At 63.7% G+C, this 55,596-nt stretch carries 57 protein-coding genes and 1 tRNA gene (2 of these 58 cut by a window edge); 33 read left to right on the forward strand and 25 right to left on the reverse strand.

All coding sequences use genetic code 11. The features are described from left to right. Positions 1-399: the 3' portion of a hypothetical protein gene (locus QA639_RS05620; protein WP_028333570.1), read on the forward strand. The gene continues 231 nt to the left of window position 1, outside the view; the window shows 399 of its 630 coding nt (coding positions 232-630); the start codon falls outside the window, past its left edge; it ends in the stop codon at positions 397-399. Between the two features lie 266 nt (positions 400-665). Here the strand turns inward: QA639_RS05620 and QA639_RS05625 are convergent, their stop codons facing one another. Beyond that, entirely contained in the window at positions 666-1,754 is a 1,089-nt protein-coding gene (locus tag QA639_RS05625) for a TRAP transporter substrate-binding protein (RefSeq protein WP_028333569.1), read from the reverse strand. A 308-nt stretch (positions 1,755-2,062) separates the two neighbouring features. Here QA639_RS05625 and QA639_RS05630 point away from each other — a divergent pair, with 308 nt between their 5' ends. Next, positions 2,063-3,148: an NAD-dependent epimerase/dehydratase family protein gene (locus QA639_RS05630; protein WP_050385642.1), complete on the forward strand. Its 1,086-nt coding sequence runs from the start codon at positions 2,063-2,065 to the stop codon at positions 3,146-3,148. Between the two features lie 235 nt (positions 3,149-3,383). Here QA639_RS05630 and QA639_RS05635 read toward each other — a convergent pair whose 3' ends face one another. The 5 genes from QA639_RS05635 to QA639_RS05655 form a co-directional block, all read right to left on the reverse strand. Beyond that, a complete protein-coding gene (locus tag QA639_RS05635) occupies positions 3,384-4,691 on the reverse strand; it encodes an NAD(P)H-dependent oxidoreductase (RefSeq protein WP_283089348.1) in 1,308 nt (435 codons plus the stop codon). A gap of 130 nt (positions 4,692-4,821) precedes the next feature. After that, entirely contained in the window at positions 4,822-5,622 is an 801-nt protein-coding gene (locus QA639_RS05640; RefSeq protein WP_157344019.1) for a phytanoyl-CoA dioxygenase family protein, read from the reverse strand. Between the two features lie 108 nt (positions 5,623-5,730). Next, complete coding sequence (locus QA639_RS05645) at positions 5,731-6,405, reverse strand: GntR family transcriptional regulator (protein WP_283089349.1); 675 nt, start codon at positions 6,403-6,405, stop codon at positions 5,731-5,733. A 245-nt stretch (positions 6,406-6,650) separates the two neighbouring features. Further along, positions 6,651-7,901: a M20/M25/M40 family metallo-hydrolase gene (locus QA639_RS05650; RefSeq protein ID WP_283089350.1), complete on the reverse strand. Its 1,251-nt coding sequence runs from the start codon at positions 7,899-7,901 to the stop codon at positions 6,651-6,653. Positions 7,902-7,965: 64 nt separating this feature from the next. Then, positions 7,966-8,832, reverse strand: coding sequence for a sigma-70 family RNA polymerase sigma factor (locus QA639_RS05655; RefSeq protein ID WP_283089351.1), 867 nt, complete (start codon positions 8,830-8,832; stop codon positions 7,966-7,968). A gap of 110 nt (positions 8,833-8,942) precedes the next feature. On the opposite strand from QA639_RS05655, the gene QA639_RS05660 reads away from it, so the two are divergent. Continuing rightward, positions 8,943-9,398, forward strand: a complete 456-nt coding sequence (locus tag QA639_RS05660; RefSeq protein ID WP_050385679.1) for a carboxymuconolactone decarboxylase family protein — start codon at positions 8,943-8,945, stop codon at positions 9,396-9,398. A gap of 48 nt (positions 9,399-9,446) precedes the next feature. Here QA639_RS05660 and QA639_RS05665 read toward each other — a convergent pair whose 3' ends face one another. After that, positions 9,447-10,256, reverse strand: a complete 810-nt coding sequence (locus tag QA639_RS05665; RefSeq protein ID WP_283089352.1) for an alpha/beta fold hydrolase — start codon at positions 10,254-10,256, stop codon at positions 9,447-9,449. Between the two features lie 144 nt (positions 10,257-10,400). Between QA639_RS05665 and QA639_RS05670 the strand changes: the two genes are divergently transcribed. Then, on the forward strand, positions 10,401-10,943 hold the full coding sequence (locus QA639_RS05670) for a methylated-DNA--[protein]-cysteine S-methyltransferase (RefSeq protein WP_283089353.1): 543 nt from the start codon (positions 10,401-10,403) through the stop codon (positions 10,941-10,943). Positions 10,944-11,152: 209 nt separating this feature from the next. On the opposite strand, the gene QA639_RS05675 is transcribed toward QA639_RS05670, so the two are convergent. The 5 genes from QA639_RS05675 to QA639_RS05695 form a co-directional block, all read right to left on the reverse strand. After that, positions 11,153-12,022: an MBL fold metallo-hydrolase gene (locus QA639_RS05675; protein ID WP_283089354.1), complete on the reverse strand. Its 870-nt coding sequence runs from the start codon at positions 12,020-12,022 to the stop codon at positions 11,153-11,155. 72 nt (positions 12,023-12,094) lie between these two features. Further along, entirely contained in the window at positions 12,095-13,285 is a 1,191-nt protein-coding gene (locus tag QA639_RS05680; RefSeq protein WP_283089355.1) for a serine hydrolase domain-containing protein, read from the reverse strand. Positions 13,286-13,305: 20 nt separating this feature from the next. Further along, on the reverse strand, positions 13,306-13,920 hold the full coding sequence (locus QA639_RS05685) for a glutathione S-transferase family protein (RefSeq protein ID WP_028333557.1): 615 nt from the start codon (positions 13,918-13,920) through the stop codon (positions 13,306-13,308). A gap of 142 nt (positions 13,921-14,062) precedes the next feature. After that, positions 14,063-14,905 (reverse strand): fumarylacetoacetate hydrolase family protein, encoded by an 843-nt coding sequence (locus QA639_RS05690; protein WP_026191869.1) that lies wholly within the window; start codon positions 14,903-14,905, stop codon positions 14,063-14,065. 156 nt (positions 14,906-15,061) lie between these two features. Next, the gene (locus QA639_RS05695) at positions 15,062-15,715 is read right to left on the reverse strand and encodes a TetR/AcrR family transcriptional regulator (protein WP_283089356.1); all 654 of its coding nucleotides are present in this window, start codon (positions 15,713-15,715) and stop codon (positions 15,062-15,064) included. 159 nt (positions 15,716-15,874) lie between these two features. Here QA639_RS05695 and QA639_RS05700 point away from each other — a divergent pair, with 159 nt between their 5' ends. Then, positions 15,875-16,246 (forward strand): hypothetical protein, encoded by a 372-nt coding sequence (locus QA639_RS05700; protein ID WP_028333555.1) that lies wholly within the window; start codon positions 15,875-15,877, stop codon positions 16,244-16,246. 57 nt (positions 16,247-16,303) lie between these two features. On the opposite strand, the gene QA639_RS05705 is transcribed toward QA639_RS05700, so the two are convergent. Then, positions 16,304-17,152 carry an MBL fold metallo-hydrolase gene (locus QA639_RS05705; RefSeq protein WP_283089357.1) on the reverse strand — a complete coding sequence of 283 codons (849 nt, stop codon included), beginning with the start codon at positions 17,150-17,152 and terminating at the stop codon, positions 16,304-16,306. A gap of 118 nt (positions 17,153-17,270) precedes the next feature. Between QA639_RS05705 and QA639_RS05710 the strand changes: the two genes are divergently transcribed. Then, positions 17,271-17,684, forward strand: coding sequence for a DUF3775 domain-containing protein (locus tag QA639_RS05710; protein ID WP_028333553.1), 414 nt, complete (start codon positions 17,271-17,273; stop codon positions 17,682-17,684). A 236-nt stretch (positions 17,685-17,920) separates the two neighbouring features. Here the strand turns inward: QA639_RS05710 and QA639_RS05715 are convergent, their stop codons facing one another. The 3 genes from QA639_RS05715 to QA639_RS05725 form a co-directional block, all read right to left on the reverse strand. Then, positions 17,921-18,910 carry an NADPH:quinone reductase gene (locus QA639_RS05715; RefSeq protein ID WP_157343994.1) on the reverse strand — a complete coding sequence of 330 codons (990 nt, stop codon included), beginning with the start codon at positions 18,908-18,910 and terminating at the stop codon, positions 17,921-17,923. Between the two features lie 166 nt (positions 18,911-19,076). Then, complete coding sequence (locus QA639_RS05720; RefSeq protein ID WP_050385630.1) at positions 19,077-19,859, reverse strand: SDR family oxidoreductase; 783 nt, start codon at positions 19,857-19,859, stop codon at positions 19,077-19,079. A gap of 148 nt (positions 19,860-20,007) precedes the next feature. Then, positions 20,008-20,523 (reverse strand): CvpA family protein, encoded by a 516-nt coding sequence (locus QA639_RS05725; RefSeq protein ID WP_157343992.1) that lies wholly within the window; start codon positions 20,521-20,523, stop codon positions 20,008-20,010. Positions 20,524-20,633: 110 nt separating this feature from the next. Between QA639_RS05725 and QA639_RS05730 the strand changes: the two genes are divergently transcribed. Further along, complete coding sequence (locus QA639_RS05730) at positions 20,634-21,395, forward strand: SDR family NAD(P)-dependent oxidoreductase (protein WP_157343989.1); 762 nt, start codon at positions 20,634-20,636, stop codon at positions 21,393-21,395. 310 nt (positions 21,396-21,705) lie between these two features. Here the strand turns inward: QA639_RS05730 and QA639_RS05735 are convergent, their stop codons facing one another. Both QA639_RS05735 and QA639_RS05740 read right to left on the reverse strand, forming a co-directional pair. Further along, a complete protein-coding gene (locus tag QA639_RS05735) occupies positions 21,706-23,313 on the reverse strand; it encodes a GMC family oxidoreductase (protein ID WP_283089358.1) in 1,608 nt (535 codons plus the stop codon). A gap of 96 nt (positions 23,314-23,409) precedes the next feature. Then, the gene (locus tag QA639_RS05740; RefSeq protein WP_157343987.1) at positions 23,410-24,843 is read right to left on the reverse strand and encodes a coniferyl aldehyde dehydrogenase; all 1,434 of its coding nucleotides are present in this window, start codon (positions 24,841-24,843) and stop codon (positions 23,410-23,412) included. A 316-nt stretch (positions 24,844-25,159) separates the two neighbouring features. Between QA639_RS05740 and QA639_RS05745 the strand changes: the two genes are divergently transcribed. The 4 genes from QA639_RS05745 (at position 25,160) to QA639_RS05760 (ending at position 27,277) form a co-directional block, all read left to right on the forward strand. Further along, positions 25,160-25,236 (forward strand) — tRNA-Met (locus QA639_RS05745). A 630-nt stretch (positions 25,237-25,866) separates the two neighbouring features. Continuing rightward, a complete protein-coding gene (locus QA639_RS05750) occupies positions 25,867-26,520 on the forward strand; it encodes an ATP-dependent Clp protease proteolytic subunit (RefSeq protein ID WP_157343984.1) in 654 nt (217 codons plus the stop codon). Between the two features lie 137 nt (positions 26,521-26,657). Then, positions 26,658-26,837 (forward strand): hypothetical protein, encoded by a 180-nt coding sequence (locus tag QA639_RS05755; protein ID WP_157343982.1) that lies wholly within the window; start codon positions 26,658-26,660, stop codon positions 26,835-26,837. A 122-nt stretch (positions 26,838-26,959) separates the two neighbouring features. After that, a complete protein-coding gene (locus QA639_RS05760; protein WP_157343980.1) occupies positions 26,960-27,277 on the forward strand; it encodes a hypothetical protein in 318 nt (105 codons plus the stop codon). 36 nt (positions 27,278-27,313) lie between these two features. Here the strand turns inward: QA639_RS05760 and QA639_RS05765 are convergent, their stop codons facing one another. Further along, entirely contained in the window at positions 27,314-27,733 is a 420-nt protein-coding gene (locus QA639_RS05765; RefSeq protein WP_157343978.1) for a hypothetical protein, read from the reverse strand. Positions 27,734-28,136: 403 nt separating this feature from the next. On the opposite strand from QA639_RS05765, the gene QA639_RS05770 reads away from it, so the two are divergent. Both QA639_RS05770 and QA639_RS05775 read left to right on the forward strand, forming a co-directional pair. Further along, complete coding sequence (locus QA639_RS05770; protein ID WP_050386239.1) at positions 28,137-29,216, forward strand: AI-2E family transporter; 1,080 nt, start codon at positions 28,137-28,139, stop codon at positions 29,214-29,216. Continuing rightward, on the forward strand, positions 29,216-29,653 hold the full coding sequence (locus QA639_RS05775; RefSeq protein WP_028334136.1) for a potassium channel family protein: 438 nt from the start codon (positions 29,216-29,218) through the stop codon (positions 29,651-29,653). Before QA639_RS05770 ends, QA639_RS05775 begins: the two co-directional genes overlap by 1 nt. Before the next feature lie 6 nt (positions 29,654-29,659). On the opposite strand, the gene QA639_RS05780 is transcribed toward QA639_RS05775, so the two are convergent. Next, a complete protein-coding gene (locus tag QA639_RS05780; protein WP_028334137.1) occupies positions 29,660-30,328 on the reverse strand; it encodes a helix-turn-helix domain-containing protein in 669 nt (222 codons plus the stop codon). Between the two features lie 346 nt (positions 30,329-30,674). On the opposite strand from QA639_RS05780, the gene QA639_RS05785 reads away from it, so the two are divergent. From QA639_RS05785 to QA639_RS05795, 3 genes are all read left to right on the forward strand, one after another. After that, positions 30,675-32,423, forward strand: coding sequence for a sensor histidine kinase (locus tag QA639_RS05785; protein WP_283089359.1), 1,749 nt, complete (start codon positions 30,675-30,677; stop codon positions 32,421-32,423). Between the two features lie 118 nt (positions 32,424-32,541). Further along, complete coding sequence (locus tag QA639_RS05790) at positions 32,542-33,174, forward strand: response regulator transcription factor (RefSeq protein WP_028334139.1); 633 nt, start codon at positions 32,542-32,544, stop codon at positions 33,172-33,174. A 154-nt stretch (positions 33,175-33,328) separates the two neighbouring features. Next, positions 33,329-33,718, forward strand: a complete 390-nt coding sequence (locus QA639_RS05795) for a response regulator transcription factor (protein ID WP_428841139.1) — start codon at positions 33,329-33,331, stop codon at positions 33,716-33,718. Between the two features lie 16 nt (positions 33,719-33,734). On the opposite strand, the gene QA639_RS05800 is transcribed toward QA639_RS05795, so the two are convergent. Both QA639_RS05800 and QA639_RS05805 read right to left on the reverse strand, forming a co-directional pair. Beyond that, on the reverse strand, positions 33,735-34,313 hold the full coding sequence (locus tag QA639_RS05800; RefSeq protein ID WP_028334141.1) for an invasion associated locus B family protein: 579 nt from the start codon (positions 34,311-34,313) through the stop codon (positions 33,735-33,737). 27 nt (positions 34,314-34,340) lie between these two features. After that, positions 34,341-35,228, reverse strand: coding sequence for an alpha/beta hydrolase family protein (locus tag QA639_RS05805; protein WP_283089360.1), 888 nt, complete (start codon positions 35,226-35,228; stop codon positions 34,341-34,343). Positions 35,229-35,391: 163 nt separating this feature from the next. Between QA639_RS05805 and QA639_RS05810 the strand changes: the two genes are divergently transcribed. The 3 genes from QA639_RS05810 (at position 35,392) to QA639_RS05820 (ending at position 40,542) form a co-directional block, all read left to right on the forward strand. Further along, positions 35,392-37,086, forward strand: a complete 1,695-nt coding sequence (locus QA639_RS05810; protein ID WP_283089361.1) for a SulP family inorganic anion transporter — start codon at positions 35,392-35,394, stop codon at positions 37,084-37,086. 179 nt (positions 37,087-37,265) lie between these two features. Next, positions 37,266-40,016: a decarboxylase gene (locus tag QA639_RS05815; protein WP_283089362.1), complete on the forward strand. Its 2,751-nt coding sequence runs from the start codon at positions 37,266-37,268 to the stop codon at positions 40,014-40,016. A gap of 91 nt (positions 40,017-40,107) precedes the next feature. Then, positions 40,108-40,542, forward strand: a complete 435-nt coding sequence (locus QA639_RS05820) for a hypothetical protein (RefSeq protein WP_050386291.1) — start codon at positions 40,108-40,110, stop codon at positions 40,540-40,542. 41 nt (positions 40,543-40,583) lie between these two features. Here QA639_RS05820 and ppk2 read toward each other — a convergent pair whose 3' ends face one another. After that, on the reverse strand, positions 40,584-41,384 hold the full coding sequence (gene ppk2, locus QA639_RS05825) for a polyphosphate kinase 2 (RefSeq protein WP_028334146.1): 801 nt from the start codon (positions 41,382-41,384) through the stop codon (positions 40,584-40,586). Between the two features lie 22 nt (positions 41,385-41,406). Further along, positions 41,407-41,862, reverse strand: a complete 456-nt coding sequence (locus tag QA639_RS05830; protein ID WP_028334147.1) for a hypothetical protein — start codon at positions 41,860-41,862, stop codon at positions 41,407-41,409. 156 nt (positions 41,863-42,018) lie between these two features. On the opposite strand from QA639_RS05830, the gene QA639_RS05835 reads away from it, so the two are divergent. The 12 genes from QA639_RS05835 (at position 42,019) to QA639_RS05890 (ending at position 51,285) form a co-directional block, all read left to right on the forward strand. Next, positions 42,019-42,456 (forward strand): hypothetical protein, encoded by a 438-nt coding sequence (locus tag QA639_RS05835; protein WP_028334148.1) that lies wholly within the window; start codon positions 42,019-42,021, stop codon positions 42,454-42,456. Next, entirely contained in the window at positions 42,449-43,681 is a 1,233-nt protein-coding gene (locus QA639_RS05840; protein WP_028334149.1) for an HlyD family secretion protein, read from the forward strand. The genes QA639_RS05835 and QA639_RS05840 overlap by 8 nt, the downstream gene beginning before the upstream one ends. 24 nt (positions 43,682-43,705) lie before the next feature. Then, positions 43,706-44,119 (forward strand): hypothetical protein, encoded by a 414-nt coding sequence (locus QA639_RS05845; RefSeq protein WP_244978539.1) that lies wholly within the window; start codon positions 43,706-43,708, stop codon positions 44,117-44,119. Between the two features lie 100 nt (positions 44,120-44,219). Next, complete coding sequence (locus QA639_RS05850; protein WP_283089364.1) at positions 44,220-45,530, forward strand: TAXI family TRAP transporter solute-binding subunit; 1,311 nt, start codon at positions 44,220-44,222, stop codon at positions 45,528-45,530. A gap of 87 nt (positions 45,531-45,617) precedes the next feature. Then, positions 45,618-47,288 carry a DUF3300 domain-containing protein gene (locus tag QA639_RS05855; RefSeq protein ID WP_283089365.1) on the forward strand — a complete coding sequence of 557 codons (1,671 nt, stop codon included), beginning with the start codon at positions 45,618-45,620 and terminating at the stop codon, positions 47,286-47,288. After that, on the forward strand, positions 47,285-48,217 hold the full coding sequence (locus QA639_RS05860; protein ID WP_283089366.1) for a DUF2950 domain-containing protein: 933 nt from the start codon (positions 47,285-47,287) through the stop codon (positions 48,215-48,217). The genes QA639_RS05855 and QA639_RS05860 overlap by 4 nt, the downstream gene beginning before the upstream one ends. Before the next feature lie 29 nt (positions 48,218-48,246). After that, a complete protein-coding gene (locus QA639_RS05865) occupies positions 48,247-48,669 on the forward strand; it encodes a hypothetical protein (RefSeq protein WP_050386230.1) in 423 nt (140 codons plus the stop codon). Between the two features lie 99 nt (positions 48,670-48,768). After that, complete coding sequence (locus QA639_RS05870) at positions 48,769-49,197, forward strand: universal stress protein (protein ID WP_050386229.1); 429 nt, start codon at positions 48,769-48,771, stop codon at positions 49,195-49,197. A gap of 54 nt (positions 49,198-49,251) precedes the next feature. Continuing rightward, entirely contained in the window at positions 49,252-49,548 is a 297-nt protein-coding gene (locus QA639_RS05875; protein ID WP_028334156.1) for an HdeA/HdeB family chaperone, read from the forward strand. Between the two features lie 23 nt (positions 49,549-49,571). Then, the gene (locus tag QA639_RS05880; RefSeq protein ID WP_283089368.1) at positions 49,572-49,865 is read left to right on the forward strand and encodes an HdeA/HdeB family chaperone; all 294 of its coding nucleotides are present in this window, start codon (positions 49,572-49,574) and stop codon (positions 49,863-49,865) included. A 247-nt stretch (positions 49,866-50,112) separates the two neighbouring features. Further along, the gene (locus QA639_RS05885; protein ID WP_028344998.1) at positions 50,113-50,343 is read left to right on the forward strand and encodes a hypothetical protein; all 231 of its coding nucleotides are present in this window, start codon (positions 50,113-50,115) and stop codon (positions 50,341-50,343) included. 204 nt (positions 50,344-50,547) lie between these two features. Further along, positions 50,548-51,285 carry an outer membrane protein gene (locus QA639_RS05890; protein ID WP_283089369.1) on the forward strand — a complete coding sequence of 246 codons (738 nt, stop codon included), beginning with the start codon at positions 50,548-50,550 and terminating at the stop codon, positions 51,283-51,285. 104 nt (positions 51,286-51,389) lie between these two features. Here QA639_RS05890 and aspD read toward each other — a convergent pair whose 3' ends face one another. Beyond that, positions 51,390-53,015: an aspartate 4-decarboxylase gene (gene aspD, locus QA639_RS05895; protein ID WP_157343960.1), complete on the reverse strand. Its 1,626-nt coding sequence runs from the start codon at positions 53,013-53,015 to the stop codon at positions 51,390-51,392. 365 nt (positions 53,016-53,380) lie between these two features. Between aspD and aspT (QA639_RS05900) the strand changes: the two genes are divergently transcribed. After that, complete coding sequence (gene aspT, locus QA639_RS05900; protein ID WP_157343958.1) at positions 53,381-55,072, forward strand: aspartate-alanine antiporter; 1,692 nt, start codon at positions 53,381-53,383, stop codon at positions 55,070-55,072. 13 nt (positions 55,073-55,085) lie between these two features. Next, positions 55,086-55,596 carry the start of an aspartate-alanine antiporter gene (gene aspT, locus QA639_RS05905; protein WP_157343956.1) on the forward strand. The gene runs 1,184 nt beyond the window's last position, so 511 of the gene's 1,695 nt are visible here — the first part of the coding sequence; the start codon lies at positions 55,086-55,088; the stop codon falls past the right edge of the window.

Here is a 55,596-nt window from a genome sequence, read left to right on the forward strand (position 1 = left end):
GCCGCCTCCAAGGAAATGGACCCGATCACCGCGAAGCTTTCCCAGGACGCCAAGCCGGATCCGAAGATCGTCGCCCAGCTCGAGGGCATCGCCAAGAAGAACGGCTTCGCCAGCTATGACGAATTCAACAGCGTCGTCGACAACATCTCGCTGGTGCTTGGCGGCTTCGACCCGCAGACCAAGAAGTATGTCGGTCCCGAGGCCGTGCTGAAGGCGCAGATCGCCCAGGTTCAGGCCGACAAGAAGATGTCGGCCAAGGACAAGAAGGATGCGCTCGCCGATCTCAACGAAGCCCTGAAGTCACCGCCGCCGGCGGTCGAGAACAAGGGCAACATCGATCTCGTGACCAAGAGCTACGACAAGCTGATGGAAGAGTTCGGCGGCAGCGACGACAATTAATGCGTCGCATGATCTCGCCGGAAAACCGCTTCGCAGTTTTCCGGATCATGCCCTGAGCCGTCAGCCGAATCAAACAATGAGCCCCGGAGAAATTCTCCGGGGCTTTTGTCTTTTCTCCCTCTCCCCGCTCTTGCGGGGAGAGGGTTGGGGTGAGGGGCTCGTGCCGCAAACGCGGTAAGAAGTCTTTCGCGGCGACTCCCCCTCATCCGGATTGCATCTTCGATGCAATCGGACTTCTCCGCCGCAGGCGGGGAGAAGTGGTGGAGTTACGTGCGCGTGCGCATCCGCATCATGAAGCTGTCGAACGAGAGCTCGGCGACCTGCATCCAGGCCAGCGATTCGTTGCGATAGGCGGCCAGGCTCGAATACATCTTGCCGAAATGCGGGTTGCTCTTGGCGAGATCGGCATAGATCTCGTTGGCCGCGCCGTAGCAGGCTTCCAGCACTTCCTGTGGGAACGGGCGCAACTGCGCGCCGGCCACGATCAGGCGTTTCAGCGCCGGCGGGTTGACCGCGTCATATTTGCCGGTCACCCAGGTGAAGGTGTCTTCGGAGGCGGCCTGGATCGCGGCCTGATAGTGCTTCGGCAGCGCGTTCCACTTGTCCTTGTTCATCACATTGTGGCCCTGGCCGGTGCCTTCCCACCAGCCGGGGTAGTAATAGAACTTCGCGACCTTGACGAAGCCGAGCTTCTCGTCGTCGTACGGCCCGACCCATTCGGCGGCGTCGATGGTGCCTTTTTCCAGCGCCGGATAGATGTCGCCGCCGGCGATCTGCTGCGGCACACCGCCGACCTTGGCGATGATGGTTCCGGCGAAGCCGCCGACCCGGAATTTCAAGCCCTGGAAATCCGCCATCGACTTGATCTCCTTCCGGAACCAGCCGCCCATCTGGGCGCCGGTCGAGCCGGTCGGAATGCCGATGCAGTTGTATTCTGCGAGCAAATTGTTGAGCAGGTCGGTGCCGCCGCCCCATTGCAGCCAGGAAATGTGCTGGCGCGTGTTGAGGCCGAACGGCAGCGACGTGCCGAAGGTGAAGGCGGGATTCTTGCCCCAGTAATAATACAGCGCGGTGTTGCCCATCTCGACCGTGCCGTTGGAGACGGCGTCCAGCACCTGCAAGCCGGGCACGATCTCGCCGGCGGCGAACGACTGTATCTGGAAGCGGTTGTCGGTGATCTCGGCGACGCGCTTGCAGAAGAATTCACACCCGCCATAGAGCGTATCGAGTGCCTTCGGCCAGCTCGCCGCGAGCCGCCACCTGACCTCCGGCATCGATTGCGCGACCGCGGGCGCGGCGACCGCCGTCGCGGCCAACCCGACGCCGCCTGCCTTCAAGAATTCACGACGCTTCATGCGTATCCCTCCTGTGTGCCGATACCTCGACAAGGGGAACGATCTTGGTGTCGTCTTTCTTCGCCGATCGATCGACGTTCTGTGATGAATGTGTCCGGTGGCCCTCGACGGGCTCTTGTTGTGGAAATCCGAGTTTCCGGTTCCGCCGGTCAGGATGATCGTTTGCCGGAGGAAATCAAGCGCCTGCCTTCGTTGCAGGTGCGAAGGACAATCGGCGCTGTCGGTCTCATCCGATACCCGCGGCGATGGCTGCCGGCCCTGCCGCGATCTGCTACGCAGGGCGGGTGGGTTGATGGGAGTTCAAGGACATGGCCAACAAGAAAATCGTGGTTGCCGGCGCGACCGGCCTCGTGGGCAACGCTGCCTTGCGACACTTCGGCGCATCCGACGATTGCGAGCGCATTGCGCTGTCGCGCCGCAAGCCGCGCGATCTCTACGGCGCGCGGCATGTGCGAATCGATCTCACCAGCGCGGAGGATTGCCGTCGCGCCGCGGCCGAGCTCGGCGGCGCGACGCACCTGATCTACGCCGCGCTCTATGAGGCGTCCAGCCTGGTCGACGGCTGGCGCGATGCCGGGCAGATCGAAACCAACGACCGGATGCTGCGCAATCTGATGGGCGTGCTCGAACCCGTCGCGCCTGATCTCAAGCATGTCGCGCTGCTGCAGGGCACCAAGGCCTATGGCGTGCATGTCCGGCCGCTCACGGTGCCGGCGCGCGAGGGCCGTTCCGAAATGTACGAGCAGCCGAATTTCTATTGGGCGCAGGAGAATTTCCTGCGCGAGCTGCAGCGGGGCAAGGGCTGGCACTGGAGCATCTTGCGCCCGGTCTTGATCATCGGCGAAGCCATGGGCGGCGCGATGGACCTGATCCCGCCGCTTGGCGTCTATGCGGCGGTGCTACGCGCGCAGGGAAGGCCGCTGGATTATCCGGGCGGCGCGCCGCGCGTCGCGCAGGCGGTCGATGTCGATCTCTTGGCACGCGCGATCGCCTGGTCGGGCGACGCCGAGGCTGCGCGCAACGAAGCGTTCAACGTCACCAATGGCGACGTCTTCACCTGGGAAAATATCTGGCCGGCGGTCTCGGATGCGCTCGAGATGACCCCGGGCCGGCACGTGCCGCTGTCGCTGGCGCAGGAGTATCCGAAATGGATTGCGCCGTGGGACGAATTGCGCAGGAAGCACGACCTGATCGCGCCCGGCTTGGAGGAGTTCGTCGGCCTGTCCTTCCAATATGCCGATTACAGCATGCGCTACGGGCAGACTGAACCCGGTCCGCCGTCGATCGTCTCGACGGTGAAGATCAACCAGGCTGGCTTCACCGAGATGATGGATACGGAAGCCATGTTCCGCAAATGGTTCAAGCTGGCGAAGGCAAGCCGGCTGCTGCCGTAGTGATTGAGCCGCGCTCCATCTTTTCCCTCTCAGCGTTCTTACGGGGAGAGGGCTGGGGTGAGGGGCATCCATCCGGCGAGCACTTCGCTGTTTGTCGAGCGCAGTGCCTTGCCCCTCACCCGGATCATACCGGACGATGCTTCGCGTCGCCGGGGCGATCCGACCTCTCCCCGCAAAGGGCGGGGAGAGGTGAAGGGCACACTCTCTCTTTCGGCGAGCGGAGCGACCGAAGACGTTACCGCGAGAACGCTACTTCCATCGCCTTGCGCGTCTTGATCGTATCGTTGCTCTCGTCGACCTCGACATCGCTCCAGCGCACCACTGCGCCATGGGCGACGTCGTTCTTCAGCTTCACCCGATGGGCGAGCCCGATCGGCAATGCGCCGGCGGCGAGGCTGGCGGCGGCCGGCATCAGCTTGCCCCACACGGTGTAGCCGCCTTCGCCGTCGAGCATCTCGCCGGCGCGCAGATTGCGCTTGGCCACCGCTGCGACGTCGCCGCGGAAGCCGCGCGGCTGCCCGGTCGGCTCGTTGCGCAGCGCCGCCGACAGCACGGAGATGTTCAGCTCGAGCCCGATCAGATGATACGGCTTGTACATCGCCGCATAGCGGCCGGAGGCGTCGGTCTTGAGGCCGTACTGCTTGAAGCAATCCGCGGCATAATCGTTGGGCGCCTCCAGCACGACATAAACGCCCCAGCGCAAATCGCGAAACACCGGACGGCCGTCGCGCTCCAGCGACGACACCACTTCGACGATGCCGGATTTCTCCAGCACGCCGCCCTTGTCGCGCGGCCGCATCACATGCGGCAGGTCGTCGACGCCGCAGGGCGGAAACAGCAATCCCTCCGACGGCACGTCGAGCGTGCAGGCATTGGCGATCGCCGCCATCTCGATCGCGGATTTGGTGCCGTCGAGGAAGGAGTTGAACATCTGCGGGTTCATGCCGGCGGATTGCGCCTCGCCGGCGGTGAGCCCGTAATGCTGCCACACACCGTCCGGCGTGACGTCATGATAGGCCGGCAGATACTTTGTGCCCTTGCCGGCTGCGACGACGCGGAAGCCTGTGGCGCGCGCCCAGTCGACCATCTCGGCCGTCAGCGCCGGCTGGTCGCCATAGGCGAGCGAATAGACCACGCCGGCCTTGCGTGCCTCCTCGGCGAGCAGCGGCCCCGCCAGCACATCGGCCTCGACATTGACCATCACGACATGCTTGCCGGCGGCAATCGCCGCGCGGGCATGACGGATGCCGACGGCGGGATTGCCGGTCGCTTCCACCACGACATCGAATGCGCCGCCGGCGATCGCACGTGCACCGTCGTCGGTGAAGGTGGTGGCGCTGATCCGCGCGTCGTCCCAGCCGACCGTGCGGCACGCCTCGCGCGCGCGGTCACGGTCGAGATCGACGATCACGGGTACCTCGAGCCCCGGCGTGTGCGGCACCTGCGACAGGAACATCGAGCCGAATTTTCCGGCGCCGATCAGGACGACGCGCACCGGCTTGCCGGCAGCGGCGCGGATTTTGAGGAGGTGATGCAGGTTCATGATGCTTTCCAAACAAAAGGGTCGTTCCGGGGCGCGTGAAACGCGAACCCGGAACCTCGAGATTCCCCGATGCGCGATCGCGCATCTGTGGTTTGACGCTAACGCGCCGCCGCGGAATGACGGCCGATTCTTACTCCGCCGCCTGCCGCGGTGCGCGGGCGAGCCGCAGCAGCGCGTCGTCGGCAACCGGCTGGATCGGCGTGAAGTCGCGGTGCGCGATGTAGTCGGGCCGCGTCGGGGTGCGGATGTAGTTCGAGACCGCGTTCAGCGTCAGGTAGACGATCTTGCGCGGGTAGGGCGTGATGTTGCCGCTCGATCCGTGCACCAGATTGCCGTGGAACATCAGCATGCCGCCGGGCTTGCCGGTCGGCGCGACGATGCCGCCCTGCTTCACCAGGCGCGTCACGGTTTCCTCGTCCAGCGTCCACAGCGGATAGGACGTGGTTTCGAGATCGTGCGAGGCTTTCAGATCGCCCGCGGACTGGCTCTGCGGCACCAGCATCAGCGGGCCGTTGATCGGCATCACCTCGTCGAGGAAGATCGCGATGTTCATCGCGCGCGGCTCCGGCATGCCGTCATCGCGCTTCCAGGTGCCGTAGTCCTGGTGCCACTGCCAGACGTCGCCGGTGAAGGCCGCCTTCGCGTTGATCTTGAACTGATGCATGTAGACCTTCTCACCGAACAGCTGCTCGATGGGGTCGATCATGCGCGGATGCGCGCCGAGGACGCCGAATGCCTCATTGTAGAGATGCGCGGCGAAGGCCGTGCGCGGCGCGCCACTCTTCTCGCGCCACACCTCGGGGCGGTTGGCGTCATAGATCGAGACTGCCTCGCGCGCGAGGAAGTCGACCTCTTCCTGGCTGAACAGCTCGGGCAGGAACAGCCAGCCTTCGCGATGGAAAAATTCGACCTGCTCTTGGGTCAGTTTCATGGTGCTTTTCCTCCTGTTGTTGTCATTGTCATTCCGGGGCGCGCAGCGAACCCGGAATCTCGAGGTTCCGGGTTCGGTGCTACGCACCGCCCCGGAACGACGGCCTAACTACGCCGCCACATCGATTGCCCTCAGCTTCTCCTCGGTCATCCGTCCTGCCGTCTGCGCATGCGCCAGCGCCGCGGCTTCTGCCGCTGCGGCATTGCCGGAAAAAACGTGCGCGGCGATGGTCTCGTGCTCGGTCCAGGCGCTGCCGCGGTAATCGAGCTCGGCGAGCACGGTCGCCATCGAGCGGCGCATATGCGGCCATTGCGGCGCGATCATCTCCTCGATCGCGGAATTGCCGGCGAGGCGATAGATCGCGCTGTGGAAATCGACGTCGAGTGCGATCAGGCGCGCCAGCGGCGTGCCGTCATCGATCGCGCGCCCGGCTTCGAGCGCGGCTTCGAGTTGCCCGCGTGCCGCGGCATCCTCCTTGACACGCGTAGCGGCAAGCCGCGCCGCCAGCGCATCGATGGCGCCGCGGACTTCATAGAGTTCGCGGATGCGCTGCGGATCGAGCTGCGTCACCTCGAAGCCGCGTCTGCCGCTCTCCGCGACAAGGCCCTGGCGATGCAACAGATGCAGGGCGTGCGAAATCGGCTGGCGCGAGACGCCGAGCCGATCGGCAAGTTCGTTCTGGGTGATGCGCTGGCCAGGCAGCAGCGTGCGGTCGATGATCGCTTCGAGCAATCGCCCGTAAACCTGGTCGATGAGGTTTGGAAGCGGGTCCAACGGGATCATACCGACCGTCCAGCTTGGAATACGGAATTCCGTGTTCGAAAATGAGGCTACTCCGGGTTGCAGGAGCGGTCAAGGCTCGAAGTTGCGACAGCGCTAAGCGATTGGGAATGGGCCGGTTTTGAACGGGCCGCGCTGCGGCAGCCGTCCCAACGTCCGTCACGGTCGGCCGTCCGCGTCTTTCTTGATATGGGACCAGAGACGTGGATGCCCGGGACAAGCCCGGGCATGACGAGTTTGCGGAAATGCTACTTCGCCTTGCCCAGCTCCATCAGCGTCCGCGTCATCAGATAGAGCCGCGGCACGATCGAGTTGATGTCGATGTATTCGTCGCGCGCGTGATAGCCCCAGCCGGCGAGGCCGAAGCTTTCGACCACGACGGCCTTGCCGCTGCGCGCGGCGTAGCCGGCATCGGTCGCGCCGCCGGTCATTTCCGCGATGTCGAGCGTGCGCCCGAGTTCGGTGTAGATCGCCTGTCCCTGCCTGGCGAGTGCGCGGCCGCGATCATCGGCCACGAAGGGCGGACGGCCGGCGACGACCTTCACGGTCACTTCGGTGTCCGCGATCAGTCTGTTCTTCACCTTCTCGTCGAGCGCCGCCTGCAGCTTTTGCACGCCGTCGGGAATGGTGAGGCGGATGTCGGCACCGGCGGTGGCGTGATCGGGTATCTGGTTGCGCACGGTGCCGGCCTTCGCTGTGGTCCAGTTCAGCTGCGTGCCCGGAATCGATTTCGCGACGTCCTGGGTCTGCAGCAATTGATGCGCGAGCTCGATCAGCGCGTTGCGGCCGAGCTGCGGCGCGGCGCCGGCATGCGAGGCCTTGCCCTTCACATCGATCGTGCCGGTGGCGGTGCCGCTGGCGCCGAGCAGCAGGCTTTCATTTTTCGCGACCGGCGGCGCCACCGTCGGCTCGCAGGACAGCACCACATCGTGCTGGTCGGCGAGCTCGGCGATGATCTCGCCGGAGCCGATCGAGCCGACCTCCTCATCCGGATTGAGCGACACCGTGAGCTTGGCGTAGTCGCGCCAGCCCGCATCGTTCAGGATCTTGAGCGCATGCAGGATGACGGCGATGCCGCCCTTGTCGTCGGCAATGCCGGGTCCATAGATCCTGTTGCCGTCGACCTTGTAGGGCTGGGTGTCGAGGATGCCGTGCTCATAGACCGTGTCCATATGCGCGATCAGCATCAGCTTCGTGCTGCCGGTGCCCTCAAAGGTGCCGATCACCATGTCGGCGCCGGCGCCCTTCGTGGTCTTGCGGCGCTCGGTCCTGGCGCCGAGCGCCTTCAGCCGCGCTTCGGTGTAGTCGGCCATCTTCTTCAGGCCTTCGACATCGCTGGAGCCCGACTCGATCAGCACCATGTCGTGCAGGCTCTCGATCACCGCCGGCTGCGCCTGCTCGGCAGCCGTACGCAGTTTTTCGTCTGCGGCGGCAAGGGCGGAGGAGGAGGCGAGGGCGAGCAGGCCGGCCGACGCGAGCAATTTGATGGATAGTTTCATGATTGTCCTCCCTGCACATATGCAGGGAGACACTAGCATCGCGATTTGTCTGTCTCCAGCCGCGTCAGCCGCGCTCAAGCACCTCGACATCGAAGGTCTCGATCTGCGAGGCGTCGGCGGTCGCGTCGATCGCCGCGATCCGGTCGCCTGAGATCGTGACCCGCAGCACGATGCGCAGCGCGCCGCCGAAGATGACGGCAACGCCGATCTCGCCGTCGACCAGCGCGGGCTTCGCCGCCTGCGCGCGTCCCTTGAAGCTTTCGGCAACCGCTGCGGCGCCGCGGATGACCGGCAGCGAGCCTAGCCGCTGCGCAGCCTGATCGGCGCGCACCACGACGTCCGGCGCCAGCACGGCCAGCAGCCCTTCGAAATCGCCGTTGCGGGATGCGGCGAGGAAGGCCTCGACGATGCCGCGCTGCCGGCTGAGATCGGCATCCGGTGCGGGCGGCGTACCCTGCACGCGACGCCTGGCACGGCTGGCGAGCTGCCGCGCGGCGGCCGGCGTACGGCCGACGATCGGCGCGATCTCCTCGAACGGCACCGCGAACATGTCGTGCAGCACGAAAGCCAGCCGCTCGGCCGGCGCCAGCGTTTCCAGCACCACGAGCAGCGCGGCGCCGACGGAATCGGCCATATCGGTCTCGCGCTCGGACGAATTGTCCGCGATCGGCTCCGGCACATGCGGGCCGATCGGCTCCTCGCGGCGCGATTTGCGCGAGCGCAGCATGTCGAGACAGATGCGCGCGACCACCGTGGTCAGCCATCCCCCGAGATTGTCGACCGCAGCAGCGTCGGTGCGGCCGAGCCGCAGCCAGGTTTCCTGCACGGCATCGTCGACTTCGGCGGTCGAGCCCAGCATGCGATAGGCCACCGCCCGCAAGCGCGGCCGGTTGGCCTCGAACTGTTCGGTGAGAGAATTTTTCTCGTCCATCGGTCACATTCCCTTTGTCCGCTCCGTCATGGCGATGACGAACGAAACTGCGCCGATGTGACAACAGATCGGCGCGGCGCCGTCAAAAGGCAAATCAGGAGAGCGACATGATGAAAGCCCGCATGAACCACCCGGTGATGGTTGTTCCCGAGGCCATGAAGGCGCTGCAGGCGCTGAGCGAGAGCACCAAACAGGCATTGCCGGAAAAGCTGCTGGAACTGGTGCATCTGCGCGCCAGCCAGATCAACGGTTGCAGCGTCTGCGTCGACATGCACCCAAAGCTCGCCCGGCGCGCCGGCGAGACCGACGAGCGGCTGTTCGCCGTCGGTGCCTGGCGCGACGCGCCGTATTTCAGCGAGGCCGAGCGCGCCGCGTTGGCGTTGACCGAGGCGGTGACCCGGCTTAGCGACCGCGAGGATCCGGTGACGGACGCGGTGTGGGACGAGGCTGCCAAGCACTTTGACGAACAGCAGCTCGCGTCCCTTGTGCTCGGCATCGCGGCGATCAACGTCTGGAACCGGCTGAACGTCGCCGTGCGCCAGCCGGTCGGTGCATGGAAGGTGTGACCTTCTCCCTCTCCCCGCAAGCGGGGCGAGGTGAAGAGGGTGCATCGCTTACGTGGAGAGAAACTCCAGCACGATCTCGCAGTAGCGCTGCGGGGCCTGCTCGAACATCGGATGCGTGGTGCCCGGGATCATCTCGGTGCGCGCGCCCTTCACGTTTGCGGCGAGCGCGTGCAGCACCTTCGGCAGCACGCCCTTGGTGTTCGCGCCGCCGATGAACAGCGTCGGTGTCTTGATCGCTTCCGCGTCCGCCTTCGAGAAGGGCGGGCGCTGGTCGCGGGTCTGGCCGATCAGCGTGGTCGCATTGTCGCGCAGCAGCTGCTTGGAGGTTGCCGGAATCCGCTTCCACGCGCCGGGGCCTTCGAGCGCGTCCATGAAGATCTGCAACCCGCCGTCGATATCGCCCTTGGCGATTTCCGCCGCGCATGCCGCGAAGCGTGCCGCCAGCGGCGAGGGGCCCGGCTTGAAATCGGGATCGAGGGTCTTGTCGAGCTCGCCGCCCGGCTCGGCGAGGATCAGCTTGCGCAACAGGTCGGGCCGGCGCTGCGCGGCACGGAAGCAGATATGGCCGCCGCGGGAATGCCCCATCAGGTCGACCGGTCTGGTGTCGAATTTTTCGATAAAGGCGATCACGTCGTCGACGTGCTGCGCGATCGAATAGGTGTCGCCGACGCCGTCCCAGTGCGCCGGGAAGAAATGCCGCAGGCTGACCGCGATCACGCGGTGCCGGCGGGTCAGCGGGCCGAGCACCGCCGACCAGATCCGGAAGTCGCACAGCGAGCCGTGCACGCAGACCAGCGGCGGGCCCTCTCCGACATCGAGATAGGGCATGTCGAAACCGTTGACGTGGAGGCTGTGCATTTTGGGCTCGCGGAGAGGCAGGAGATGTTGTTGATTTGGCCGAAGTTCCCACGGAATTCGGGTGGATAGCAACATTCTCCAAGCCTAGATTCCGGATCAACAGCAAGCTCACGCGAGAGCTGAAGGGAACATCTGGAGCGAGCCATGACCGGCCAGCATTTTGCAATCTTCGAAACCATGATCGGCGCCTGCGGCGTCGTCTGGGGCGAGCACGGCGTCACCGGGGTGCAGCTGCCGATGGGCACTGAGGAGAAGACCCGCAAGCGGATCTTCCAGCGCAACGGCGAGGTCACCGAGGCGGCGCCACCGGCCGAGGTGCAGCACGCGATCGACGGTATGATCGAGCTGCTCGCCGGCAAGCCGAACGACCTCGCCGACATCGTGCTCGATCTCGACGGCGTGCCGGAATTCAACCGCGGCGTCTACGACATCGCGCGGAAAATTCCGCCGGGCAAGACCATAACCTATGGCGACATCGCCAAGCAGCTCGGCGGCGTCGAGCTGTCACGCGACGTCGGCCAGGCGCTCGGCCGCAACCCGTGCCCGATCGTGGTGCCTTGCCACCGCGTGCTGGCGGCAGGCAACAAGCCGGGCGGCTTCTCGGCCAATGGCGGCGTCGTCACCAAGCTGAAGATGCTGCAGATCGAAGGCGCGATCGTGAACCACACGCCGAGCCTGTTCGATTAGGGCGGGGCACGCTCTTATCCTCCCCTGGAGGGGGAGGATCGGTTCGCATGAAATGCGAACCGAGGTGGGGTGAAGGTCTCTCGTATCAGGTGATGCCCGTATGGAGAGATGACCCCGCCCCGCCTCACATCTCACTTCGTTCGCTGTGAGCCGACCCTCCCCCTTCAAGGGGAGGGTGGAGAGAGCGTCTGTCGCGAGTTCAGTTTACCTCACACCGTCTCGCACACAAACCCGTTGCCCTTCCGCCTGATCTTGCCAATCGACGGCGAAGGGAAATGCGCGGGGCAGCACAGCGTGTCGGTGTCGCAATAACGCTCCAGGAAGCCGCGCCGCGTCTTCGCGGCTTGCGTCTGGTCGACATCGAACTTCGCCGACAGCTCCGGGTAATGCGTCTGGATCGGCGAGTGCATCAGATCGCCCGAAAAGACTGCAGCGTCCTTGCCGCGTCCGAAGGCGAAGGCGACGTGGCCCGGCGTGTGGCCGGGCGTCGGCAGGATGCGGGCATGGTCGCCGATCGCAAAATCATGGCCGACGATCTCGGCCCGCTTGGCCTCGACCACCGGCAGCACGCTGTCCACGAAAGGCGGGACCTCCGCCTTCGCGTTGCTCTCGGTCCAGTAGTCGAACTCGGCCTTGTCGAACACGTAGCGCGCATTTGGAAAGGTCGGAACCCAGCGGCCATTCTCCAGCCGCGTGTTCCAGCCGACATGATCGACATGCAGATGCGTGCACATCACATAGTCGATGTCTCCGACGGAGAAGCCTGCCGATGCGAGGCTGCGCAAATAGGTCTCGTCGGTCTTCATGTTCCATTTCGGCCGCGCCGGCCGCGGCTTGTCGTTGCCGATGCAGCTGTCGATCAGGATGGTATGGTGCGGTGTCTTCACGACATAGGACTGGAACGCCAGGATCAAGGTGTCGCTGTCGTCGAGCGCACCCGTCGCTTTCATCCAGCCGCGGTTCTCGGCGAGCACGTCCGGCGTCAGCCCAGGCAGCATGTCGTGCGCGGGCAGGAATGTGGTCTCCTGCTCGACAATGCGATGAATGGTGAGATCGCCGGCGGTAAACTTCAGGCTCATGGTGATTCCTTGGCGTTGGCGTTTTCGAGCGAAGTGGAGTCCGGTTCGCGTGAAGAAACGCGTAGGAACGTTCTAGTGCGCGTCGCGCACGGCGGGAATGATGATGTTGGCGAGGATATCCATCGCCGCAAGGCCTTCCTTCGGCTGGCCGTACTGGGCTGCCGTCGTCATCATCACTAAGTCGAGATCGGGAATGACGATGATGCGCTGGCCGCCCCAGCCGAAGGCGCCGATCCATTTTATCTCCTTGCCTTCGGCCAGGGATCGTCCCATCCACCATTGATAGCCGTAGAACAGCGTGCCGCCGAAATAACCGACGGCCTGGAATCGCGGCGCGATCGATTGGGCGATCCAGTCGGCCGAGATGATCTGCTGCCCTTTCCATTGACCGTGATCGAGCACGAGCTGGCCGATTTTCGCGGCGTCGCGTGGCCGGAGCCTGAGCCCGGAAGCGGCGGCGATCTTGCCGTTCTTGTAGGTCTTCCACTCGAGATCGGTGATGCCGAGCGGCTGGAACAGCGCCTCGCGTGCGAACGCTTCAAGCGGCTTGCCGTAGACCTGCTCGACGATGTTGCCGAGCAGATCCGTGCCGCCGCCATTATAGGTCCACAGCGTGTCCGGCGGCGCGGCGATCGGCTTGCCGAGGACATAGCCGATCGGATCGGCATCGAAGGCAAGGTGCGGCTCGTCGTTGGCAGGATCGTTCCAGGGCAGCGTCTCGTCCCATTTGATGCCTGACGACATCGTCAAGAGATGGCGCAGCGTGATGGCGTCCCATCCGGCTGACTTTGCCGGCTGATGTTCGGGGAAGAACTTCAGCACGGGCTCATTGGCACTCGCGATCAGCTTGCGGTCGATCGCGATGCCGACCAGCAGCGACGTCACGCTTTTCGACGCCGAACGCATGTCGTGCTTGGTCGTCGGCGTGAATTCGATGCGCCCCTCCGGCTGCCCCCATGGCTGGTCGATGCCGGAAAAATACTGCTCGAACACTAGCTTGCCGTGGCGCGCCACGACAACGGAATGCACCTCGCTGCTGCGCAAGCCGAGCCGCGCGGCGATGCCGCACAGCCGTTCGCCGTCCATGCCGATGCTGTCGGGCGTGGCAATCGTCCAGCCGTCGTCGAGCGCGGCCGGCGATCCACAAGGCTGGTTCTGCTGTCCATGCGCCATGCCGTCGGCCCTCACATCAGTGCCCAGGACGGTCAACGCGAGCACAAGGCTCGCGCCGAAGATATGAAAGAGGGGGAAGCGATCGCGCATTTTGCTTCCCCCTGCCGTGGTTACGCCGCCGGCGGCGCCGAGATCTTCACCGACGGCCGCTCCAGCATTTTCTGGTAGAAGGCGTCGAGCTTGGGATAGGCCTTGCGCCAGCCGCAATCGGCGAAGCGGAAATCGGCATAGCCGAGTACGCACACGAGGCCGATCTGCGCGATGTCGAACGACGACCCATCGAGAACATCCGGCCGGTTCTCGAACCGCGCCATGCCGGCCCACGCCCTGTTCCAGTGATCGTCGTGCCAGGCCTGCCACAGCGAGCCCTGCGGCCGCACCATCTTCTCGTAGCGGCACAGCAGCATGGAATCGAGCATGCCGTTGAGCAGGGAGTGATCGGTCTTCAGCTTCCAGCGCCGCGGGCCGTAGCCCGGGATCAGCCGGCCGCCGCCGAGCTCGTTGAGATATTCGACGATGACATAGGAATCGAGGATGACGTCGCCATGATCGAGGATCAGCACTGGCAGTTTCTTCAGCGGCGAGATCTTGGAATATTCGTCGTTGGCCGTGCCGGGCGCGACGGTCGCCGGCACCAGCTCGATCTTGTCGATCAGGCCAAGCTCGATCGCCGCAATGCGCACCTTGCGGGCGAACGGGGAGGCGGGAGAGAAGGTGAGTTTCATTGGGGAGTTCCTTGCGAAAGCTCTTTCCTCTGTCATGGCCGGGCTTGACCCGGCCATCCATGTCTTTGCCTCTGTGGAAGACCTAAGACGTGGATGCCCGGGTCGAGCCCGGGCATGACGAATTCAGGAACAGCGTGGGCGCTTACGCCCCAACGATTTCCTGGCGCTGCTCGCCGAGGCCTTCGATGCCGAGCGTCACGACGTCGCCGACATTGAGATATTGCGGCGGCTTCATGCCGGTGCCGACACCGGGCGGGGTGCCTGTCGTGACGATGTCGCCGGGCAGCAGCGTCATGAACTGCGAGACGTAGGAGATGCACTTCGCCATCGTGAAGATCATGGTCGAGGTCGTGCCGGTCTGGCGGCGCTGGCCGTTGACGTCGAGCCACATCGACAGCTTCTGCACGTCGGCGATTTCATCCTTGGTGGCGAGCCACGGGCCGACCGGGCCGAACGTGTCGTGCGACTTGCCCTTGGTCCACTGTCCGAGGCGCTCGATCTGGAAGTTGCGCTCGGAGACGTCGTTGCAGATGCAGTAGCCGGCGACGTGGTTCAGCGCGTCGGCCTCCGAGACATACTTGGCGCGGGTGCCGATGATGGCGGCGATCTCGACTTCCCAGTCGAGCTTGGTCGAACCGCGCGGCTTCTCGACCGGATCGTTGGGACCGGACAACGCGGTGTTGGCCTTCAGGAAGAAGATCGGCTCGGACGGGATCGGGTTGCCGGTTTCCTTGGCGTGGTCGGAATAGTTCAGGCCGATCGCGACGAATTTGGAGATGCCGGTGACGGGGGCACCGAAGCGCGGCTTGCCGGCGACGGCGGGGAGGGAGGCGGGATCGAGGGCAGCAAGCTTCTTCAGCGACTCCGGCGTGTAGGCGTCGCCGGTCAGGTCCTTCAGATGGGCCGAGAGGTCGCGGAGCTGGCCGGATTTGTCGATCAGACCGGGCTTTTCCGCACCCTTTTCGCCATAACGAACAAGCTTCATGTTGATCACTCCCTACGATGTCCTGAGGATTGTTACTGGTATACCTCGACACGCTTCATGGAACAGCGCGCCGGGAAATTCAACCGCTTCACGGCCATGGCATTGCAGCCATCACCTTCCGGGGTGGCCGCTCTGAGCCGTTCCTTCGATCGCCGGTCATGATCGCGGACGGGGCGCCGCCAACATCCGCGTGAACATCTCTTCCAGCAGCCGGCACGGTGGCTCGGGATCGCGCGTGCCCGCGACGATCGCATCGTCGGCCACGGCATGCATTCCGTCGAATACGATCAGCGCCGCGCTGCGGGCGTTCGGGAAAGCCCAGACGCCGGCCTTTCGGCCATCCTCCAGCACGGCGACGATCTGGGCGATCACGTCGTCCTTTTCCTGCGACTGGCGCTGATGATGCGGGAAGTCGTGAAACACGACGTCATGCAGCTCGACATTGGCGAGATAGGTTCCGACGGCGCCACGCAGCCAGGCCGACAGCCGTCCGGGATGATCGTCCGCGGCGCGCTCGGCGATCGCCGCCGCCACGCGGGCGAGGAAGTCCTGCGCGAAGCGCGTACGCAGCGCGATGATCACGTCGGCCTTGGTCGAGAAGTAATGATAGAAGGTGCCCTTCGCGACGCCGGCCCGGGCGGCGATGTCGTCGATCGTGGTGGCCTCGATGCCCTTTGCAATGAACAGGGCCGCAGCCGCCGACATCAGGTCGTCGACCCTGACCTCGGCGGGCTGGGTCCGTCTCCAGCGTTGTGCCGCGCCGCGCGTGGCTGCCGCCTGCCGCTTGCCGATCACGTCGTGAGCATCCATCCGCATCTGATAACCGATTCTGAGATTGCACATTTAGAATGACTTTGAAATCGCTTAGATTGATTGACCGACCGTCAGTCGAAAGATATTTGTGCCGTCGCCCCGTCCGGATCCGCCCGATGGGCTCCGGTCGGGCGCCGCCGCCATGAGGAAGTTTCCATGAAATTCTTTCGCGAGGCCGAGCCCGGCATCTTCATCGCGACCGGCCGCCTGCAGACCGAACAGGACGGCTGCGACTGGACCGCGGAATACAGCCAGCTGCTTGCCGCAAACCGACCGCTCGCCGTGATCGTCAACGTCGACGATCAACCGGAGGTCGCCGCCGGCAAGCCGATGGTGCTGTGGATGAAGGCGCGCAAGGCCGAGCTGGGCCGGCTGATCCGGGTCACCGTCTATATCGCTTCTGATGACGAGGAGCGCGCCGAGCTCGAGCGCAACCTTCCCGGACGGGCCAAGGCCTTGCCCTATCCGGCCGCGATCGCCGCCAGCGAGGCCGACGCGCTCTTCCTCGCGCGCGCCAGTTTGATCTAGCGCATCATCCGGAAAAGTGAGAACCGGTTTTCCGAAAGATCATGCTCGAGAAGAAGCTCACGCCAGCGCGACGAACCTGAAGGCGTCGCCGTCGCGCTTGATGTGGCCGGCATTGAAATGCCCGCCGATCACCAGCGTCGGTGTATCGGCAAAGCGCGAGAACAATTCGCGCCGCGTCGCGGCCGATTGCTTCCGGTCGGAGTCCGCGGTGGACGACCAGTCGAGGTGGTACATCTGGCAGGGATGATGCGCGACATCGCCGGTCAGGAGGCCCTCCTCGCCGCCCGACCTGATGTGGATGCTCATATGGCCGGGGCTGTGTCCCGGCGTCGGGATCAGCGTGATCTCCTCGGTCAGCCGGTGATCGCTCGGCACCAGCTCGGCCTTGCCGTTATCTGCGATCGGCTTCACGGAATCGGCGAACACGGCGGCATGCGCGGGATCGTCGCTGTGGTCGCGCCAGTGCTCGTATTCGGTCTTGCCGAACACGTAGCGCGCATTGGCGAAGGTCGGCACCCATTTGCCGCCAACGAGTTTGGTGTTCCAGCCGACATGGTCGACATGCAGATGCGTGCACAGCACGGTGTCGATGCTGTCGGGCGCAAATCCGGCGGCGGTCAGCTTCTCCAGGAACGGATCGCTGCGGTTGTTCCAGGTCGGCACATTGCGGCCCTGTTTGTCGTTGCCGAGCCCGGTGTCGACGATGATGCGGTGCTCCGGCGTCTCCACCAGCAACGAATGGATCGACATTTTCAGCCGGCCCTCCTCATTGGCAAAGTGGGGGATCAGCCAGGGCAGGCTCTGGATCTCCTCCCGGCCGGCCAGCGGCAGGATGAAGCGGGTGCTGCCGACGGTCTCGAGCTCGACGACTTTGGTGATCCTGACCTTGCCTACGGTCCAGTGCATGCGGCGTGCCCTCTGTTTCTTGTTGCTCTTGCCGGACCATGCGGGTTTCCGCACGCCGGCGCAATGGATCAAGTCGGCGCCTCCTGCGTTACCGCCTCGTTGGACGAAGGAGTGTGCAATGCCGGAACTCGCAATCTCCCCTGAAAAGGTCGGCTTCTTGATCGAGAAGGCGCGCGAATTCGACGTCAAAGAGGGGCTCGTCGATCCCGACTCCGGCTCGAACGGCGCCGACGACGACATGATCGATGTGCTGGAGGATAACGGCAGGGATCCGGTGGCGCGCGAGATCACCGGCTTCATCGACGCGCTCAGCGAGGACGAGCAGGTCGACCTCATCGCCCTGATGCGGCTCGGCCGCGGCGACGGCACGATCGAGGAATGGGCCGATCTGCGCCGCGAGGCCGCGCGCGGACGCACCGGCCATGTCGCCAACTATCTGTTGGGCGAGCCGATGCTCGGCGATCTCCTGGCCGAAGGACTGGACGAGTTTGGCCTGGGGCCGAGCGACGAGCGCATCACGCCGATCCACTGAGGAACTGCATTGTTCATCTGACCTCCCCGCGCGCGCAGGGCAATCGCATTTGGAATGAACCGATTCTTCCGCGCCGTCATGGCCGGGCTTGTCCCGGCCATCTACGTCTTTTCTTTGCGTGGAAACGAAGACGTGGATGCCCGGGACAAGCCCGGGCATGACGAGTTTGTGGGAACTCCGATTGCCTCAAACGGCCATATGCGATTGCCCTACCGCGAGCGGGGAGAGGCAGAAGATTAACGCGCGCAGTCGACGATAACAGTGCCGACCTTGTCGCCCTTCTCGACGGCGAGATGGGCGATGGCGGTCTCGGCGAGCGCGAATTGCCCGGCGATATTGTGCACGCGGGTACCCGATGCCAGCCATTGGGTGATGTCGGCCTGCGCGGCCGCGAGCAGCGGCGGCGGCAGCGCGAACAGCACCAGCGAGCGCACGGTGATGCATTTCTCCATCAACTCGCGCACCGGCAGCGTCGGCGTGCGGTTGCCGTTGGTGGCGTAGACTGCGATCGTCGAGTTCATCGCCATGGTCTTCAGCGTGGTCGCGAGATTGCCGCCGAAATCGACGTCGATCACGCGGTCGACACCGCGGTTCTCGGTGAAGGCCATCACCTTCGAGACAACATCCTCGGTCCGGTAGTTGACGACGGTGTCGGCGCCGGCGAGCCGCGCCTCGACGTCCTTGACCTGCGAACTGACAGTCGCAATCACGCGCGCGCCGCCCCATTTCGCCAATTGCACGGCGTAGTGACCGACCGCGCCGGCGCCGCCGGTAACCAGCACCGTCTGCCCCGAGATCGGGCCGTCCGCAAACAGCGCGCACCACGCCGTCATGCAGGGGATGCCGAGCGTCGCGCCGGCCGCGAACGACACGTCCTGCGGCAGCGGCGTCACCAGATAGTCGGCCAGCGTGATGTATTCGGCCGCGGTGCCGAAGGCGCGGCCATTGCGCTGGCCGTTGAACAGCCAGACGCGATCACCGACCGCAAAGCGGGTGACGCCTTCGCCGACCTGGTCGATGATCCCGGCGCCGTCGCTGTTCGGGATCACGCGCGGAAATTCCATCGCGCGATAGTTGCCGCTGCGGCGGCCGACATCGGCCGGGTTGACGCCGGACGCCTCGAGGCGAACCCGGACTTCACCTGGGCCGGCCTCGGGCGTCGGCATCTCGCCGACGGTAAGCACCGTCGGCGCCGCGCCGGTCCGTTCGTACCAGACCGCCTTCATCTAGCGTCCCTTTCCGAAGTTCGTGAACTCGTCCAGCGACCTCTTGCGCGAACTTCGGAAAGCAAGAGGGCGCCAGAAGACTCATGAATCTCTAGTGCCGCTTGACCGATTTGAAGCTCCCAATCGGTCTCGCCGCATACAGTGCAGGAGCTTCAAATCGGCGGCACTAGAGGGTGCCCGGGAAGGCGCCGCCATCGAGCAGCAGGTTCTGCCCGGTGATGAAGCCGGCCTTGGCGCCGCACAGGAATGCGCAGGCATAGCCGAATTCGTCGGGATCGCCGAAGCGGCCGGCGGGGTTCAGCTTGGCGCGCTCGGCCAGGACCTGCTCGGCCGAAATGCCGCGCTTCTCGGCCTCGGGCTTCGCGGTGCCGCGCAGGCGGTCGGTCTCGAACGGGCCCGGCAGCAGGCCGTTGATGGTGACGTTGTTGATCACGGTCTTGCGCGACAGGCCGGCGACGAAGCCGGTGAGACCGGCGCGGGCGCCGTTGGACAGGCCGAGGATCTCGATCGGTGCCTTCACCGCCGCCGAGGTGATGTTGACGATGCGGCCGAACTTGCGCGCCATCATGCCGTCGACGGTCGCCTTGATCAGCTCGATCGGCGTCAGCATGTTGGCGTCGATCGCCTTGATCCAGTCGTCGCGGGTCCAGTTGCGGAAATCGCCCGGCGGCGGGCCGCCGGCATTGTTGATCAGGATGTCCGGATCGGGGCAGGCCTTGAGCACGGCTTCGCGTCCCGCCGCCGTCGTGATGTCGCCGACGATCTCGGTGACGGTGACGCCGGGGTGGGCTTTGCGGATTTCGTCGGCGGTCTGCTTCAGCGCCTCGGCGCCGCGCGCCGTCAGGGTGACATGCACACCCTCATTGGCGAGCGCGATCGCGCAGGCGCGGCCCAGTCCCTTGCTCGATGCGCAGACGATGGCGCGGCGGCCTTTGATTCCAAGATCCACGGTTCACTCCCTGTGATGTCGGATAGGTTTGTAAAGGTTTGATGGCACCAGTCTAGCGAAGCTCGGCGGCGCCGATAAGGGACGTGCAATGCATAAGTGCATGCCGGGCAGGAACAAGCGGGTGAGCACCTTGCGGCAAGGCAGGAGGCTAGATGCGTTGCTCGCGCCGCAGCCGCTCGATCGCCATGGTGGCTTCGGGCGGCAGCGAGCGGAATCCGGCCTGTCCGGCCGCTGAGAACAACGGCCGCAATTGCGATCCGTTGAGGAATTGCGGTTGTCTGGCGAGCGGCACCAGCTGGTCGAACACCAGCACCAGCGTGGTCACGACGAGACCGACCCTGACGGCGCCGAGCAGCGCGCCGCCGAGGCGGTCGCCGATCCCGATCTCCGAGCCGATGGTGTCGTCGAGCATCGTCCGCGCCATCTTTCCGAGGATGACGCCGATCAGGAGAAAGAGGCCGAACAGCAGCACGCCATTGGGCGGAAACGGCGACGACGGCAGCGTCGCGATGTGGGGCCCGATCATCGCCAGCGCGGCAACCGCTAGCGGCATGGCGACGAGATAGGCCAGGATAGTGACCGCGCTGCGCAACAGGCCGGTCGTGAAGCCGGTCACCACCGCGAACACCAATCCGAGGATGACGGCAAGGTCGAAGAGGTTCATGGATGAGGAGTTCCTGCCCCAATCTCCTGCGGTCCCCTGGTTGATCAAGCCTGCTTACATCAGGGACAATTGTCGCTATCACTCGTCCGCTTCAATCCGGGAACCTGTCGATGTCCGACCTATTCGATGTCAGTAAAGAAATCATCCTCATCACCGGCGCCTCGCAGGGGCTCGGGCGGCAATTCGCTCGCGTGCTGGCGGCGCATGGCGCCGCGGTGGTGCTGGCCGCGCGCCAGACCGCGAAGCTGAAAAGCCTCGAGGAGGAGATCAAGGCCAGGGGCGGTCGCGCGGCCGCGGTGCAGATGGACGTCGCGGATATTTCCGGCATCGCGAAAGCGCTCGACGCCGCCGAAGCTGCGCTCGGTCCGATCACGGTCCTGATCAACAATGCCGGCGTCGCGATCGAGAAGCTGTCGACCGAGCAGACCGAGGCGGATTGGGACGCGGTGATCAGCGCCAATCTGAAGGGCGCCTACTTCCTCGCGACCGAACTTGCGCGGCGCATGATGGCGCGCAAGCAGCCGGGCAATATCATCAACGTCGCGTCCGTGCTCGGACAAGGCGTGCTCAAGGCGGTGTCGCCCTATGCGATCTCCAAGGCCGGCATGATCCAGGGCACCAAGGCGATGGCGCTGGAGCTCGCCGGCAACAACATCCGCGTCAACGCGCTGGCGCCGGGCTATATCGATACCGAGATGAACCATGATTTGTGGTCGACGCCGGCAGGCGAGCGATTGGCTAAACGGATTCCACAGCGCCGGGTCGGCGCCGAGTCCGACCTCGACGGCGCGATCATGCTGCTCGCTTCCAACGCCTCGCGCTACATGACCGGGACAGTGGTGACGGTGGATGGCGGCTTCTTGCTGAACTAGCTTTGTAGCCCGGATGAAGCGCAGCGAAATCCGGGGAGCATGCGTGAAGGTCCCGGATTACGCTTCGCTCCATTCGGGCTACGATTCCAACGCATCAAGCCACGAGCACAGCCCGGGGGCCGTCGGCCGCTGTTTCTGGATAATAGAATAATGCCGCTGATTTGCCCGACGAGTCAAGTCGCCGGGTCGAAGCGGCAGTCGCCGGCTCCTTTGCATGGGGTTGTTTTCGATATTTTGGCAGGGCGGCCCTGCGACGGCAGTTTCGCGGGGTGGGCAAAGGCGCTCTTGCGCCGTGCCCACCCTACGCATGTCACCCAGCCCGCATCTCCGCCCTGATCATGTCGGCCGCCTTCTCGCCGATCATGATGGTCGGTGCATTGGTGTTGCCGCCGATCAGGGTCGGCATGATCGAGGCGTCGACCACGCGCAGGCCTTCGAGCCCGTGCACGCGCAGCTTCGGATCAACCACCGCAAGCAGATCGGCGGTGCCCATCTTGCAAGTGCCGACCGGGTGATAGACGGTGTCGACGCGCTCGCGCAGGATGCTGCGGATGTCGTCGTCGGTGCGGACGTTGGATGTGAAGACATCCTTCTGCTGCAGCGCGCGCAGCGCCGGCGCCTCCATCAGCCGTCGCGTGGTCTTGTAGCCCGCCACCATCGATTCGAGATCGTCTTCCTCGCCGAGGAAGTTCGGGTCGATCAGCGGCGCCTGCATCGGATCATTGCCGGCCAGCGTGACGCTGCCGCGGCTCTTCGGCCGCAGCAGGCAGACGTGGCAGGAGAAGCCGGTGCCGCCGTGGCGCTTGCGGCCGTGGTCGTCGACCATCGCCATGCCGAAATGCAGCTGGATGTCGGGGATGTCGAGATCGGGCCGCGTCTTCAGGAAGCCGCCGCATTCGGCGAAGTTCGAGGTGAGGGGACCGCGGCGCTCGCGCCGATATTGCATGATGGCGCGGATAAGCCGCGGCATGCCCTTCAACGAGATGCCGGCGAAGTTCGGATTGTCCGACATGTAGCCGAAGATGAAATCGGGATGGTCCTGCAGGTTTTGGCCGACACCGGGCAGATGATGCACGCTGGCGAGACCATGCCTGCCGAGCGCTGCGGCATCGCCGACGCCCGACAGCATCAACAGCTGCGGCGACTGGAACGCGCCGGCGGCAAGCAGGACTTCGCGCCGCGCGCGGAGCCGCCTCAACTCCTTGCCCTGCCGGTATTCGACGCCGACCGTGCGCTTGCCCTCGAACAGGATGCGCGTTGCGTGCGCATTGGTCTCGACGCGCAGGTTGGGACGCCTGCCGATATGCGGATGCACATACGCGCGTGCCGCGCTCCAGCGCTCGCCGTTGCGCTGCGTCACCTGGTAGATGCCGAGGCCCTCATGGTCCTCGGCATTGAAATCCTCGCGGATGCGGAATTGGGCCTCCTGCGCCGCCTGCAGGAAGGTCTGCTGGATCGGATTGCCGGAGCGCAGCTTGTTGACGGCGAGCGGGCCGCCCTTGCCGTGATACTCGCCGTCGAAATCGGAATTGTCTTCAGAGCGCTTGAAATAGGGCAGCACGTCGGCGAACGCCCAGCCGGTATTGCCGAGCGCGGCCCAGTGGTCGTAGTCGGTGCGATGGCCGCGGATGTAGACCATGGCGTTGATCGCCGAGGAGCCGCCGAGCCCCTTGCCGCGCGGCTGGTAGCCGATGCGGCCGTTGAGCCCTTTCTGCGGCACGGTGTTGAAGGCCCAGTTGTTGATCGTGCCGGCGACCATCAGCACCAGCGCGCCGGGCGTGGTGACGATCCAATTGTCATTGGTGCCGCCGGCATCGAGCAGCGCTACCGACGTTGCCGGATCCTCCGACAGCCGCCCCGCCACCGCGCAGCCGCCGGAGCCCGCGCCTATCACAACAAAATCGAATGTGTCAGTCACGCATGTTCCCCCTTATCGTCATTCCGGGGCGCGCGCAGCGCGAACCCGGAATCTCGAGCTTCCGGGTTCGCTTCGCGCCCCGGAACGACAGCACTTCTACGACAACATCCGCAGCAGCTTCTCCAGCCGCGCGACCTTCGCGCCATAGGGCGGATAGAGATCGGCAAGCCGGTTGAACCGCGAGCGGTAGAACACCGGCTTGAACTTGGTCAGCGTCTTGAATCCCCACTCGCCGTGATAAGCGCCGGTGCCGGAGGCGCCGACGCCGCCCATCGGTTGATAGGCCTGCGCGAAGTGGAACAGGCAGTCATTGACGGTGACGCCGCCGGACAGCGTGCGCGCCAGCACCGCATCGCGGGCGGCGCTGTCGGTGCCGAACCAGTACAGCGCCAGCGGGCGATCGCGCCCGTTGACGAAGGCGATCGCCTCTGCCGCATCGCGCACGCCGATGACCGGCAACAGCGGCCCGAAGATTTCCTCCTGCATCACCGTCATGTCTGGCGTCGCGTCGACGATGACGGTCGGCGGAAATTTGCGCCTCGCCTTCCACTCGCGGTCGTTCGGCGTTGCCGGCTGCATGATGGTCGCGCCCTTCGCGGCGGCGTCGACGACCAGCCGCTCGAGCCGCGCATAGTGCCGATCCGAGACGATCGACGTGTAATCGGCGTTATCGGGATCGGTACCGAACATGTGCTGCATGTGACCCTGCAGCCGCATCGCGAAGGCCTGCACCGCGGCCTGCGGCACCAGCACGTAATCGGGCGCGATGCAGGTCTGGCCGGCATTGAGCAGCTTGCCATAGGCGATGCGCTGCGCGGCTTCGTCGATGTCGGCGGAGCCGTCGACGATCACTGGCGACTTGCCGCCGAGCTCGAACGTCACCGGCGTCAAATTGCGGCCACAGGCTTCGGCCACCAGCCGGCCAACGCGGGTCGAGCCGGTGAAGATCAGATGATCGAACGGCAGCGCGGCAAACGCCTTTGCGATTTCGTTGTCGATATCCGTGACCGCGAGCTCGGTGACGTCGAATTTCTTGGCGATCGTCTCCATCAGCAGCTCGGAGAAGCGCGGCACCAGCTCGCTCGGCTTGATGATGGCGCGGTTGCCGGCCGCGATCGCGGCGACTGCGGGCGCCAGGGTCAGCTGCAGCGGATAATTCCACGGCGCGATGATGCCGACCACGCCGAGCGGCTGCGGCATCAGCCGGTTCTTGGCCGGCGCGAACTGCACCGTGGTCGGGACCTTCCGCGGCGCCATCCAGCCCTTCAGGTGCTTGGCCGCGTGCCTGATCTCTCCGAGCACCAGCATGGTCTCGGCGATCGCGGTCTCGACGGTGGAGCGGTGGCCGAAATCGGCCGAGATCGCCGCCTCGAATCGCGCCTCGTTCTCGGTCAGCGCGGCGCGCAGGCGGCGCAGCCGGTCGAGCCGTGCCTGCAATGTCGGCGCCGGGTCGCTGCGCGACAGCTCGAACTGGCGATAAAAGGCCTCCTCAAGCGCATGCAGCCCCGGGCTCTTCAATGGCCGGTCCATGGCATTTCCCCCTCGGGGACGTTTTCTTGGCGGATTTGTTGCGCGCCAAGTTCCGCTTTTGCGCGCGGTCTGGCAAGGCCCGGTTCCCGGCGGTAAATCCTGCCGGCACAGCCGGCGATTTCGACGTCACAAAATCCTCAAAAACCCGCATCCGGGGCTTTCCAAACCGGGCTCACGTTGATACATACGCCCCGCACCCGATGGCTTCGGCCCGGGTCGCCTTCTCAGGAAGCCCCCGGACGGATCGATCGGCGCCGTTGAAAAGCGTTGGCCGGCCGGCTCAGGCACCCTTTCTGCAAGGCACGCAACGGTTTAACGCGGGGTGGAGCAGCCCGGTAGCTCGTCAGGCTCATAACCTGAAGGTCATAGGTTCAAATCCTATCCCCGCAACCAAAGTCAGAAAAAGCCCCAGCAATCTCAATGGATTGCTGGGGCTTTAATTTGCAGCGAAGTCGAGCACGATAGTATCAATGACTTTGCTCGCAGGTTCAAATCACCCCGCAACCGTTCGATGACAAACTGCCGAGCTGCTGCTGCTCGATTGCGCGAGGTCATACCAGCAATCCGTCGCGCGTGACGTGTTCCGAATCGAGCTCAGCCTGCGCTAGCAGACCAAGACGATCGTCGTAGCACCGGAGATTTGATCCGTTTCGCTGGCCAGCATTCTCATCCGGTCTTGTGGCTTGACCATCATCAACAAGAGCGTGCGCTTGAGGGTCAGCGTCGCTCTCTAGACGTCAAAATGGCGCTCCCGCCTGCGCGCTTGCTGAATTGGGTTTGATTCAGATCAACCCACGATGCGCGTCGATGCTCTGTATATAGTGGGAGGTCCCGGGTCCAATGGGGAGCGCCGTGGCAGCCTGGAAGCACGCTTTGAGGGTCCTCCGCGCGACATTTATCGACGGCGACGCAAACAGCCGGAGCGCCACGCATGGGTTGCGGCCACTCCGAAGCGATGTCGCAACGGGTCAGCTTCATTCTCGAGTGCCTGCAGTTCGCCCGATGCGGATTGCCGGATGCGTTTTGAGCATCGCGGTCGTGCTGACCTCGACGAACTGTCTCGCGATGGAGTTTTCCCGTGTCCGGGGGTGCTTTGGAGATGTCTTGAAGCTCAGTGGAGATATTCGGGATGGGGACTTTGTCCGCTTTCGCGGATATCTGGCGATTGAGCGCCGGGTCGTTGGCCTCGATCTCGATTCCAGAGGTGGGTCCCTCTACGAAGGCTTCCGAATCGCCATGCTCGCGCACCAGAAGCAAATCGCCAGTTACGTTTCCGGAGAATGCGACTCGGCATGCGCTTTCATTTTCCTGGCGAGCAGGAAGCGTTATGTGGCGCCAAATGCCAGGATCGGCGTCCATTCGGTTTCCAATTTACACGGCAACGAGGACAGTCGAACGATTCGTGACACGATCAAGCTTGCGAGGTTGTCGGCCAAGCTCCGTATTCCTCCGTCGGCCATCGGCAGGATGGTCATGACTCCGCCGGGAAAGATCTCCTATTTGAACAAGGAGGAGCTCGCTTCGCTGAAGGTCATGGAGCGGAATCCGTTTGATCGCACCGCTCGCACGGCGACCGCGGAATCAAGGAGTGGCTCCATGTGCGGCGCGGCGCCCTCGAAGAGCGCGTCGGAGGAGGAGCGGCCGATGCGGAACGCCGCCGGCTCGAAGGGAAGCTAGAGCGCTGGTTGAGTGGGCCTTGGGCCGAGTCGGCTCGGATAGCCCAATTGGGTCAGTCAAGCCGTCGCACGTGACCCTGACTGCTTGGCACAAGCTGCACTGGTCTCCCCGTTTCACCGCGATCTACAATCGCAGCCATGGGGTATGCCAGCGACAGATTTCGGGGAGTGCGTGGCGCAAGCCAGCCGGCGGGCGCTCGCAATTGGCTGCGTCGCTGGCTTGAAGCGGCCGACGGCGATATTGCCTTCAAGGTCGTGGTCGTGACGGCCGGGATGCTGTCGAGCGTGGCGATCGCCTTTGGATTGCTATCGTCCTGAGCGCGCCCCTTGTTGGCTGCGCGTGATGCTGAAATCGTCGTTCTGAGGTGCTCCGCCCGCGAAGCTCTGACAATATGAGCTATCGTATTCAGCACGACACGGATCATTCCCGGCGGCAATGAATGCACTTCGAACGAGCTGAAAAATCGAGCGGACGTCGAGACCGACTGGCGGCCAGGTTGGGCGTCGGGGCCTGCGCCGCGACCGTCCTGTTTTGCTGCGCGCAACAGACGGCCGCGCTGCCGCTGACGCCTTTCCGCTATGAAGCCCAGGCTCAGCGGCATTGCCCCGGCGATAGCGTGGTCTGGCTCGATTTTCGGCGCGGACGCTACTACCTCAAAGGGCAAAGCCGCTATGCCAGGGGCTTCGATGGTGGCTTCGTGTGCAGGAATGAAGCGCGCGAGAGCGGCTATCGGCGTTCGCTGCTCGGCCTTCGGTGACATCACCGAAGACCGGCCTGTCACGCAAAAGCGGCACTACCATCCATAATCGTAGCGTGGCCGAGCGTAATAGCCATAGCCTCCTCCCGGCGGACAATAGTCGTAGCCATAGCCGCCGCCATAGCCGTATCCACCGCCATAGTAGGGATACCCGCCATAGTAGGCCGAGCTCGCGATGGCTCCGCCAACGATCGCACCGGCGGCAGCGGCGCCCCAGCCTCGATAGCCCCATCCACGATAGCCTCCCCAGCCGCCGTAGCCGCGCCAACCGCGATAGCCCCAGCCGCCGCCGCGCCAGCCGCCCCAGCCGCCCCAGCGCACCTGAAGGGCGGTGTTGCTCTCGACCATGCCCTTCATGGCCGCGACATTGGTCGGCAGCGGGGCCGCCTGGCTCGCGCCAATGCCGACCATGCTCGCAAGCAGGATCAAGGCCAGCAGGGTCTTGGTGTTCTTCATGACGTCCTCCACATCGGGGTGACACAGGCAGTCGTGACCGAAAGGCAGCCAAATCGAGAGCGGCTTTCCGATCCATGAGCAGGCCGAGCCTGTCAGCCGCGGCCGGCCCGAAGCTTGATTTGAATCAAAGTGGCAAGAGGGCGGTGCGGACGATTGATCCTCCACCTGGGACAATTGCCGCGGATAGGCAGGCCGCCGCCTGATGGGGCGCGATCGCGCTCGTGATCCCGACCGCGAACGCATCCGGGCGAAGTCGGAGCGGCCCCCGATTCTTGCCCCCGAACCGGGCCGCTACTTCGGTGAAAGTCCGGACGCGTCACGCTTGATCTGAATCAAGCCGTGCGCAGCAAGGCGATGGCATCGCTTCCCGCGTAGCTGCTGATGCTCGATCGAAAGCACGCTCTTGAAAACCCTTCGCCAACTCGTGACCGGAGATGAGTTCATCCAGCTCGCAATTCGCCTCGGATTGCTGGCGCTGTTGATCTACTGGTCGTTCGTCCTGGTCAGCCCGTTCGTGCCGATCCTGGCCTGGAGCGTGGTGCTCGCGGTCGCGCTCTATCCCGTCTTCACCTGGCTCGCAGCAATGCTCGGCGGCCATGCCGGCATCGCGGCGCTCGTGCTGACCTTGATCTCTCTGGGAGTCGTCATCGGGCCGGCGACCTGGCTCGGAATCGGAGCGGTAGAGGGGGTGAGGGAGCTCGCCGAACAACTCGGCGCCGGCCACGTTGTCGTGCCGTCGCCGCCGGCCGCGATCAAGGATTGGCCGCTGATCGGCGGCCCACTCCATGAGATCTGGGATCGGGCGTCGACCAATCTGCGTGCCGTGCTGCGCGAGGTCGTGCCGCAACTGAAGCCGTTGGCCGGGACCCTGTTTGCGTTTGCCAGCGATGCCGGGATCGGGATGCTGAAGTTTCTGCTGGCGGTCGTCGTGGCAGGGTTTCTGTTCCCCTATGGCTTGCAGCTTGCAGCGGCGTGCCGGAGCTTCCTGTCCCGCATCGTGCCGGAGCAGAGCGAGCACTTCCTCGACCTTGCAGGTGCGACCATCCGGGCGGTTTCCCGCGGGGTCATTGGCGTCGCCGTCCTGCAATCGCTGCTGGCCGGCATTGGCTTCAAGCTGGCGGGGATCCCGAGTGCGGGGCTGCTGGCGTTTGTCGTGATGCTGCTCGCGATCGTGCAGATCGGAGCGGCAATCGTGCTGTTTCCGGTCATCATCTGGCTTTGGTCGGCCAAGGATTTCACGACCGCACTCGCCCTCACGTTCTTCTTCCTGGTCGTCGGCGTCCTCGACAATGTGCTGAAGCCGCTGGTGATGGGGCGGGGCTTGACCACGCCGGCGCTCGTCATCTTTGTCGGCGTGATCGGCGGCACGCTTGCCCACGGCATCGTGGGCCTGTTCATCGGCCCAATCATTCTCGCGGTCGCCTGGGAATTGATCACGGCATGGATCCGGGACGACCGCGCCCGGCTGGCGGGAGAGCGATAATGCTGCTTCAGCTCCTCGTGGGATCGGCGGTGAGCGCGATCAACATCGCGATCCATTCGCTGTGGACGGTCGCGGCCATCGGGTTGCTTCGCAACATTGCCTTGAGCGCGGCCGGCCGGGCGGGGCTACAGCTCAGCGGCGTGATGGTCGCAACCGCGCTTGCGCTGATGCTGGCTCACACGCTCGAGATCGTGGTGTGGAGCCTGGCCTATTGGGTGCTCGGCGCCGCGCCCGCCGGCAGCGATCTGCTGTATTTCGCCTTCGTGAACTACACCACGCTCGGCTATGGCGACGTCATCCCGGTCAAGCAGTGGCTGTTGATCGGACCGATGGCGGCCATGAACGGCATTCTCATGTTCGGGTGGTCGACCGCGGTCTTGTTCGAAGTGTTGCAAAAGACCATCGAGCGCCAGGATGCGCTGACGAAATCCCCCTGACGTCGGCTAGTTGTCCAGCCTGGACAGCTGGTCGCGGTCGACCAGCATGATCTCGCGCTGGTTCGAGCCAAGAAAGTTGAGCGCGCCGTAGGCGTGCAGCTTGGATAGCGCACGTGACACGGTTTCGAGCGTCAGTCCGAGATAGTCGGCAATATCACGCCGGCACATCGGTAAGGCGACGACGCCGACTCCGGTCAGCCGGCGATCCATTTCGAGCAGAAACGCGGCAACCCGCTCCAGCGCGGTCTTGCGGCCGAGCAGCAGCATGTGCTCCTCGGCGTGCCGCAGGTTGCTGGTCGTCATGACCAGCAGGTTGCGAGCCAGGGCGAAATCGGAATCGGCCACGCGTTCGAGGCTGGTCCGCCTGATCAGGTGTACGTTGGTGTCGACGATGGCTTCCGCGGTAAAGCGATGGGTTTCGGCATTCTCGAGGCCGAAAATATCCCCGACGAGGTGAAAGGCACCGATCTGGCGGCGTCCGTCGGAGAGTAGCTTGTAGCTGCGGACCGCCCCTGAAACGACCTGGTAGACGTACTCGGCCGGCTCCTTCTCCCCGTAGATCTCGGTGCCTTTCCTGTAGTGGAATTCGCTGGTGATGCAGTTGGCGTGCCGGGCGGTCACCCCACCGAGGATGCTCGGCACATTGGCGGGTCTGGCATTGACGCGAGCGAACATGGACTAACTCTCTTGGGTAACGACTGATGCAGCGTCCGGGGCGGCTCGAAATGCGTATCCGCGCGCAATGACTACGACAGGGCCCGGCCAGTCTCTATTGGTCTTGAGGTCATTGTCCTAAAGGACAGGGTGCGTGAAATGCGGCAATTTGTTCGTAAATTGGTGCGCACAGTCTTAGATTACTTTTCAATTTTCTCGGCGACAACCGGGTGCTAGGTTTTGAACCTGTTGGTCTCCGGCTCCGAACGTTATGAGCAGTGCAATTCGGCTCTCTGGACTGATCATCCTGCTGGCTGCTTTGTTGGCACCGGCTGATCTCCGGGCGCAACAAACACGCCCGCATTCCATGCTGGTGCTGGACCAGTCCGATCGACGCGGCCCCTTCTACTACCAGGTGTTCGTTGGCTTAAGGGATGCGGTGAGCGCTCACGGGCACGCGCCGACCACCGTCTACACCGAAAGCCTCGATCTCAATCGCTTCGGCGGCGAGGCCTATCAGGAGGATTTCCGGCGATTCCTCGAGGCGAAATATCGCAATCGGCCGATCGGCGTGGTGGTCACTATTGGCGCGGCTGCGCTTGAGCTTGCGCTCCGCTGGCGCCCGCAGCTCTGGCCCGACACGCCAATCGTGTTTTCGCTGGTCGAAGAGGCCGATTTCAAGCGATTGCAGCCGCCGGCCTATGTTACCGGCGGCATCGTGAACTTGAAACTCAAGGATGCCGTCACGGCTGCCCGCGCCGTGGTGCCGGAGCTCAAGACCGTCGTGCTCGTTGGCGCGGACTGGGAGCGGCAGGTTCTGTTTCGCAATTGGAATGACCAGGCAGCGGCCGGCATTCCGGGCCTCGACATCATCGAGATCATCGGACGTCCGATGCCGGAGATCGTTGAGCGGGTCGCAGCGCTTCCCGACCACAGTGCGATCATCTACACCGGCCTCTATAGCGACGGCAAAGGCGACTACTATCCGCCCTCGGATGCGCTCTCTTTTCTCGCAGCGAAGGCAAATCGTCCCATCGTGGTTGCGGCGGAGACGTTCCTCGAACCGGGCGGCATCGGCGGATTTGTTATCGTCCCATCCCTGATCGGTGCCGAGGCTGCAGGCAGGGCGCTGCGCATTCTGGATGGCGAGACGCCGGAAAGCCTCCCACCGTCGGTCATCGACGTGGTGAAGCCGATCTTCAACTGGCGGCAGATGCAGCATTGGAACGTCAGCGAAGCCAGTCTGCCAAAAGGCAGCGAAGTTCATTTTCGTGAACCGTCCTTCCTGGAAAAATACCGCTGGCGGGCCGTTGCGCTGGCAATGGCGCTGCTGGTTCAAACCGCCCTGATTGCGTTCCTGCTCCACGAGCGTCACATGCGGCGGAGTGCCGAGGTCGAAGCCCGCAGTCGCCTGTCCGAGCTCGCCCATATCAATCGACAGGCCACTGCCGGTGAGCTCTCGTCCTCGATCGCCCATGAGCTCAACCAGCCGCTGGGGTCGATCCTGACCAATGCCGAGAGCGCGGAGTTGATCCTCGCTTCGCCGACGCCCGACCTTCAAGAGGTGCGGGAAATCATTTCGGACATCAAGCGCGATGATCTGCGTGCAAGCGAGGTGATCCGCAGGATGCGCAGCCTGCTCAAGCGTGCGCCGTTTGAGAAGAAGGAGATCGACCTCAACCAGACCATGCGGGAAGCATTCGATTTCCTCAAGCTGCAGGCCTCGACACGCAACGTCGCGATCTACCTGCAGACCTCGCCGCAGACCTTGCGGGTGAAGGGCGACCCGGTGCAGTTGCAGCAGGTCATTCTCAACCTCGTGGTCAATAGCATGGACGCGATGGCCAAAATGCCCTACGGGCGCACCATCATCGGCCGTACGGAGGTCAATGGGGACGCGTCGGCGGTGATTTCCATCTGCGATTCCGGTCCGGGAATTCCGCAGGACAGGCTGAACGACATTTTCGATCCGTTCTTCACCACAAAGGAGCAGGGCATGGGCATCGGCCTGTCCATCGCACGGACGATCGTTCTGGCGCATAGCGGCCAGCTCTGGGCCGAGAATCAGTCCGGAGGAGGGGCGGTATTCCACCTTTCGCTGCCGCTGGCCGCGTAGCGCGTTTGGGTCTTGTTTGCCTGATTGCAAGGTTCGATTTACGACGAACGCAGCATTTTCAGATCGCCGCTGATGGACATTCTACAGGTAGCGGCGATCATCCGGCGATGGAGCAGCAATGCACGCTTACGTGCACATAGTCGACGACGACGCCTCGTTTCGCGCAGCGCTCGAGCGCCGGCTCAAGCTCGCAGGCTATCGCGTCGTCACCTACGCGTCGGCCCGGGAATTGCTCGATCAATTGCCTGACGACGAAGGGGCCGGCTGTATCCTGCTGGACGTACGCATTCCCGGAATGAGTGGTCCCGAGCTGCAGGGGCGCCTCAACGAGCTGGGATCGACGCTCCCGATCGTATTCCTGACCGGACATGCCGACACCGCGACCACCGTCCAGGCGATCAAGGCAGGTGCCGAAGATTTTTTGACCAAGCCGATCGCGTCGGAACAGCTGATCGAGGCGATCAATCGCGCCCTTGCGCGGCACGAACTGGCCCGTGGCCGGCGAACCAGGCTCGATTCGCTGCGCGCGCTGCTGGCGAAGTTGACCCCGCGCGAGCGGCAGGTGTTCGATCTGATTGTGTGCGGGCGGATCAACAAGCAGATTGCTCACGAGCTTGGCACGACCGAACGCACGATCAAGGCGCATCGTCACCAGGTCATGGAGAAGATGGAGGTGCAGTCGCTTGCCGAGCTGGTTTCGATCGCGGAGCAGCTCGGCACGCGCGCGTCCGGTGGCGAGGTCAAGGCTTGATCTGCCGGGCAGCTCTGCTCCTCCTGTCCCATGGTACAATATGAAAGCTCTGTGACGCAGCGTATCTCCGATCTTGGCCGCGAGAATATTGCGCGCCGGTAGCCGCTTGACGTGCCCTTTATCCACACGCGGGCCAAGGTCATTCAGCGATAGAGTGAGGCTTCAGGATTTGCCGACCGCGAAACTCGTTTTCGTCGTGGATGATAATCCCTCCATGCTCCGTGGAATCGGACGGCTTCTACGGCAGTGTGGATTTGCATCCAGGTTATTCGAGACCGGAAGCGCGTTACTGAGACATGGCAGCTTTGACAGCGCGGTTTGCCTGATATTGGACATCAATCTCAGCGATGGGTCCGGGATCGAGCTGCGGCACCGCCTGGCGGATCAGGGCATCGAAATCCCCGTCATCTACATCACCGGAAATGACAATCCGGCGACGCGAATGGCGGCAATGGCATCGGGATGCGTGGCCTATCTGACCAAGCCCTTCACCGCCAATTCGCTGATCCAGCCGATTGAACGGCTGTTGGCCGGCGTGGTCTAGCGGCTGCCGGTCTCAATCATTCATCGATGACCTGATCGAGTGTCAGCGCGGGCGCGCCCTTGCGCACGCTTGCAAAGCGGTCGAGCGGCACCGATGTCGTCATCGTCAGAATGCTGGTGTCGACGACCTCGATCGAGAGCGTCTTTCCGCCATCCATGTCCTCGAGGAGCTTGGGATCGGCGACATCCGCCGCGATGCACATGTTGGTCGCGCACCAGGTATAGGGCAGGCGATACACTTGCTTCTGGTCGACCGATAGCTTGACGCCGGCCTGCAGATACATCCCGACCGGCAGGAATAGCTGGACGCGGCTGCTGCCGTCCTCTCGCTCGATCAGATCGAGGCGAACGGCCGTCTGCCCGGTTCCGAAGGTGCCCGTGATCGTCGTCCGGCATAGTGTCTTGGCGCCGGCGGCATTGAAGCAGAGCTTCTTCCACTCGCCATACTTGATGTCTCGCGCCGCGCGCGCGCCCCGCGGGGCCACCTCGCCACCGTCTTTCGCCGCAGCCGGTGGTGAGGGCGTCTGTTGACCGTGGGCAGCACTGATGCCGGCCGCAAACAGCGCCAACTTCGCCAAGGCACCATATCGGACCATGGATGCTCCTCCAGCGGGAACGGCCGCCTAGCGAACCTTGTCGAGAAATCGTTCGACCAGGGGCGACCACGTGGGAATGGAATCGGGTGAGCCGATCAGGAAATGCCCTTCGTCGCCGAACGGCGGCAAAAGATGGTACTCGGCACGACCGCCGGCGCGCGTGAAGGCCTCGTGCATTCGCTTCGACAGGGCCGGGCCGAAGAATGTGTCGTTCTCAATGTAGAACCACAGCATCGGCACCCGCGACGTATGGCCGAACATGCCGGTGGCCTCGACCAGTCTGTCGGGGCCGCAATTGTTGTTGGGTTTGCCGTCGACACGGCCGCCGCGGCCTGCCGCGAAGGTGATGATGGCCTTGACCTGCGGCGGGTTGAGGCTCGACAGCGCGATCGCAGCCCAGCCGCCGGCCGACTGCCCGACGACGATGACGTCCTTCGGCAAGGTGCGCTTTTCGGCGGCCATGTAATCAATGATCCAGAGATCGACCTGCGCGACGGCGAGGCCCGGATCGAGGAAATTCGGATTGGTGCATTTGCCGATCTTGGAGAAGAACGGGCCATAAAGACCGCGTTCGGGAATATCGATGGCCGCCGCGCCATAGCCGGTCCCGACCGGCGCCACCACGAGATAGCCGCGCCGCGCGAACCACATTGCGGCATCGCGGAATTCGACCAGCGGGAAGAAGCTGCGATCCCTGGCGTTCAGTGACACGCCATGGTTCATGATGACCAGTGGGAAAGGGCCGTCGCCGAGCGGACGGACCAGATAAGCGAACATTGGCAGCGGGGTCGGCAACGCCCAGATCTCTTCCTGGATGCGCTGGGATGTGTCTCGGTCCTCCGCGCGCGCCGGAGCGATCATGCCAAGCAACAGCAGCGCTGCGGTTGCGAGGGTCCGTAAGCGGTGCTGACGCATGCCATGCGCTCCGGCAGTCATCTGGCAAATCTGCAGGTCACGACGATCGAGCCGCGCAAGATCAGAAGCACATTGAGGACTGCGAGGCTTGATCTGAATCAACGCGCATCGGGCCCGCCGGCGCAACCACATGCGACCATTGTGGCGTCCTACGGCGGGCTTGATGTCGATCCAGGCAGAGACGAGTTGGGTGCGCTGGTTTCCGCCGGCGAACTGGCTCGCCGACTACCGCGCATCCTGGCTTGGGGCGGACGCAATCGCCGGGGTCACGCTGGCGGCCTACGCGATTCCGGTGTCGCTGGCCTATGCGGGGCTCGCGGGTCTGCCGCCGCAGATCGGCGTCTATGGCTATCTGCTCGGCGGCGTGGGCTACGCCCTGCTGGGCTCGTCCCGGCAGCTCGCGGTCGGGCCGACGTCGGCGATCTCGCTGATGATCGCCGGCGCCGTCGGCATACTGGCCGGCGGCGACGCCACGCGTTACGGGCAGATTGCCAGTCTCGTGGCCTTCAGCGTCGCAGTGCTCTGCCTGATTGCCTGGCTGTTCAAGCTCAGCGTGCTGGTGCGATTGATCAGCGACAGTATTCTGGTGGGCTTCAAGGCCGGAGCGGGACTCACCATCATCATGAGCCAGCTGCCCAGCCTGTTCGGCGTCGCTGGAGGCGGTCACAACTTCTTCGACCGCGTGATCAAGCTTGCCGGCCAGCTGGGTGACACCAGGCCGCTGGTGCTCGGCGTCGGTCTGACTGCGACGGTGCTGCTCTTGCTTGGCGAGAAGAGACTGCCGGGAAAGCCCATTGGGTTGGTGGTGGTCGCGCTCTCGATCCTGATGGTCTCCGCGCTCGGGCTCGCGCAAATGGGACTGCCGGTGACCGGGTCGATCCCGACCGGGCTGCCAACGATGTCGTTACCGACATTTGGTCTGCTCGAATTTGACGATCTCTTTCCGATCGCTGCCGGATGCCTCGTGCTGGCCTATGTCGAAGGGGTGTCCGCCGCGCGAAGCTTTGCGGCAAAGCACGGCTATCCGCTGGATGTCAGGCAAGAGTTTCTGGGACTCGGCGCGGCCAATCTCGCCGCGGCTGTCGGGCATGGCTATCCCGTCGCCGGCGGGTTGTCGCAGTCGGCCGTGAATGACGCCGCCGGCGCACGCACGCCGCTGGCGCTGGTGTTCTGTTCGGCAACCCTCGCGCTCTGCCTGCTGTTCTTCACGAGCCTCCTGACCAATCTGCCGAAGACCGTGCTGGCCGCGATCGTTTTCTCAGCCGTCTACAAATTGGTCGATATTCCGGCGCTCGCCAGAATGTGGCGGATCAGCCGGATCGATTTCTATGCCGCTATCATCGCCCTGGTGTCCGTGCTGTTCCTCGGGATATTGCAGGGCGTGCTGCTGGCGGCCGTCGCCTCGATCTTCCTGCTGCTGTTGCGGGCGTCGCAGCCCAATATCGCGTTTCTGGGCCGTCAAGCCGGCAGCGGGCGCTATTCCGACCGGGCGCGACACGATGACGTCGAGCCCCTGACCGGGATCATCGCGTTCCGCCCGGAGACCTCGCTCCTTTACGTCAATGCCGAGACGATCTTCGAAACGGTGCTGGCGGCGCTTCGGATGTCGCCCGACGTCAAGCTGGTGGCTTGTGACCTGTCGGCCTCGCCGTTCATCGACCTTGCGGGCTCGCGCATGCTGCACGACCTTCATCAGGAGCTCGCATCGCGCCAGATCACATTCTGCATCGTGGGCGCGCACGCGCAGTTGCGGGATCTGCTTCGGGCGGATGGTCTTGCCGACAAGACCGATAGCGGCGACTGGACGCGTACGCTCGACAGCGTATTGAGCAACAGGAAGCCGCAGGCAAGCGGCTAGCGTGCCGTACGGACCGCCGCGACATTCCAGCCTTGTTGCGTCGCAAGGCGTCGCGATCATGCGCGCTTGGGGGCTGTCTCAATCCAGCTTGCAGCTTGACTTGGATCAAAGGGCGCAGTGGGCCCCGTTTGTACGATTGGACAGAACCAGCGCTGAGATCACGAGATCAGGAGACACTCATGGCCAACGACGCGAAGCCGGCACAGCAGCGCATCGACCAGTTCTTCTCCGGGCCTGGCGGACGAGCCGACAATTGGCGCGATCTGGTTGAGGCGGCGAAGGTGTGGAACAGGGGCGGCAACCGTGCGGCGTATGACGCCGCGCTGACGGCGCTTGCGGTGACGGAGGAGTTTCACGGCTATCCGGGCCTTCGTTTGATGGCGGCGTTGAAGGAAGCCGCGGCGGCGGGCGACGCCGCCACCTCGCATGTGCTCGCGACGCGGATCGCCCAGGCACTTCAGACAAAATCCTTCCGCCAGCATGCAGGTGACTGGAGCACGCAGGACGAGGGCAATGGCGACGTTCCTGATCTGCTTCCGCCAACTCTGGGGCAATCGGCGGCGCGCCGTCCTTACTTCGAGACCCTGATCGTGACCGGGGTGCCAGCCAGCAACTGGCCGGGACTCTTGTCGGAGTGGCGCAAGCTGCGGCGTCCGGTCGACGCCTTCATCTATGAGCCCGTGGTCGTGGGCAACCTCGAGGACGTCTTCTGTGCGGCAATGCTGAACCCCAACATTGCGGCGGTGGTGATCAATGAAGGCTTTGCGCTGCGCTCGCGACACGATGCGCCGGTGCTTCGTGCCATGACCGGTGCCATGGGGCTCAACGAAGAGTCCGATGCGTCCGCGCTCCGGTTGGCCCATATCCTGAAGCGGGTGCGTCCCGAGCTTGATCTCTACCTCATGTCCAATCGCGACGTTGAGGAGCTGGCCGGCAATCCCGAAGCCGATGTGGTGCGCCGGGTATTCTACTCGGTCGAGGATATCCTCGAATTGCACCTTTCAATTCTGGAGGGCGTGCAGGACCGCTTCGACACGCCGTTCTTCGACAATCTGAAGAAATATGCGCAGCGGCCGATCGGTACCTTCCATGCGCTGCCGATCGCGCGCGGCAAGTCCGTGTTCAAGTCGGACTGGATCCGCGACATGGGCGAATTCTACGGTCTGAACCTGTTCCTTGCCGAGAGCAGTGCGACCACCGGCGGCCTCGACAGCATGCTGGAGCCGACCGGCAACATCAAGAAGGCGCAGGAGAAGGCCGCGCGCGCGCTCGGCGCCGACCGCGTCTACTTCGTGACCAACGGCACCTCGACATCCAACAAGATGGCGGTGCAGGCGCTGCTGGGTCCCGGCGACATCGCAATCGTCGACCGCAATTGCCACAAGTCGCACCACTACGGCATGGTGCTGGCGGGCGCGCAGCCGCTCTACGTCGAGGCATTCCCGATGACGGAATACTCGATGTATGGCGCGGTGCCGTTGCAGACGATCAAGCGGGCGCTTTTGAACGCGAAGGCGGACGGCCGGCTCGACCGGGTCAAGATGATCGACCTGACCAATTGCACCTTCGATGGCCACATCTACAACACGCGGCGCGTGATGGAGGAATGCCTCGCGATCAAGCCTGACCTGATCTTCCTCTGGGACGAGGCCTGGTTCGGCTTCGCGCGGTTTTCACCGTTCCTGAGGCGGCGAACCGCGATGGGCGCGGCGAACGAGATCGAAGCCTGGATGCGCGATCCGAAATCGGTCGCCGCCTATGAGAAACAGCAGGCCGAGCTCGGCAAGAACCCGTCGGACGAGGTGCTGCTCAAGACCAGGCTGATCCCCGATCCGCGCCAGATCCGGCTGCGCGTCTACCAGACCAACTCGACGCACAAGTCGATGTCGGCGATCCGCCAGGGCTCGATGCTGGCGGTCAAGGACATCGAATTCCATACCGTCGAAGCGCAGTTCAAGGAGGCCGTATTCACGCACGCCTCGACCAGCCCGAACCAGCAGCTGATCGCCAGCCTCGACGTCTCGCGCCGGCAGATGGAGCTCGAGGGCTATGGACTGGTGGCCAATGCGATGGAGATCGCGTTCGCCATCCGCAACGCGGTCAACACCAATCCGTTGATTTCGAGATATTTCCGCGTCCTCGGCGCGGATGCCATGGTGCCGAAGGAATATCGCCAAAGCGGGTTCACCGACTATCTGGCGGCCGGTACCAATTGGGCGAGCGCCCTGAGGAGCCTGAACGACGACGAGTTCTGTCTCGATCCGACCCGCATGACGCTGGTCTGCGGCACGGCCGGGTACGACGGAACGTCGTTCAAGGGGCTGCTCGCCAGCCGCTACAACATCCAGGTCAACAAGACCTCGCGCAACTCGGTCCTGATCCAGTCCAACATCAACAATACGCGGAGCGATGTCGCGCATCTTGTCCGGGTGCTGGCCGAAATCTCTGGCGAAATCGATCGCGGCCTGGCCAAGGGCGGCGCGAACGCCAGGGTCGACTTCGACATGCGGGTCAACAGCCTGATGAAGGACGTCCCCGACCTGCCCAACTTCTCGCATTTCCACGACGCCTATCGCAGCGATGCCGGCACGAAGACGAATGAGGGCGACATCCGCGGCGGGTTCTATTCGGCCTATGACGCTGCAGGATGCGAATATATTCGCCTGCACGATCCCGAGATCGACAGGCGCCTGAAGAACGGGCCCGATCTCGTCTCTGCCAACTTCGTGATTCCCTATCCGCCGGGCTTCCCGATCATGGTCCCTGGCCAGGTCATCACGCAGGAGACCATCGATTTCATGCGCAAGCTGGATGTGAAGGAGATCCATGGCTACGACGCGGCGGAGGGCTTGAAGCTCGTGACGACCGAGGCATTGGCCAGGATGGGCAAGCCGCGAGCGGCCGCGCCGAAGTTCAAGGCTGCATCATAAACGAGGGAGATTCCGCAAGGCGTCTTCGCATTCTTGCGGCGATGAGTCTTGCGCAACAAGGCGTAACGCAACCGGTTCCTGGAGGGACATGATGAGAAAAGTGAGTTTGATCGGAGCTCTTGCTATGCTGACGATTGGAGTGGCCGGCTTCAGCGCGCCGTCACTGGCTGAAACCGGCTCGGTCGCCGTCATCTTCACCAAGGGTGGATTCATCGTTGGTGTCGGAGGCGGCGAGGGCGTGTTGACGCTGCGCGGCAAGCACTATCCGTTCACGGTGTCGGGCATGAGCGTCGGCTTCACGATCGGCGCTTCGACCACCAAACTGGTCGGGCGCGCCCTCAATCTCAGAGGGCCTGCCTCGATCGAAGGTTCCTACAGTGCCGCAGGCGCCGGTGGGGCGATCGCCGCGGGCGCCGGCGGCGTGCAACTGCAGAACGCCAATGGCGTGATCCTGCAGCTCAGCGGTCCGAAGGTGGGCGCCGAAGTCTCGGCCGCCGTGGGCGGGGTTTCCATCCGTTTGAAATAGGTCCGGAGAGGTCCAGGCCGCGCCCTTCGCGGCCTGGACCTCTAGTAGCGTTCCTCGACGAACTTCATTCCGCGCAGTCCGGCCTGATCATTGTAGCGCCCCTTGTTGGAGCGCTTGGGGAGCTTGACCTTGTCGCGCTTGACCCGTCCGTGAGGAATTGTCTTCAGCAGGAACGAGATGCAGTTCAGCCGCGCCCGCCGCTTGTCGTCGGAACGGATGACGTTCCAGGGCGCGTGCTCCGAGCTCGTCGCCTTGAACATCAGGTCGCGCGCGCGGGAGTAATCGTACCAGCGGCGGTAGGATTCCGTGTCCATCGGGCTCAGCTTCCACTGCCGCATCGGATCGTCGATCCGGGCCCTGAAGCGGCGCTCCTGCTCATCCATCCCGACCTCGAGCCACAGCTTGATCAGGATGATGCCGCCCTCGATGATGTATTGCTCCATCTGCGGGCAGAGCGAGAGAAACCGCTTGTGCTCCGCCGGCGTGCAGAACCCCATCACATATTCGACGCCCGCGCGATTGTACCAGCTGCGATCGAAGATCACGATCTCGCCGGCCGCCGGAAACTGCTGCATGTAGCGCTGGATGAAAAGTTGAGACTTCTCACGATCCGAGGGCGCGGGCAGGGCGACTACGCGAAACACGCGCGGGCTGACCTTCTCGGTCAAGGCCTTGATCGTTCCGCCTTTGCCGGCCGCATCGCGTCCCTCGAACAAGATGATGACCCTGAGCTTGTTCGCCTGCACCCAATCCTGGAGCTGGCAGAGCTGGGCCTGCAGCTTCTGCAGCTCTTCCTCGTAGTCCTTGCGCTTCATCTTCCCAGTCGGCTTGTCTTTCGCCATGGATATCCGTCCATCGTTTCAACTAATCACCCCAGGCAATGACAATGCCGATGTCGCCGGGCATGCCGCCGGGGTAATCGACGATCTGATAGCGGATGCGGTAGCCGCGCGGCTGCAGGTAGTCAGCCCAAAGCTGATATATTTCCCTGGGGATACCCGTCAGCGTCTTCTCCCAGCCGGACTCCATCTGATTGATGGCTCGCCCCTTGTCGGTGCACAGCGTATTGGGGAAGCGATAGACCTGCACTTCGCTCAGCCCGTTGCGCACCGCCCGCTGAATCACCGTCGACGCCAGCTTGACCTTCTCGTCCTCGCTGAGTCCGGAGGGCTTGCTCAGCCGCTCGATCAACGCTCGCTTCTCGGCTTCGATAGCGGCCGCACGCTTGGCGTGCTCCTCGGCTTTCTCCGCTTCCTTCAGCGCTGCCTGCTTCTGGATCTCGTGCGCCTTCGGGATCAGGTCATCGATTTTGTCTCGCATGGCTGGGGACTCCTAAGCCCGATCTTCCACCTTGCCCCCGGAACGGTAGGGATGAGCCGACCGGCTTCCTTGATCCAGATCAAGCAAGCGCGATAGGATCGTCAGCAGTGTCAATCAAGATTCGCCTGCGGTGTTATTGCGACCGGGAGACTTGGCTTGAGCGAACAGATGCATCCGGCAGCCCCCCATCATCTGCCGTTTTTCATTCCCGGCGCCGATGGGTCGGACGCCCTGATGGTGGTGATGGGCATTTTCCTCGTAGCCACGGTCTTGTGGGTTGGCACTCTGTACTGGAAGCTGCACAGCCTGCCGGAGCGCATGGCGCACAAGAGCCAGAAACTTCAGTTTGAGATCGTCGCCGTCCTCGGGCTGATATCGCTTTTCACTCACATGCATATCTTCTGGGTCGCCGGCCTGTTGCTGGCACTCATCGATCTGCCGGATTTCGGCACGCCGATGCGCAGCATCGCCGATTCCGTCGAGCGCATAGCAGACGCCACGCCGGGCGCTGCCGAACCGGAAGCTGAATCCGTACCTGGCGGCGGTCCCGACGTCCGGACGCCCGCCAAGCAAGAGGTGCACAACCATGCTTGAGCTGATGATCTGCTCGCTGGTGACGATCCTGCCGGATTACCTCTACCGCCGCTATCGGCAAGGCAAGCGGTTCGGCAAGGAGATCACGTTCTTCTCTGTCTGGTACGAACTGAGATGGGGGATCACCGGCTGCCTGATGCTCACGATTTCGCTGATCACGATGATCTTCTACTTTCATCCTTCGACAACCTCCGCGGCGATCTACTTCAGGACCGTGCCGATCCTGCCCGAAGGCTCCGGTCGTGTCGTCGAGGTCAATGTCGACTTCACCGCGCCGGTGAAGAAGGGCGACGTTCTGTTCCGGCTCGACAGTTCGAAGCAGGAGGCCGCGCTCGAGACCGCCAAGCGAAAGATCGCCGAGGTCGATGCGTCGTTGATCGCGGCGCAGGCCGACGTCGTCAAGGCGGACGCTCAGATCGGGGAGGCGAAAGCCTCCTTGCAGCAGGCCAAGGACGAGCTGGAGGTGAAGAGCGAGTTGCAGCGCCGCAATCCCGGCATCGTGCCGCAACGTGACATCGAGAAGCTGCAGGTGCTGGTTGATCAGCGGCAGTCCGGCGTCGATGCCGCCAGCGCCGTCAAGGAATCGGCGACGTTGCGGGTCTCCACGCTGTTGCCGGCCGAGAAGGCGAGCGCCGAGGCCGCGCGGGCGCAGGCGCAAGTGGATCTCGACAAGACCTTCGTCCGTGCCGGCGTCAATGGCCGCGTCGAGCAATTCCTCGTTCGCCCCGGGGACCTCGTCGCCCAGATCATGCGGCCGGCCGGAATCCTGATACCGGACGAAGCGGGCCGCAACAAGTTGCAGGCGGGATTCGGGCAGATCGAGGCCCAGGTGATGAAGCCTGGCATGGTCGCGGAAGCCACATGCATGTCGAAACCCTGGGTGATCATTCCGCTGGTCGTCACCAGCGTGCAGGATTTCATCGCCGCCGGCCAGTTTCGGGCCACCGAGCTGTTGATCGACCCGCAGAGCCTGCAAAAGCCAGGTTCGATCCTCGTGTTCCTGGAGCCGCTTTACAAGGGCGGCCTTGACGGCGTGACACCGGGCAGCAGTTGCATCGTCAATGCGTACACCAGCAACCATGACGAGATTTCCGATCCGAAAACCGGCACGTTGAAAGGCTTTGCCCTGCACGCCGTCGACGCGACTGCACTTGTTCATGCCTTGCTGCTTCGGATTCAAGCTCTGCTGCTGCCGATCAAGACGCTGGTGTTAAGCGGTCACTGACGGGCGCGAACAGGGAGACGGCATATGAAACCGAACTGCAAGTTTCGCGCAATCGTGGCGACGGGCATGATCTTCGGATTGCCGGGTTACGCGCACGCTTTCGATCTCACGGGTGCCTGGGCCACGAGCGCCGAGCAATGCCGAAAAGTGTTCGCCCACAAGGGCAGGGCGAACCAGCTGACCTTCACGAACTTCTCAGGCGTCTATGGCGGCGGATTCATCGCCGAGCCCGATCGCCTCCGGAGCAAGTTCGAGAACTGCAAGATCAAATCGCGCAAGGACGACGGCCAGACCATCAACATCATCGTCGGCTGTGCGTCCGGAATCATGGTATCCAATGTGCAGTTCTTCCTTAAGGCCGTCGACGACGATACCATTACGCGCCAGTTCCCGGGCATCGATGGGATGGAGGTCAACTATCATCGTTGCAAGATCTAGCGTCCGGTCCCCGCACTGGCTCAGCGCCGCCGGACCGTTGTCAGCTGACGCCGGACCGATTGGGTAGCGCGCCGTGGATCCCAGCAGGTTGCCGAGGTCATTGCGCATCGCCCTGGTAGCCGGGCTTGTGCTTTTGGTTGGAGGCGGGAGCCTATTCGCCTATCGCTGGTACGAGCGGCCGACGACCCTGACGATCGCGGTTGGTTCGCTGGACGGCGAGGCCGGCAGACTGGTCTCGGCGATCGCAGGAAAGTTCGCCCAGTCGAAAGCGCCAGTCCGGCTCAGCCTGGTCCAGACGCCGGGACCGCTCGAGTCCGCCAAGGCATTCGCGTCCGGAAAGGTAGACCTCGCGGTCGTCCGTGGAGACGTCGGTGATCTCTCGCAGGCCCAGGCCGTTATCGTGTTGGCCCATGCCACCGTCCTGTTGGTCGCGCCGCCCGGCGCTGCGATATCTGACGTGGCGGAGTTGAAACGCGCCACGATCGGTGTGATTGGTGCCGAAGCCAATCAGAAGCTGATCAAGGTGCTGACCGACGAATACGATCTGACGCGCGCGGGCGTGACGTTCAAGCCGCTCGCCCCGGCGGACGCGCGCCGGGCGCTCGACACCAAGGAAGTACGAGCAATCCTGCTCGTCATTCCCTTGACCGAAAAGTACCTTGCGCTGCTGCGCAATGTCTTCGCGCGCACCACGCGAGCCGGCCCGGTGATGATCGCCATCGAGTCCGCCGGAGCCATCGCCGAGAAAGAGCGCGCCTATGAAAGCTTCGACGTACCCAAGGGAACCCTGCGCGGCTCGCCGCCCATTCCTGCTGATGACCTGACGACGCTGCAGACGTCGTTTTATCTGGTGGCACAGAAGAAGCTTGGGAATGACGTGATCAGCGACCTGACTCAGTCGATCATGAACGCGCGGCGACAGTTGCTCGCCGAACTGCCGGCGCTCTCCCAGATCGCAACGCCCGATACCGATGCAGGTGCCTACATTCCCGTGCATCCCGGGGCGGCAGCGGTCTATGAGGGAACCAGGGAGAGTTTTCTCGATCAATGGGGCAATGCGATCTTCCTGGCGCCGATGATCGCGGGCGGGCTTGCGTCGGTGCTCGCGGCGGCGTGGAAGTTTCTCCGCTCGAGCGAGACACCGAGCCGGAAGGAGGCGCTCGACACGCTTTATGCACTGGCAGGACGAATTCGGATGGCTAGCCGTGTGTCGGACCTCGAAGAGATCGAGCGCGAAATCGATCAGGTGCTGCGTACGCAGCGCGAGCAGCCGGTCGCGGATGACAAGGCCGAGCGTGCCGTTACGGCGGTGAACGTTGCCGCCCATCGGCTCGAGAACCTGATTCACGACCGCCGCATCCACCTTGCGTCGCGACAGCCGGGCCAGGCCGGAAGCCAAATCGAAAGCTGAGCCGAAGGACAGTTTCCTTGATCTCGATCAAGGAGGGGAGGGGATCGTGGCCGATGCTGTCGACCGTTGATGTCGATGGAGGTCGCGATGGTCCGTTGGGGCAAGACTCTGCTCGCGGTTGTGCTGGTGTCGGTGACGTCCGTTGCCGCATTCGCGCAAACGGCTGACAAGCCGCCCGCCCAGACCAGCCCGCCCGCCCAGGCCAGCCAGCCGGCTGCGGCAACCCAGCCGACCGATCAGCTCCTGAAGCCGGAACAGCTGGAAGCCCTGGTGGCGCCGATCGCGCTCTACCCGGACTCGCTGCTCGCCAACGTGCTGGCGGCGTCGACCTATCCGCTCGAGGTCGTGCAGGCCGATCGGTGGGTCAAGGAGCGCAAGAGTCTGAAAGGGGATGCGCTGAAGGCCGAGGTCGACAAGCAGGCCTGGGATGACAGCGTGAAGGCGCTCGCGAGCACCGCCGACGTGCTCGCGATGATGAGCGACAAGATCGATTGGACGAAGAACCTGGGCGATGCGGTGCTGGCCCAGCAGCCCGACGTCATGGACGCGATCCAGCGGCTGCGCAGCAAGGCGCAGGCCAACAACAAGCTGGTGACGACCAAGCAGCAGAAGGTCAGCGTCCAGACCCAGGAGAGCAAGCAGGTCATCGTCATCGAGCAGATCGATCCGAACACGGTCTACGTGCCCTATTACGATCCCGCGACGGTCTATGGCGCGTGGCCCTATGCGGAGTATCCGCCGTATTATTTCGGCTATCCGTCCTATATCGGCGCCGGTGTGATCGCGGCAGGCCTTGCCTTCGGTGCCGGCTGGGCGATCGGACGCTGGGGCAATTATTGGGGCGGCGGCTTCAACTGGGGCAATCGCAACGTCTATGTCAATCACCGGACCACCAACATCGCAAATGGCTGGCAGCACAATCCGGCGCATCGCCAGGGCGTTCGCTACAACAACAGCAACGTCCAGCAGCGCTTCGGCGGCAACGCCAATCGGGCCGGTGCCAGCGATCGGATGAACTTTCGCGGCCGCGACGGTCAGCAGGTTCTCAATCCCGGTGATCGCCCGGGTGCAGATCGCACAGGTGACCGGGCAGGAGACCGCGGTGATCGCGCCGGAGATCGTGCGAAGGGTGGTGACCGTGCAGGTGCAGGCGATCGCGCCAAGGGCGGCGACCGCGCGGGTGCCGGCAACAAGGCCAAGGGCGGTGGCGATCGCGCAAAGGCCGCCAACCGCGGCAATGCCGGTAACCGCGCGGCTGCGGCGAATCGCGGCGGTGGCGGTCGCGGCGGCGCCATGAACGTGTCGTCCGGACGGGCGGCTGCGGCGGCATCGGCGCGCGGGCGATCGAGTATGGCCAGCATGCCGCGCGGCGGCGGCGGCGCAAGTTTTGCCGGCCGTGGTGGCGGTGGCTTCAGCGGCGGCGGAGGCGGCTTCCGCGGTGGTGGCGGAGGTGGCGGCTTCCGCGGCGGCGGTGGCGGTGGACGACGCTCCGACATCGCGCTCAAGCACGATATCGAACTGCTGGGACATCTCGCCAACGGCCTCGGCTACTACCGCTTCTCCTATCTCGGCAGCAGCAAGGCCTATGTCGGCGTGATGGCGCAGGAGGTCGAGCAGGTCATGCCGGCGGCGGTGACGCGCGGCGCCGATGGCTATCTCAGGGTCTATTACGACAAGCTTGGGCTCAAGTTCCGCAGCTACCACGACTGGCTTGCCGCCGGCGCGAAGATTCCATCCTCGTCGGAGGCATCACGATGACTGGCCCCTCATGCTCGCGACTGGATCGTATCGCCTCCATCGGCGTGGCCGCGGCAACAGCACTCGCCTTGCTGCTGTCTCCAGCGCGCGCCCAGCAAGGTTTCCCCAATCCGGAAGACGCGGCGTCTGCCTTGGCAACCGCGGTCAAGACCGGCACCAGTCGGGCGATGCTGAAGGTGCTGGGCCGCGATGCCGCCGATATCATCGAGTCGGGCGACGATGTCGCCGACGCCAATGCGCGAGAGAGCTTTCTTTCTGCCTACGACGCCAAGCATTCGATCAAGGCTGACGGCAACAAGAAAGCCATCTTGATTCTGGGGAGGGACGATTTCCCGTTCCCGATCCCGCTCGTCAACAACAATGACGGCTGGAGTTTCGACGCCGCCGCGGGACGTCGCGAAATCCTCTACCGCAGGATCGGCCGCAACGAGCTGGCCGCGATCCAGACCTGTCTTGCCTATGTCGACGCACAGAACGAATACGCAGAGAAGGATCGCGGCGAGGGTGTGGGCGCCTATGCCCAGCGCATCGTCAGCAGGCCGGGCAAGACGGACGGGTTGTTCTGGCGCGACGACAAGTATCCAAGCCCGCTTGGCGAGCTGGCCGCCCAGGCCGCCGCGGAAGGCTACAAGGTCGGCGAGCAGAGCATGCCGTACCACGGCTACTACTATCGGATCCTGAAGGCACAGGGCTCCGACGCTCCGGGCGGCGCGCTGAACTATGTCGTGAAGGGCAAGATGATCGGTGGATTCGCGCTGGTCGCCTATCCCGCCGAATACGGCAATTCCGGCGTCATGACCTTCCTGGTCAACCACGCAGGCACGGTCTATCAGAAGGATCTCGGCTCACGCACCGATTTCCTCGCCAAGCGCATGATCGTTTTCGATCCGGATCAGACCTGGAAGAAAGCGGATCCGACAAATCCCTGAGCGAGGAGGGGACTGCAGTGACGCGATCCATGATCCGTTCCGTCATACTGGCGCTTGCGGCGACGGTCCTGGCGGTCGCGCCATGCTTCGCGCAGGCCGTCGGCCACGTTCAGGTCAAGTTCGTGAAGGCCGCGCTCGTCGTGGGCGGCGGCGGCGGCAGCGGCACGTTGACCTACCGCGGGCGGCACTATCGGTTCATCGCGTCCGGCTTCAGCCTCGGCGTGACTGCCGGTGCGTCGGTGACCTGGCTGGAGGGCACCGCCTCAGGCATCAGGGACGTCAACGATTTCGCCGGCAGCTACGCGCTGGTCGGAGCAGGCGGCGCATGGGCTGGGGGCGTGGGCGGGGTGAGCCTGCGAAATGAACACGGGGTGGTGCTGGCGCTCAAGGGACCGAAGGCAGGGCTGGAATTTGCCGCCAATCTGGGCGGGCTTACGATCTCGCTGCGCTGAGCGATGGATTGATCTATCTCAAGGCCAGGTCCGAGGCTCAGGTTCAGCCTGCATTTGGCGGGCGGCGATACGTCATCCAGATAACCGGGAGGTGAAGGCATGTACCGGCACATTCTCATTCCGACAGATGGGTCGGAACTGGCGGAGCAAGGGGTGAAGCAGGGATTGGCGCTGGCGAAATCTCTCGGAGCCAAAGTATCGGTCATCTTCGTTGTTGAGCCGCTCTCGGAAATAGGAGGGCGGTACCGTGATTTGCTCGCGAGATTTGCCGAGATACGCAAGGAAGAGGCCACGAGCGCGCTGGATCGCGCCGCACACGCGGCCAGGGAGGCCGGCGTTCCCTGCGAGACAAGCCAGGTCGAGAGCGGGCACCCCCATCAAGCCATCATCGCAGCAGCCGAGGATAAGGGCTGCGATCTCATCGTTATGTCATCGCACGGGCGCAGCGGGCTCTCCAAGCTCCTCATCGGCAGTGTGACAAACAAGGTGCTGACGCAAGCGAAGACTCCGGTCCTTGTCTGTCAGTGAGGGCGCAGATTGCTGGATAGAAATCACTGTGCACGGAGCTTGGGAGAAATCGAAATGAACAAAATCACTGTATGCCTGGCTCTTGCCGGTGCGGCGTTGTCGGGCCCGCTGCAAGCGCAGACGAGCATCGATATGGCGCGGATAACTTGCTCGCAATACCTCGCCATGTCCCCGGGCGATTCGTCCGTGTTTTCTGCCTGGATGAGCGGCTGGTTCAATCAGAAGAAGGGATACGTCTTCGTCGATCTCAACGCGTATGCACGGAATGTCGCAAGCGTGAAGGCGTGGTGCGCGACCAATCCCACTCAGACCGTGATGGCCGGTCTTGAGCGCTCTACGGCCGGCCAGTGATCAAACAGGGTTGGAAGATAACAATGAAACCATCAATTCTTGCAATTGCGACCGTTGCACTCCTCGCCACGAGCGTCGTGGCCAAAGCGCAAGTCGTTGTCGATCTGTCCCTCATTACCTGCAAGCAACTGCTGGAGTCGGATCAGGAACGACAAATGCTGATCAGCTCCTGGATGTCGGGCTATTTCAGCGCATCGAAGAACCTGACTGTCGTCGATTTTCGCTACGTGGAGCGAAACGGCAAGGTCATCGGCAAGTACTGCAAGTCGCACAAGACAGACACCGTAATGAATGCGATGCAAAAGAACTGGCGCTGACCGTCGTTGTTGCGAACGCGCAGGCAGCGGACGGCATCCTCGTTCTTCCCGGGTCGGAGGTGAAGCCGGCGATGCCAACGGTCGGCAGGCTCGTCGCGGTTCACTCGCGCTTCTGATGAACCGCTTGTCCCTCAACTCGGGCCGCGGCGCCCGTATTTCTACGGTCCGGGCCCTTGACCAAGGTCAAGGCGCGGCCACTGGCCGGATGGTGTGTTGCTAGGGCTGTTTGCTCTTGCCCGGTGTCGCGGTGTCGGCCATCTGGTATGTCACTTATGAGATTCGCCGACGTGGTCTGCTGGCTCGAAGGGCGCGCAGTCCTCGCGAGACCAGGACATTTGCCAGCGAATCAGAAGCCAAGGCATTCGCACGGTCAAAACTGGACGAAGGGCTGGTCGTGTTTGCCGGCACCATCAATCCGCACCTCCCCAGGCAATTGATCCCCTCGCAGAACATTGCCGATTGGCTCGTCGAACAGTGAGCCGGCTCCTCTTCGGCAGAACGAGCTTCGTGCTGCACCGAAGTTGAACGCGGAGCCCGAGCACGCTGTTCGTTTGCCCTTGAGTGTTGCCATTTTGGCACGTGGCTTTTCGTGACTCACATCTAGGCTTCGATCACTGCCCCGATTGGGCGAGCGCAAGGACTGCTTTTCTCGATTAACGCCAAGAGACCCGGAGATCATTCCATGAAGAGATTTTTGCTTTCTGTCGCCGCGATTGTCGGCATGGCTACGCCGGCGTTGTCGGCTGACATGGCCGTCAAGGCGGCGCCTGTGCCGGTCCCTCCGCCGGTCTACAACTGGACCGGCTTCTATATCGGTGCGAACGGCGGTTGGGGCGAGAGCCGCACCTGCTGGGACTTCATCCCTGTCGTCGGTGGTGTCGTGGCCGACGGATGCAGCTCACGCTCTGGTGGCGTTTTCGGCGGACAGCTCGGCTATCGCTGGCAGGCCGGCCAGTTCGTCTTCGGCCTGGAAGGACAGGGTGATTGGGCGGACCTGAAGAGCTCGCGCCTCAGCCTGATCGATCCGAGGTTCTCGACGACAACGAAGACCGACGGACTGGGCCTTTTCACCGGCCAACTCGGCTGGGCCTGGGATGCCGCGCTGTTCTACGTGAAGGGCGGTGCAGCGGTCACCAGCAATCGCTATGACATCTGGACCACGGTCGGCGGAATCGGGGTGGCGTCGGCGACATCGACCCGTTGGGGCGGCACGATCGGCGTGGGCTTCGAATACGGCTTCACTCCGAACTGGTCCGTCGGGCTCGAATATGACCGTCTCTTCATGGGCGATGCCAACAACACGTTCTCGGTGGTCAATCCCATCGTGGCCGGCGCCGCCAACCGGATCGGACAGGACGTGGATCTGCTGACGATACGCCTGAACTATCGGTTCGGCGGGCCGGTCGTCGCGAGATACTGATCGTCGTGGATGGATGTAAATTAGGCCCCGGCATTTCTGCCGGGGCCTTTCCCTTAGCTTTGGCACTACCGATCCAAACGCTCGATGCGCGGCAAGCGCCGCTGTCAGCGCTTCGCGGCGCCGCCCTTCGCTGCCTCGTAGGCGTCGCGATAGCCTCTGGCGATGGTCCGAACGCCGCGCCCGATATCGTCATAGACATCGTCAGGCAGGTTCGCGAGCGACACGCGAAGCGACCATTCGGGCGCATCGAATCCGCCGCCGTTCAACAGCACGATCCCGTGGGCTTCGGCCAGCCTGAACGCCAGGTCGAGCGGATGGACGTTCTTCTTCAGGTATTCAACCGCAGCGTCGCCGATGTTCTTCCGGGCCCAGAACTCGAAATCGATCAGGGCGTAGTAGGCATCATAGTTCGGATTCGGGCTCAGCCTGTCGGCCAGCCCGAGGCCGTCGAGCATCGACCACAGGCGCTTGTTGACGATCTCCATGCAGGCCGCCTGATAGGCCTTGTTCACGTCCATCATCTCGGCGAGCGAGAACAGGCTCATCATCACCTGCTGCGGCAATGACAGGCCCGCCGTGTGATTGAGCGCCACGTCGCGGCTGTCGGCGACGATGCGGTCGATCAGCTTGAGCTTGCGTGGTTCGAGCGTGAGCGGTCCGTAGCGCTTGTCGAGTGCCTTCACGGCCTCGTCCGGGAGCTTGGCGATCATCTTGTCGAAGATGTTGTCCTCGTTGATGGCGATGGCCCCGAGCCGCCATCCCGTGCAACCGAAATACTTCGAATAGGAGTAGACGCCGATGGTGTTGTGCGGCAGTTCGCCGAGCAGCGAGCGGAACCCGTGCACGAAGGTGCCGTAGACGTCGTCGGTGAGGATCATCAGGTCGGGGCGCTTGGTCTTGACCAGATTGGCCAGCTTGGCAACCGTCTCCTTGCTCAGCGCCATCCCCGGAGGGTTGGACGGATTGACGACGAAGAAGGCCTTGATCTTCGGATCCTCCAGCTTCTTGATTTCCTCGTCGGTGAACTGGAACTTGTTTTCTTGCGGAGCCCTGATCTGAACGACCTTCAGGTCGTAGTCTTCCAGGTGCGTCATCTCGATGTAGGGCGTGAAAATCGGCGTCGCCAGCGCGATCGTATCGCCAGGCACCAGCAGGCGATTGGCTTTCAGCGACTTGAAGAGGTAGCACATCGCCGCCGTGCCGCCCTCGACCGCATAGATGTCGAATTTGCCGGCCGGCCGGGGCTCGCCGCAAACCGCCCACATCAGGTATTCGTGCACGATCTTTTCGTTGTGCACCAGCATGCGGTCCGGCACCGGGTAATTGTCGCCGATGATCGAATCGACCAGCTCGTGGACGAAGGCGTCGGGGTCGAAGCCGAACTTCTTGACCGCAAAGGGCAGCATCTCGGTCAGGAAGCTCGCGCCCGGCATGTCCTTGTGCTGCTTGAGCCAGGCCTCGAACCGGCCGGCGATGCCGTTTGCCTGGGGCATGCCGCCGATGCCCGCCGGGTGCTCCATCACCCGCTTGCTCTCGGTGATGGCGAACTGTCCCAGCAGGAAGAAGCCTTCGCGCGGCGTCGTGGCCACCCAGTTCGGATTGCCCCGTCCGGCGTTCAGGAAGGGCATCTGGCTCCGCTTCGAATTGCTTTTGGCGAGGTTGATCAGCTCGTCCTTGATCTCGAAGGGGCTCAGCGCCTCGAATTTCTTCAGGGTCAGAAGATCGGCCATTTGACACTCCCGGGGCGATGCAAGCTGTTGGAATGGAGGCGACAGGCTCTGTTGCCTGCGCAATCGCGCGCAGCATGATTGGCGACCGGTTACGAGCCTTGATCTATGTCAACGGTCACGCGCAGCGCGATGCGATCGCTGCGACGGATCGCCGCTCACGATGCAAGTGCGCGGCACATGCGTAGTGTTGGCAAGATCATGAAATCGCGAGGCTCTCGCAGCGGCGGTTGACATAGATCAACATCCTGCTCGCCAATCGCCGTCTGATGTCGACCGATACGGTTGCTCGCCCTTTTCGGCGCCCCCGCACGAGATCGAAGCGGGGTGCACGCCGAAGCCCCGGGACAGCATGAACGGGTGACATCATGATCGATTGGCTCTTCCAGACGCTCCGCACCTATCCCGAAATTGCGATCTTCCTCTCGCTGGCCTTGGGCTACTATTTCGGTTCCTTCACCTATAAGGGGCTTGGACTGGGCGCGGTCACCGCGACACTGGTCGCCGCTGTCATCATCGGCCAGATCGGGATCACCATATCAGGGCCGCTGAAGCCGTTCTTCTTTCTGATGTTCCTGTTTGCAATCGGTTACGGTGTCGGACCGCAATTCGTGCGCGGCATCGCGCAGGACGGCGTCCCGCAGGCGGTTTTCGCCGCGGTGGTCTGTGTCTTCTGTCTGCTGTCAGCCTATCTCGGTGCCAAGCTCGCCGGTTACGACGTCGGATCGGCCATCGGGCTCTATGCCGGCTCGCAGACGATTTCCGCGTCGATGGGCCTCGCGACCGACGCCATCAATCGCCTTGGTCTGCCCGCCGACGAAGCCAAGAAGCTGCTCGATGCCATGCCGGTCGCTTATGCCGTGACCTATATTTTCGGCACGGTTGGGTCGGCGATCGTGCTGGCGCTGCTCGGGCCTGCGTTGCTCGGGATCGATCTCGAGACCGCATGCAAGAAATACGAGGAGGAGCATGGCGGGAAGAAGCAGCTGGGCGGCCCGGGGACGGCCTGGCACCAGTTCGATGTGCGCGCCTATCGCGTTCATGAGCGCGGACCCGTCGCCGGCAAGACGGTCGGGCAAGCCGAGGCGCTGCTTCCCGATCATCGCATCTTCGTCCTCCGGCTCCGGCAAGCCGGCAAGATCGAGGAGGCAACTTCGGACACCGTGATCCATGCCGGCGACATCGTCGCCGTTGCCGGCCGCCGGGATGTGCTCGTGCAGCTGATCGGCGAGCAGGCCGAGGAGGTTGACGATCGCGAACTGCTGGCAGTGCCGATCGAAGGCGTCGATGTCTACGTCACCAGCAAGGACGTCGACGGCAAGACGCTGGAGCAACTGGCGAAGGAACCGGGCGCTCGCGGCGTATTTCTGCGCAAGATCGCCCGGGGCGCGATCGCGGTCGAGATTCCGATCCTGCCGAACACCAAGATCAATCGCGGCGACATCCTCACGCTGGTGGGCCGCACATCCGATGTCGCCGCCACCACAAAGATGCTGGGCCGGCCCGATCGCGAGACCGACGTTGCCGACGTCGCCTTCATCGGCGCCGCGATCGCGATCGGCGCCCTGGTCGGCGCCTTCGTCTACAAGATCGGCAGCGTGCCGCTGACGCTGTCCACCTCCGGCGGCGCATTGATCTCCGGCCTGTTCTTCGGCTGGCTCCGATCCGTGCATCCGACCTTCGGCCGAATCCCGTCACCCACGGTGTGGTTCATGAACTCGGTCGGCCTGAACGTTTTCATTGCCATCGTCGGAATCTCCTCGGGCCCGGGATTTGTCGCCGGCCTGCAGAAGCTCGGCTTCAGCCTGTTCCTCTGGGGCGTCGTCGTGACTACCGTGCCGCTGATCCTGGCGATGTTTGTCGGCAAATACGTGTTCCGCTTCCACGACGCGATCCTGCTCGGATGCTGCTCCGGCGCGCGTACCACGACCGCCTCGCTGGGCATGATCAACGACCGCGCCAAAAGTCAGATTCCCGGCCTTGGCTATACCGTCACCTACGCGGTCGGAAACACGCTGCTGACGATCTGGGGCATGGTGCTGGTGATGATGATGACCTAGCCGCGGCCCGACAATGTTGACCTGGCTTGCGCAATTTCTCGTTCGGTATCCGGAGCTCGCGCTGTTCCTGGTGATCGCCGCGGGCTACTGGATCGGAAGCTTCAGGATCGGCGCCTTCAGCCTCGGCCCGGTGACGGGCGCGCTGTTCGCAGGACTTGCGGTCGGCGATTTCGCGCATGTGCCCGTCTCCGGCATGACGAAATCGTTCCTGTTCCTGCTGTTCCTGTTCGGGGTAGGGTACTCGGTCGGTCCGCAATTCATGCTGGCGATGAAGCGCGACGGGCTGAAGCCGATGTTGATGGCCGTTGTCGTGAGCCTGACCGGCCTTGCGGCGGCGATCGTCGCGGCACGCGTGCTGCGACTCGACGCCGGCTTTGCAGCCGGGCTCATGTCGGGTGCGCTGAGCCAGAGCGCCGCGATGGGTACCGCGACCGACGCGGTCAATTCCCTGCCTGTGTCCGAAGCACAGCGCGCGTTGTTGGTCTCGCACATCGCGGTGGCCGACGCGGTCTGCTACATCTTCG

It is taken from the genome of Bradyrhizobium pachyrhizi (assembly GCF_029714545.1).
Taxonomy (GTDB): domain Bacteria; phylum Pseudomonadota; class Alphaproteobacteria; order Rhizobiales; family Xanthobacteraceae; genus Bradyrhizobium; species Bradyrhizobium pachyrhizi.

Coding starts and splice junctions, on each gene's coding strand:
- aspT (WP_157343958.1), top strand. CDS start 53,381: ATGATCGATTGGCTCTTCCAGACGCTCCGCACCTATCCCGAAATTGCG.
- QA639_RS05695 (WP_283089356.1), bottom strand. CDS start 15,715: ATGGATGCTCACGACGTGATCGGCAAGCGGCAGGCGGCAGCCACGCGC.
- QA639_RS05740 (WP_157343987.1), bottom strand. CDS start 24,843: ATGGACCGGCCATTGAAGAGCCCGGGGCTGCATGCGCTTGAGGAGGCC.
- QA639_RS05880 (WP_283089368.1), top strand. CDS start 49,572: ATGAAACCATCAATTCTTGCAATTGCGACCGTTGCACTCCTCGCCACG.
- QA639_RS05805 (WP_283089360.1), bottom strand. CDS start 35,228: ATGCGTCAGCACCGCTTACGGACCCTCGCAACCGCAGCGCTGCTGTTG.
- QA639_RS05650 (WP_283089350.1), bottom strand. CDS start 7,901: ATGAAACTATCCATCAAATTGCTCGCGTCGGCCGGCCTGCTCGCCCTC.
- QA639_RS05625 (WP_028333569.1), bottom strand. CDS start 1,754: ATGAAGCGTCGTGAATTCTTGAAGGCAGGCGGCGTCGGGTTGGCCGCG.
- QA639_RS05890 (WP_283089369.1), top strand. CDS start 50,548: ATGAAGAGATTTTTGCTTTCTGTCGCCGCGATTGTCGGCATGGCTACG.
- QA639_RS05655 (WP_283089351.1), bottom strand. CDS start 8,832: ATGGACGAGAAAAATTCTCTCACCGAACAGTTCGAGGCCAACCGGCCG.
- QA639_RS05860 (WP_283089366.1), top strand. CDS start 47,285: ATGACTGGCCCCTCATGCTCGCGACTGGATCGTATCGCCTCCATCGGC.
- QA639_RS05855 (WP_283089365.1), top strand. CDS start 45,618: ATGGTCCGTTGGGGCAAGACTCTGCTCGCGGTTGTGCTGGTGTCGGTG.
- QA639_RS05675 (WP_283089354.1), bottom strand. CDS start 12,022: ATGAGCCTGAAGTTTACCGCCGGCGATCTCACCATTCATCGCATTGTC.
- QA639_RS05820 (WP_050386291.1), top strand. CDS start 40,108: ATGAGAAAAGTGAGTTTGATCGGAGCTCTTGCTATGCTGACGATTGGA.
- QA639_RS05710 (WP_028333553.1), top strand. CDS start 17,271: ATGCCGGAACTCGCAATCTCCCCTGAAAAGGTCGGCTTCTTGATCGAG.
- QA639_RS05715 (WP_157343994.1), bottom strand. CDS start 18,910: ATGAAGGCGGTCTGGTACGAACGGACCGGCGCGGCGCCGACGGTGCTT.
- QA639_RS05640 (WP_157344019.1), bottom strand. CDS start 5,622: ATGAAACTGACCCAAGAGCAGGTCGAATTTTTCCATCGCGAAGGCTGG.
- QA639_RS05875 (WP_028334156.1), top strand. CDS start 49,252: ATGAACAAAATCACTGTATGCCTGGCTCTTGCCGGTGCGGCGTTGTCG.
- QA639_RS05865 (WP_050386230.1), top strand. CDS start 48,247: ATGATCCGTTCCGTCATACTGGCGCTTGCGGCGACGGTCCTGGCGGTC.
- QA639_RS05705 (WP_283089357.1), bottom strand. CDS start 17,152: ATGCACTGGACCGTAGGCAAGGTCAGGATCACCAAAGTCGTCGAGCTC.
- QA639_RS05660 (WP_050385679.1), top strand. CDS start 8,943: ATGAAAGCCCGCATGAACCACCCGGTGATGGTTGTTCCCGAGGCCATG.
- QA639_RS05670 (WP_283089353.1), top strand. CDS start 10,401: ATGACCGGCCAGCATTTTGCAATCTTCGAAACCATGATCGGCGCCTGC.
- QA639_RS05700 (WP_028333555.1), top strand. CDS start 15,875: ATGAAATTCTTTCGCGAGGCCGAGCCCGGCATCTTCATCGCGACCGGC.
- QA639_RS05810 (WP_283089361.1), top strand. CDS start 35,392: ATGTCGATCCAGGCAGAGACGAGTTGGGTGCGCTGGTTTCCGCCGGCG.
- QA639_RS05870 (WP_050386229.1), top strand. CDS start 48,769: ATGTACCGGCACATTCTCATTCCGACAGATGGGTCGGAACTGGCGGAG.
- QA639_RS05665 (WP_283089352.1), bottom strand. CDS start 10,256: ATGCACAGCCTCCACGTCAACGGTTTCGACATGCCCTATCTCGATGTC.
- QA639_RS05685 (WP_028333557.1), bottom strand. CDS start 13,920: ATGAAACTCACCTTCTCTCCCGCCTCCCCGTTCGCCCGCAAGGTGCGC.
- QA639_RS05630 (WP_050385642.1), top strand. CDS start 2,063: ATGGCCAACAAGAAAATCGTGGTTGCCGGCGCGACCGGCCTCGTGGGC.
- QA639_RS05790 (WP_028334139.1), top strand. CDS start 32,542: ATGCACGCTTACGTGCACATAGTCGACGACGACGCCTCGTTTCGCGCA.
- QA639_RS05645 (WP_283089349.1), bottom strand. CDS start 6,405: ATGATCCCGTTGGACCCGCTTCCAAACCTCATCGACCAGGTTTACGGG.
- QA639_RS05725 (WP_157343992.1), bottom strand. CDS start 20,523: ATGAACCTCTTCGACCTTGCCGTCATCCTCGGATTGGTGTTCGCGGTG.
- QA639_RS05830 (WP_028334147.1), bottom strand. CDS start 41,862: ATGCGAGACAAAATCGATGACCTGATCCCGAAGGCGCACGAGATCCAG.
- QA639_RS05730 (WP_157343989.1), top strand. CDS start 20,634: ATGTCCGACCTATTCGATGTCAGTAAAGAAATCATCCTCATCACCGGC.
- QA639_RS05690 (WP_026191869.1), bottom strand. CDS start 14,905: ATGAAGCTTGTTCGTTATGGCGAAAAGGGTGCGGAAAAGCCCGGTCTG.
- QA639_RS05755 (WP_157343982.1), top strand. CDS start 26,658: ATGGGGTATGCCAGCGACAGATTTCGGGGAGTGCGTGGCGCAAGCCAG.
- QA639_RS05845 (WP_244978539.1), top strand. CDS start 43,706: ATGAAACCGAACTGCAAGTTTCGCGCAATCGTGGCGACGGGCATGATC.
- QA639_RS05680 (WP_283089355.1), bottom strand. CDS start 13,285: ATGCGCGATCGCTTCCCCCTCTTTCATATCTTCGGCGCGAGCCTTGTG.
- QA639_RS05840 (WP_028334149.1), top strand. CDS start 42,449: ATGCTTGAGCTGATGATCTGCTCGCTGGTGACGATCCTGCCGGATTAC.
- aspD (WP_157343960.1), bottom strand. CDS start 53,015: ATGGCCGATCTTCTGACCCTGAAGAAATTCGAGGCGCTGAGCCCCTTC.
- QA639_RS05775 (WP_028334136.1), top strand. CDS start 29,216: ATGCTGCTTCAGCTCCTCGTGGGATCGGCGGTGAGCGCGATCAACATC.
- QA639_RS05800 (WP_028334141.1), bottom strand. CDS start 34,313: ATGGTCCGATATGGTGCCTTGGCGAAGTTGGCGCTGTTTGCGGCCGGC.
- QA639_RS05760 (WP_157343980.1), top strand. CDS start 26,960: ATGCACTTCGAACGAGCTGAAAAATCGAGCGGACGTCGAGACCGACTG.
- QA639_RS05780 (WP_028334137.1), bottom strand. CDS start 30,328: ATGTTCGCTCGCGTCAATGCCAGACCCGCCAATGTGCCGAGCATCCTC.
- QA639_RS05635 (WP_283089348.1), bottom strand. CDS start 4,691: ATGAACCTGCATCACCTCCTCAAAATCCGCGCCGCTGCCGGCAAGCCG.
- QA639_RS05785 (WP_283089359.1), top strand. CDS start 30,675: ATGCTGGTGCTGGACCAGTCCGATCGACGCGGCCCCTTCTACTACCAG.
- ppk2 (WP_028334146.1), bottom strand. CDS start 41,384: ATGGCGAAAGACAAGCCGACTGGGAAGATGAAGCGCAAGGACTACGAG.
- QA639_RS05765 (WP_157343978.1), bottom strand. CDS start 27,733: ATGAAGAACACCAAGACCCTGCTGGCCTTGATCCTGCTTGCGAGCATG.
- QA639_RS05815 (WP_283089362.1), top strand. CDS start 37,266: ATGGCCAACGACGCGAAGCCGGCACAGCAGCGCATCGACCAGTTCTTC.